The organism is Mesorhizobium sp. P2_E10 (assembly GCF_056404235.1).
In genome coordinates this window covers 1-54,444 of sequence record NZ_JBFUEK010000016.1, presented here as the reverse complement: position 1 = coordinate 54,444, position 54,444 = coordinate 1, and the positions used below count along the sequence as shown (strand labels likewise).

General features: G+C 62.9%; 56 protein-coding genes and 1 riboswitch (1 of these 57 only partly in view). Of the genes, 17 read left to right on the top strand and 39 right to left on the bottom strand.

From position 1 onward, the window contains the following. The 4 genes from lptB to ptsN all read left to right on the top strand — a co-directional run. A protein-coding gene (gene lptB / locus AC1D0N_RS27365; RefSeq protein ID WP_477249201.1) for an LPS export ABC transporter ATP-binding protein crosses the window boundary here: on the top strand, positions 1-703 show its 3' portion. The gene continues 116 nt to the left of window position 1, outside the view; 703 of the gene's 819 nt are visible here — the last part of the coding sequence; its start codon lies off the left edge, out of view; the stop codon is at positions 701-703. 199 nt (positions 704-902) lie between these two features. Continuing rightward, positions 903-2,429 (top strand): RNA polymerase factor sigma-54, encoded by a 1,527-nt coding sequence (rpoN, locus tag AC1D0N_RS27360; protein ID WP_477249199.1) that lies wholly within the window; start codon positions 903-905, stop codon positions 2,427-2,429. Positions 2,430-2,697: 268 nt separating this feature from the next. Beyond that, positions 2,698-3,282, top strand: a complete 585-nt coding sequence (gene hpf, locus AC1D0N_RS27355) for a ribosome hibernation-promoting factor, HPF/YfiA family (protein WP_477249198.1) — start codon at positions 2,698-2,700, stop codon at positions 3,280-3,282. Positions 3,283-3,385: 103 nt separating this feature from the next. After that, complete coding sequence (gene ptsN / locus AC1D0N_RS27350; RefSeq protein WP_477249196.1) at positions 3,386-3,850, top strand: PTS IIA-like nitrogen regulatory protein PtsN; 465 nt, start codon at positions 3,386-3,388, stop codon at positions 3,848-3,850. A gap of 87 nt (positions 3,851-3,937) precedes the next feature. Here the strand turns inward: ptsN and AC1D0N_RS27345 are convergent, their stop codons facing one another. Further along, complete coding sequence (locus tag AC1D0N_RS27345; RefSeq protein ID WP_477249194.1) at positions 3,938-4,195, bottom strand: BQ00720 family protein; 258 nt, start codon at positions 4,193-4,195, stop codon at positions 3,938-3,940. A 76-nt stretch (positions 4,196-4,271) separates the two neighbouring features. Next, on the bottom strand, positions 4,272-4,697 hold the full coding sequence (locus AC1D0N_RS27340) for an Hsp20 family protein (RefSeq protein ID WP_352935401.1): 426 nt from the start codon (positions 4,695-4,697) through the stop codon (positions 4,272-4,274). Positions 4,698-4,841: 144 nt separating this feature from the next. Here AC1D0N_RS27340 and AC1D0N_RS27335 point away from each other — a divergent pair, with 144 nt between their 5' ends. Continuing rightward, positions 4,842-5,783: a nucleoside hydrolase gene (locus tag AC1D0N_RS27335; protein ID WP_477249192.1), complete on the top strand. Its 942-nt coding sequence runs from the start codon at positions 4,842-4,844 to the stop codon at positions 5,781-5,783. 158 nt (positions 5,784-5,941) lie between these two features. Here AC1D0N_RS27335 and AC1D0N_RS27330 read toward each other — a convergent pair whose 3' ends face one another. From AC1D0N_RS27330 to AC1D0N_RS27315, 4 genes are all read right to left on the bottom strand, one after another. Then, a complete protein-coding gene (locus AC1D0N_RS27330; protein ID WP_477249190.1) occupies positions 5,942-6,556 on the bottom strand; it encodes a LysE family translocator in 615 nt (204 codons plus the stop codon). Positions 6,557-6,666: 110 nt separating this feature from the next. Continuing rightward, positions 6,667-8,115: an amidase gene (locus tag AC1D0N_RS27325; RefSeq protein ID WP_477249252.1), complete on the bottom strand. Its 1,449-nt coding sequence runs from the start codon at positions 8,113-8,115 to the stop codon at positions 6,667-6,669. A 5-nt stretch (positions 8,116-8,120) separates the two neighbouring features. Then, positions 8,121-9,029: a ribokinase gene (locus AC1D0N_RS27320; protein ID WP_477249188.1), complete on the bottom strand. Its 909-nt coding sequence runs from the start codon at positions 9,027-9,029 to the stop codon at positions 8,121-8,123. Between the two features lie 177 nt (positions 9,030-9,206). After that, positions 9,207-10,094 (bottom strand): methylated-DNA--[protein]-cysteine S-methyltransferase, encoded by an 888-nt coding sequence (locus AC1D0N_RS27315; RefSeq protein ID WP_477249250.1) that lies wholly within the window; start codon positions 10,092-10,094, stop codon positions 9,207-9,209. Positions 10,095-10,226: 132 nt separating this feature from the next. Here AC1D0N_RS27315 and AC1D0N_RS27310 point away from each other — a divergent pair, with 132 nt between their 5' ends. After that, positions 10,227-11,042, top strand: coding sequence for a class I SAM-dependent methyltransferase (locus AC1D0N_RS27310; protein WP_477249186.1), 816 nt, complete (start codon positions 10,227-10,229; stop codon positions 11,040-11,042). A gap of 9 nt (positions 11,043-11,051) precedes the next feature. Here the strand turns inward: AC1D0N_RS27310 and AC1D0N_RS27305 are convergent, their stop codons facing one another. Continuing rightward, on the bottom strand, positions 11,052-11,546 hold the full coding sequence (locus AC1D0N_RS27305; protein ID WP_477249184.1) for a DUF2244 domain-containing protein: 495 nt from the start codon (positions 11,544-11,546) through the stop codon (positions 11,052-11,054). A gap of 22 nt (positions 11,547-11,568) precedes the next feature. On the opposite strand from AC1D0N_RS27305, the gene nth reads away from it, so the two are divergent. Continuing rightward, positions 11,569-12,372 (top strand): endonuclease III, encoded by an 804-nt coding sequence (gene nth / locus AC1D0N_RS27300; protein ID WP_477249183.1) that lies wholly within the window; start codon positions 11,569-11,571, stop codon positions 12,370-12,372. Here nth and AC1D0N_RS27295 read toward each other — a convergent pair. Then, positions 12,366-12,821, bottom strand: a complete 456-nt coding sequence (locus AC1D0N_RS27295) for a DUF2214 family protein (RefSeq protein WP_477249181.1) — start codon at positions 12,819-12,821, stop codon at positions 12,366-12,368. The genes nth and AC1D0N_RS27295 overlap by 7 nt on opposite strands. Positions 12,822-13,024: 203 nt before the next feature. Here AC1D0N_RS27295 and AC1D0N_RS27290 point away from each other — a divergent pair, with 203 nt between their 5' ends. Then, positions 13,025-13,552 (top strand): GNAT family N-acetyltransferase, encoded by a 528-nt coding sequence (locus tag AC1D0N_RS27290; RefSeq protein ID WP_477249179.1) that lies wholly within the window; start codon positions 13,025-13,027, stop codon positions 13,550-13,552. Between the two features lie 72 nt (positions 13,553-13,624). After that, positions 13,625-14,725 carry an OmpA family protein gene (locus AC1D0N_RS27285; protein WP_477249177.1) on the top strand — a complete coding sequence of 367 codons (1,101 nt, stop codon included), beginning with the start codon at positions 13,625-13,627 and terminating at the stop codon, positions 14,723-14,725. Positions 14,726-14,746: 21 nt separating this feature from the next. On the opposite strand, the gene AC1D0N_RS27280 is transcribed toward AC1D0N_RS27285, so the two are convergent. The 3 genes from AC1D0N_RS27280 to AC1D0N_RS27270 all read right to left on the bottom strand — a co-directional run bounded on the left by AC1D0N_RS27280 (position 14,747) and on the right by AC1D0N_RS27270 (position 18,474). Next, a complete protein-coding gene (locus tag AC1D0N_RS27280; RefSeq protein WP_477249175.1) occupies positions 14,747-17,227 on the bottom strand; it encodes an EAL domain-containing protein in 2,481 nt (826 codons plus the stop codon). A gap of 335 nt (positions 17,228-17,562) precedes the next feature. Beyond that, positions 17,563-18,039 carry an NUDIX hydrolase gene (locus tag AC1D0N_RS27275; protein WP_477249173.1) on the bottom strand — a complete coding sequence of 159 codons (477 nt, stop codon included), beginning with the start codon at positions 18,037-18,039 and terminating at the stop codon, positions 17,563-17,565. Between the two features lie 129 nt (positions 18,040-18,168). Further along, positions 18,169-18,474: a hypothetical protein gene (locus tag AC1D0N_RS27270; RefSeq protein ID WP_477249171.1), complete on the bottom strand. Its 306-nt coding sequence runs from the start codon at positions 18,472-18,474 to the stop codon at positions 18,169-18,171. A gap of 224 nt (positions 18,475-18,698) precedes the next feature. Here AC1D0N_RS27270 and AC1D0N_RS27265 point away from each other — a divergent pair, with 224 nt between their 5' ends. Next, positions 18,699-19,283, top strand: a complete 585-nt coding sequence (locus AC1D0N_RS27265) for an invasion associated locus B family protein (protein ID WP_477249169.1) — start codon at positions 18,699-18,701, stop codon at positions 19,281-19,283. Positions 19,284-19,310: 27 nt separating this feature from the next. On the opposite strand, the gene AC1D0N_RS27260 is transcribed toward AC1D0N_RS27265, so the two are convergent. Genes AC1D0N_RS27260 through kdpF form a run of 7 tightly spaced genes read right to left on the bottom strand, consistent with a single transcriptional unit; the run spans position 19,311 to position 27,509 of the window. After that, positions 19,311-20,003, bottom strand: a complete 693-nt coding sequence (locus AC1D0N_RS27260; RefSeq protein ID WP_477249167.1) for a response regulator transcription factor — start codon at positions 20,001-20,003, stop codon at positions 19,311-19,313. Beyond that, a complete protein-coding gene (locus AC1D0N_RS27255; protein ID WP_477249165.1) occupies positions 20,000-22,735 on the bottom strand; it encodes a DUF4118 domain-containing protein in 2,736 nt (911 codons plus the stop codon). The genes AC1D0N_RS27260 and AC1D0N_RS27255 overlap by 4 nt, the downstream gene beginning before the upstream one ends. Positions 22,736-22,795: 60 nt before the next feature. Next, positions 22,796-23,362, bottom strand: coding sequence for a potassium-transporting ATPase subunit KdpC (gene kdpC / locus AC1D0N_RS27250; RefSeq protein ID WP_477249163.1), 567 nt, complete (start codon positions 23,360-23,362; stop codon positions 22,796-22,798). 12 nt (positions 23,363-23,374) lie between these two features. Next, positions 23,375-25,468, bottom strand: a complete 2,094-nt coding sequence (kdpB, locus tag AC1D0N_RS27245; protein WP_477249161.1) for a potassium-transporting ATPase subunit KdpB — start codon at positions 25,466-25,468, stop codon at positions 23,375-23,377. Beyond that, positions 25,465-25,674, bottom strand: coding sequence for a hypothetical protein (locus tag AC1D0N_RS27240; RefSeq protein WP_477249159.1), 210 nt, complete (start codon positions 25,672-25,674; stop codon positions 25,465-25,467). Before AC1D0N_RS27240 ends, kdpB begins: the two co-directional genes overlap by 4 nt. 7 nt (positions 25,675-25,681) lie before the next feature. Continuing rightward, the gene (gene kdpA / locus AC1D0N_RS27235; protein ID WP_477249157.1) at positions 25,682-27,385 is read right to left on the bottom strand and encodes a potassium-transporting ATPase subunit KdpA; all 1,704 of its coding nucleotides are present in this window, start codon (positions 27,383-27,385) and stop codon (positions 25,682-25,684) included. A 34-nt stretch (positions 27,386-27,419) separates the two neighbouring features. After that, positions 27,420-27,509, bottom strand: a complete 90-nt coding sequence (gene kdpF / locus AC1D0N_RS27230) for a K(+)-transporting ATPase subunit F (protein ID WP_081609884.1) — start codon at positions 27,507-27,509, stop codon at positions 27,420-27,422. A 478-nt stretch (positions 27,510-27,987) separates the two neighbouring features. Here kdpF and AC1D0N_RS27225 point away from each other — a divergent pair, with 478 nt between their 5' ends. Then, on the top strand, positions 27,988-29,778 hold the full coding sequence (locus tag AC1D0N_RS27225; protein ID WP_477249154.1) for an NAD(P)-binding domain-containing protein: 1,791 nt from the start codon (positions 27,988-27,990) through the stop codon (positions 29,776-29,778). A gap of 155 nt (positions 29,779-29,933) precedes the next feature. Here the strand turns inward: AC1D0N_RS27225 and AC1D0N_RS27220 are convergent, their stop codons facing one another. Then, positions 29,934-31,160: an amidohydrolase/deacetylase family metallohydrolase gene (locus tag AC1D0N_RS27220; RefSeq protein WP_477249153.1), complete on the bottom strand. Its 1,227-nt coding sequence runs from the start codon at positions 31,158-31,160 to the stop codon at positions 29,934-29,936. A gap of 27 nt (positions 31,161-31,187) precedes the next feature. Further along, on the bottom strand, positions 31,188-31,553 hold the full coding sequence (locus AC1D0N_RS27215; protein ID WP_477249151.1) for a RidA family protein: 366 nt from the start codon (positions 31,551-31,553) through the stop codon (positions 31,188-31,190). Positions 31,554-31,780: 227 nt separating this feature from the next. On the opposite strand from AC1D0N_RS27215, the gene AC1D0N_RS27210 reads away from it, so the two are divergent. Then, positions 31,781-32,266: a hypothetical protein gene (locus AC1D0N_RS27210; protein ID WP_477249149.1), complete on the top strand. Its 486-nt coding sequence runs from the start codon at positions 31,781-31,783 to the stop codon at positions 32,264-32,266. 21 nt (positions 32,267-32,287) lie between these two features. Here AC1D0N_RS27210 and AC1D0N_RS27205 read toward each other — a convergent pair whose 3' ends face one another. Both AC1D0N_RS27205 and AC1D0N_RS27200 read right to left on the bottom strand, forming a co-directional pair. Beyond that, positions 32,288-32,554, bottom strand: a complete 267-nt coding sequence (locus AC1D0N_RS27205) for a DUF982 domain-containing protein (protein ID WP_477249148.1) — start codon at positions 32,552-32,554, stop codon at positions 32,288-32,290. Positions 32,555-32,636: 82 nt separating this feature from the next. After that, entirely contained in the window at positions 32,637-32,867 is a 231-nt protein-coding gene (locus AC1D0N_RS27200; RefSeq protein WP_477249146.1) for a hypothetical protein, read from the bottom strand. 172 nt (positions 32,868-33,039) lie between these two features. Here AC1D0N_RS27200 and AC1D0N_RS27195 point away from each other — a divergent pair, with 172 nt between their 5' ends. From AC1D0N_RS27195 to AC1D0N_RS27185, 3 genes are all read left to right on the top strand, one after another. Next, positions 33,040-33,681 (top strand): glutathione S-transferase family protein, encoded by a 642-nt coding sequence (locus AC1D0N_RS27195; protein ID WP_477249145.1) that lies wholly within the window; start codon positions 33,040-33,042, stop codon positions 33,679-33,681. A 136-nt stretch (positions 33,682-33,817) separates the two neighbouring features. Beyond that, entirely contained in the window at positions 33,818-35,311 is a 1,494-nt protein-coding gene (locus AC1D0N_RS27190; protein WP_477249143.1) for a helicase HerA domain-containing protein, read from the top strand. Between the two features lie 106 nt (positions 35,312-35,417). Then, positions 35,418-36,386, top strand: coding sequence for a hypothetical protein (locus AC1D0N_RS27185; protein ID WP_477249142.1), 969 nt, complete (start codon positions 35,418-35,420; stop codon positions 36,384-36,386). A gap of 3 nt (positions 36,387-36,389) precedes the next feature. Here the strand turns inward: AC1D0N_RS27185 and AC1D0N_RS27180 are convergent, their stop codons facing one another. Then, complete coding sequence (locus tag AC1D0N_RS27180; RefSeq protein ID WP_477249141.1) at positions 36,390-36,926, bottom strand: hypothetical protein; 537 nt, start codon at positions 36,924-36,926, stop codon at positions 36,390-36,392. 161 nt (positions 36,927-37,087) lie between these two features. Here AC1D0N_RS27180 and AC1D0N_RS27175 point away from each other — a divergent pair, with 161 nt between their 5' ends. Then, positions 37,088-37,528, top strand: coding sequence for a hypothetical protein (locus tag AC1D0N_RS27175; RefSeq protein WP_477249139.1), 441 nt, complete (start codon positions 37,088-37,090; stop codon positions 37,526-37,528). Positions 37,529-37,554: 26 nt separating this feature from the next. On the opposite strand, the gene AC1D0N_RS27170 is transcribed toward AC1D0N_RS27175, so the two are convergent. Together AC1D0N_RS27170 and AC1D0N_RS27165 are read right to left on the bottom strand one after the other, a co-directional pair. Beyond that, entirely contained in the window at positions 37,555-38,337 is a 783-nt protein-coding gene (locus AC1D0N_RS27170; protein WP_477249137.1) for an SDR family oxidoreductase, read from the bottom strand. Positions 38,338-38,436: 99 nt separating this feature from the next. After that, positions 38,437-38,907, bottom strand: coding sequence for an NUDIX hydrolase (locus tag AC1D0N_RS27165; RefSeq protein WP_477249248.1), 471 nt, complete (start codon positions 38,905-38,907; stop codon positions 38,437-38,439). A 194-nt stretch (positions 38,908-39,101) separates the two neighbouring features. Between AC1D0N_RS27165 and AC1D0N_RS27160 the strand changes: the two genes are divergently transcribed. After that, a complete protein-coding gene (locus AC1D0N_RS27160) occupies positions 39,102-39,635 on the top strand; it encodes a sterol desaturase family protein (protein ID WP_477249135.1) in 534 nt (177 codons plus the stop codon). A 25-nt stretch (positions 39,636-39,660) separates the two neighbouring features. Here the strand turns inward: AC1D0N_RS27160 and rsgA are convergent, their stop codons facing one another. The 14 genes from rsgA to AC1D0N_RS27090 form a co-directional block, all read right to left on the bottom strand. Further along, positions 39,661-40,668: a ribosome small subunit-dependent GTPase A gene (gene rsgA / locus AC1D0N_RS27155; protein WP_477249133.1), complete on the bottom strand. Its 1,008-nt coding sequence runs from the start codon at positions 40,666-40,668 to the stop codon at positions 39,661-39,663. A gap of 220 nt (positions 40,669-40,888) precedes the next feature. Beyond that, entirely contained in the window at positions 40,889-41,659 is a 771-nt protein-coding gene (locus AC1D0N_RS27150; protein ID WP_477249131.1) for an SDR family oxidoreductase, read from the bottom strand. 200 nt (positions 41,660-41,859) lie between these two features. Next, positions 41,860-42,453 carry a HupE/UreJ family protein gene (locus tag AC1D0N_RS27145; RefSeq protein WP_477249130.1) on the bottom strand — a complete coding sequence of 198 codons (594 nt, stop codon included), beginning with the start codon at positions 42,451-42,453 and terminating at the stop codon, positions 41,860-41,862. A gap of 47 nt (positions 42,454-42,500) precedes the next feature. Next, complete coding sequence (locus AC1D0N_RS27140; protein ID WP_477249128.1) at positions 42,501-43,040, bottom strand: hypothetical protein; 540 nt, start codon at positions 43,038-43,040, stop codon at positions 42,501-42,503. 2 nt (positions 43,041-43,042) lie between these two features. After that, positions 43,043-44,251: an agmatinase family protein gene (locus tag AC1D0N_RS27135; protein WP_477249127.1), complete on the bottom strand. Its 1,209-nt coding sequence runs from the start codon at positions 44,249-44,251 to the stop codon at positions 43,043-43,045. A 13-nt stretch (positions 44,252-44,264) separates the two neighbouring features. Next, entirely contained in the window at positions 44,265-45,074 is an 810-nt protein-coding gene (locus AC1D0N_RS27130; RefSeq protein ID WP_477249126.1) for an ATP-binding cassette domain-containing protein, read from the bottom strand. After that, a complete protein-coding gene (locus AC1D0N_RS27125) occupies positions 45,071-45,949 on the bottom strand; it encodes an ABC transporter permease (RefSeq protein WP_477249124.1) in 879 nt (292 codons plus the stop codon). The genes AC1D0N_RS27130 and AC1D0N_RS27125 overlap by 4 nt, the downstream gene beginning before the upstream one ends. Before the next feature lie 32 nt (positions 45,950-45,981). Beyond that, complete coding sequence (locus AC1D0N_RS27120; RefSeq protein WP_477249122.1) at positions 45,982-47,046, bottom strand: putative urea ABC transporter substrate-binding protein; 1,065 nt, start codon at positions 47,044-47,046, stop codon at positions 45,982-45,984. 100 nt (positions 47,047-47,146) lie between these two features. Further along, a riboswitch (guanidine-I (ykkC/yxkD leader) is annotated at positions 47,147-47,262 on the bottom strand. A 508-nt stretch (positions 47,263-47,770) separates the two neighbouring features. Then, complete coding sequence (locus AC1D0N_RS27115; RefSeq protein WP_477249120.1) at positions 47,771-48,523, bottom strand: GGDEF domain-containing protein; 753 nt, start codon at positions 48,521-48,523, stop codon at positions 47,771-47,773. 279 nt (positions 48,524-48,802) lie between these two features. Beyond that, on the bottom strand, positions 48,803-49,444 hold the full coding sequence (locus tag AC1D0N_RS27110) for a thermonuclease family protein (protein WP_477249118.1): 642 nt from the start codon (positions 49,442-49,444) through the stop codon (positions 48,803-48,805). 99 nt (positions 49,445-49,543) lie between these two features. Beyond that, a complete protein-coding gene (locus AC1D0N_RS27105) occupies positions 49,544-50,743 on the bottom strand; it encodes a type 1 periplasmic-binding domain-containing protein (RefSeq protein WP_477249116.1) in 1,200 nt (399 codons plus the stop codon). A gap of 102 nt (positions 50,744-50,845) precedes the next feature. Next, positions 50,846-51,583, bottom strand: a complete 738-nt coding sequence (locus AC1D0N_RS27100; RefSeq protein ID WP_477249114.1) for a lytic transglycosylase domain-containing protein — start codon at positions 51,581-51,583, stop codon at positions 50,846-50,848. A gap of 54 nt (positions 51,584-51,637) precedes the next feature. Further along, positions 51,638-52,009: a hypothetical protein gene (locus AC1D0N_RS27095; RefSeq protein ID WP_477249112.1), complete on the bottom strand. Its 372-nt coding sequence runs from the start codon at positions 52,007-52,009 to the stop codon at positions 51,638-51,640. A gap of 60 nt (positions 52,010-52,069) precedes the next feature. After that, positions 52,070-54,444 (bottom strand): DUF5801 repeats-in-toxin domain-containing protein (locus tag AC1D0N_RS27090; RefSeq protein ID WP_477249111.1); only part of this gene is annotated, 2,375 nt, incomplete at its 5' end.

Sequence of the window (54,444 nt, the reverse complement as noted above, 5' to 3'; positions counted from 1 at the left end):
AGGCCTGACCAAGAGCTACAAGGGCCGCAAGGTGGTCAGCGGCGTGACCATCGGCGTGCGCGCCGGCGAGGCGGTCGGTCTGCTCGGGCCCAACGGCGCCGGCAAGACGACCTGTTTCTACATGGTCACCGGACTGGTGCCGGTCGACGAAGGCACGATCGAGATCGACGGCTTCGACGTCACCTCGATGCCGATGTATCGCCGCGCCCGCCTCGGCATCGGCTACCTTCCCCAGGAAGCGTCGATCTTCCGCGGCCTCAATGTCGAGCAGAACATCCGCGCCGTGCTGGAAGTGGTCGAAAAGGACCGCAAGGCGCGCGAGCGGGCGCTGGACGAACTGCTCGAGGAATTTCACATCAGCCATTTGCGCAAGGCGCCGTCGATGTCGCTTTCCGGCGGCGAGCGGCGACGGCTTGAAATCGCGCGGGCGCTGGCGACGCGGCCGGCTTACATGCTGCTCGACGAGCCTTTCGCCGGCATCGATCCGATCGCCGTCGCCGATATCCAGCAGCTCGTGCGCCATCTGACGGCGCGCGGCATCGGCGTGCTCATCACCGATCACAATGTCCGCGAGACGCTCGGCCTGATCGACCGCGCCTACATCATCCATGCCGGCCAGGTGCTGACGCATGGCCGGGCGGATGAAGTGGTCGCCAATGCGGATGTGCGGCGCCTGTATCTCGGTGAGGGATTTACGCTCTAAGCGTGAAATCCCCGCCCAATTCGATTTTTCAAGAAAATTTCGATCGTTTTTCGCGATTTTTCTCGACGCTAACGCCGGGGTAACCGGCTTTTGCTAGCAATTGCCTTGACAAGCAAAAGCCGGGCCAGTTTGTATGACCGGCTGGGAAAATTGGTCCCGACAGTTCCGGATGCGTAAACGAGGCGTTTGAAACCGAACCATGGCGCTGGCTGCCAAACTACAGTTCCGACAATCCCAGTCGCTGGTGATGACGCCGCAGCTGATGCAGTCGATTCGGCTGCTGCAGCTCACCCATATCGAGCTTGAACACTTCATCGACGATGAGATCGAGCGCAATCCGCTTCTGGAGCGCGCCGAACCCCAGGACGACGCCGCCAGCGACCAGGCGCAGAAGGCCGACGCCGCGCCCGAACCCGCGGCCGAGGGCGACTGGTTCGAGAACGAGACGCAATGGAGCGCCGAGGCGATCTCGGACAAGCTCGATACCTCGCTGGAAAACCTGTTTCAGGACGATCCTGGCACGAGCGAGCGGCTTGGGCCTGACCTGACGGCGCAATGGAAATCGGCCGCCGGCAACAGTTCCGCGTCCTCGGGCGAAGGCTTCGACGTCGGCGACATGGCTGCCGCCGCCATCACCATGCGCGAGCATGTCGGCGAGCAGATTGCCCTTGCCTTTGCCGATCCGGCGGAGCGGCTGATTGCCGGCGAGTTGGCCGATGGCCTCGACGAGGCCGGCTACATGCGCGCCGATATGGAGGAGGTCGCGGCCCGTCTTGGCACCGACGCTGCCACGGTGGCCAAGGTACTGGCGGTCTGCCAGACATTCGAGCCTGTCGGCCTGTTTGCCCGCGACCTCGCCGAATGCCTGTCGCTGCAGCTGGTCGTGCGCGACCGGTTCGATCCGGCGATGAAGGCGCTGATTGCCAATCTGGAACTGCTGGCGCGGCGGGATTTCCAGACGCTGAAACGGATTTGCGGCGTCGACGAGGAGGATCTCCTCGACATGCTGGCCGAAATCCGGGCGCTCGATCCGCGACCCGGCACTGCGTTTTCGGGCGGCACCAGCGACGCCATCGTCGCCGATGTCGAAGTGCGGGCGGCAAACGATGGCAGCTGGACGGTGGAACTTAACGCCGAAACGCTGCCGCGCGTGCTGGTCGACCACATTTATTTCGCCCAGGTTTCGCCGCAGGCAAAAAACCAGACGGAACGGGATTTTCTGGCCGAGTGCCTGCAAAATGCCAACTGGCTGACGCGCAGCCTCGACCAGCGGGCCAAGACCATCCTCAAGGTCGCCTCGGAAATCGTGCGCCAGCAGGATGCGTTTCTCATGCATGGCGTGCGTCACCTCAGGCCGCTCAACCTGCGCACGGTGGCCGACGCCATCGGCATGCACGAGTCGACGGTCAGCCGGGTCACGGCCAACAAATACATGCTGACGCCGCGCGGTGTGTTCGAACTGCGCTATTTCTTCACCGCCTCTATCGCAGCGTCGGGCGGCGGCGATGCGCATTCGTCGGAAGCGGTGCGCGATCGCATCAAACAGCTGATCGACGAGGAAAAACCCGTCGACGTGCTTTCCGACGACGCGATTGTGGATATGTTGCGCGAAAATGGCGTCGATATCGCCCGGCGCACGGTCGCCAAGTACCGGGAAGGCATGAACATTCCGTCCTCGGTGCAGCGGCGGCGCGAAAAGCGCGCGCTGGCCAGCGCCGGCCGCTGAATGCCGACTGAATTTCCACGGTTTTTGCGCTTCATTGACAAGCTGCAATGAAGTGGCTAGAAGCCCGCCCGCATGAGACGGGCTGGATTGCCCGCATGCAAATGGTCCGTCACGACGTAGGCCACGGGACGGCCAAGAGGCGGCTTGTGATCAATCGGAAAGTCCGGATTTAAAATCGGCGCGAGTGACGCCGCAAAGCTTGTGCGCACGGACCACGAGTATAAACTCGGGCCAGTTTGAAGCCTGAGCAAGGAAGGTCAGTTTTCAGATGAAGCTGCGCATATCGGGAAAACATATGGATATCGGCGATGCGTTTCGTACGCGCATCACCGACCGTGTCGGCGAGGCGATCGGAAAATATTTCGATCGGGGCTTTTCGGGGCACGTCACCGTCATCAAATCGGGGTCGCGCTATTCGGCCGATTGCATGATCAGGCTGGATTCCGGTGCTTCGCTGCAGGCAACCGGCGATGCCCAGGATCCGACGCTTGCCTTCGAGGCCGCCGCCGACCGCCTCGAAACCCGCCTTCGACGCTACAAGCGCCGGCTGAAATCGCACAATTCGGGGGCCTCCAATGGCGAGCCGACCGACATCGCCTACACGGTGATGGCGCCGCTCGCCGATGACGACGAGGACATTCCGGAGAATTTCGCGCCAGCCATCGTTGCCGAATCAACCATGACGCTGCAGACCATGTCGGTGGCGTCAGCGGTGATCGAGCTCGACACCAAGGACACCCCGGTCTTCGTTTTCCGCAACGCCGGAAACGATCATCTCAACATCGTCTATCGCCGGCCAGACGGAAATATCGGCTGGATCGACCCGTCCACGACCAAAGTCGCGCAGGCGTGACCACAATGGTCGCGCAGGTGACGACAATAGTCGCACAGAGATAGAAGCCAGCCGCGCGAGGGGCGAGGACTGGCGACGGCAGGCGAACAAGGGAATTTCAAGCATGGATCTGAGCGATCTTATCAACGTTCCGGCGATCATGCCGGCGTTGAAGGCGAACTCGAAGAAGCAGCTGCTGCAATTGCTCTCCGAAAGGGCGGCGGCAATTTCGGGTATTCCGGAGCGGGAGGTGTTCGACACGATCCTGCAGCGCGAACGGCTGGGCTCCACCGGCGTCGGCAACGGCATCGCAATTCCGCACGGCAAGCTGGCCGGGGTGAAGCGAATTGCCGGGGTGTTTGCCCGGCTGGAGACGCCGGTCGATTTCGAGGCGCTGGACGACCAGCCGGTCGACCTTGTGTTCCTGCTGCTGGCCCCGGAAGGGGCGGGTGCCGACCACCTCAAGGCCTTGTCACGCATCGCGCGGGTGTTGCGCGATGCCGACACGGTGGCCAAGGTCAGGGGCACGCGCGACGCCGTGGCAATCCACGCGCTGCTGTCGGACACACAGGCCTCGCACGCAGCCTGACGTTTTTTCGGATTAAGTCTGCTTTTGGACTAAGTTTGTCGGGGGCCGCCTTGAGCGGCCCTATCCGTTTCAGCCAACCTAGTCGCTTTAGTGAATGGCGACGGTGGTCAGATCGTTTTCCATGGCGCCGGCCAAAGCGCGGTCGCGCGCGTCGGAAAGCAGGATCGGCTGGCCGTTGGCGGCAAACAGCGCCCACAGCTCCATGCCGGGTTCGATTTCACCAAGGCCAGGGAAGCGACCGAGCAAATCGTCGCTCGACACTTTCCGGAGATAGGCGACCGAGCCTTCGCCGAGATGGGCGAATTCGCCGCTGGTCATGGCGATATTTTCGTGAGTTCTGGGCATTTCAAGCCTCCTTGGCGCGAGACGCCGCCCTTTTCCGGGGCAACAGGCCATCCCGCATGAGAGCCATCGGTAAAGATCAGTCTTTCACCGATATGTTTATTTTCCGTACCAGCCGTTCGGACTCCGGCCGATCGAGGTCGATCGACAAAAGACCGTTCTTCAGCTCCGCCGCGATCACCCGCATGCCGTCGGCCAGCACGAAACAGCGCTGGAACTGGCGCGCGGCGATGCCGCGGTGAAGGAATTCGCGCTCGGTGTCGTCGTTCTGACGGCCGCGCACGACCAACTGGTTCTCCTCCGTGGTGACATCGAGATCGCTTTCCGCGAAACCGGCGACAGCGAGTGTGATACGCAGCCTTTCGGCCTTGCCGTCGGCACCGCTGAGGCGCTCGATGTTGTAAGGAGGATAGCTGTCACCCGATTTTGCCAGACGCTCAAGGGTCTTTTCCATGGCGTCGAAGCCCAAGAGAAGCGGGCTGGAAAAGGGCGTCATTCGGCTCATGTTACACTGTCCTCTTTGGAGCGACATAAAGTGGAAAAACCCGGATGGCATTTTTCCCGATGGTCTTGATATGGTCCGCGCCGCGGCCAAGTTCAAGCCGTCAAAAAACCCCGCCCAAAAAGACTCCCCAGACAAGGAAATGAAATGCCCCATACCCACAGGATCATCATCGACACGGATCCCGGCCAGGACGATGCCGTCGCCATATTGCTGGCACTCGGCAGCACTGAGCTGGAGATCGTCGGCATCACTGCTGTTGCCGGCAACGTGCCGCTGAAGCTCACCGAGAAGAACGCGCGCAAGATCTGCGAACTGGCAGGCCGGCCTGACATCAAGGTCTATGCCGGCGCCATCCGGCCGCTGGCACGTCAGCTCGTGACCGCCGAGGAAGTGCATGGCAAGACCGGCCTCAACGGACCGCAGCTTGCCGAACCAACAATGCCGCTGCAGGACCAGTACGCGGTCGATTTCATCGTCGAGACGCTGATGAAAGAACCGAGCGGCACGATCACACTATGTGCCCTCGGGCCACTCACCAACATTGCGCTGGCGCTGATCCGCGAGCCCAAGATCGCGCCGCGCATCAAGGAAATCGTGCTGATGGGCGGTGGTTTCTTCGAAGGCGGCAACGTCACCCCGACCGCCGAATTCAACATTTATGTCGACCCGCATGCCGCCGATATCGTGTTCAAATCCGGCATTCCGATCGTCATGATGCCGCTCGACGTCACCCACAAGGCGCTGACCACGGCCAAGCGCACGCAGGCCTTTCGCACGCTCGGCACCAGGGTCGGCAATGCCACCGCCGACATGCTCGAATTCTTCGAACGCTTCGACGAGGAGAAATACGGCACCGATGGCGGGCCGCTGCACGACCCGTGCGTCATCGCCTATCTGCTGAAGCCGGAGCTGTTCAAGGGCCGCAACTGCAACGTCACGGTGGAAACAGCCTCGGAGCTCACCATGGGCATGACCGTGATCGACTGGTGGGGCGTCACCAAGCGGCCGAAGAACGCCATGGTAATGCGCGACATCGACCATGACGCCTTTTTCGCCTTGCTGGTGGAAAGGTTGGGGCGGCTTTAGGGCCGCTTTTCCTTCTCCCCGTTTACGGGGAGAAGGTCCCGCAGGGGGATGAGGGGCGGCGCAAACGCTGATATTTTTGCCTCCAACCCCGGCGCTGCCCCTCACCCGGTCGCTGCGCGACCACCCTCTCCCCGTAAACGGGGTGAGGGAAGAGGCCCTTACTTCGCCTTTGAAAAGGCCAGCCAGAGGCCGCCGCCGACCAGGAAGCTGCCGCTGATCCTGGACATCAGCTTGATGCGGCTGGCCGACAGCAGGCGGCCGGCGCGGGCGGAGGCGAGCGCATAGGTCGAATCCGAGACGGCGGCGAAGATCATGGCGGTGAGGCCCATGACCACGATCTGCAGCGTGTAATTGCCCTGAGGGGCGATGAACTGCGGGAAGAAGGCGCCGAAGAAGACCAGCGTCTTGGGGTTGCTGAGCGCCACCAGCAGGCCTTGCAGGAAGAAGCCGCCGCGCGGCTTCCTGGCCGATCCGTCGGCATTCAGCGTGCCCTTGGAGCGGAACATCTGCACGCCCATCCAGATCAGGTAGGCGGCGCCGATCAGGCGCACCCATTCGAACCAGTGGCCCATGCCCGTGATCAGCGTGTTGAGGCCGATGCCGACAATAGCGATCATTATGGCAAGCCCGGCCTGCGTGCCGGCGACGTTGGCGAGGCCGGCGCGCGAGCCATGGCGGATGCTGTTGGCGATGATCAAAGTGACCGTCGGTCCCGGCACCAGGATGATCACAAGGCAAGCGAGAAGGTAGGCAGCGTAGAGTTCCAGCGACATGGGGGATTCCTCGACAAAGTGCCGCTCTTCGATGCGGCGAGCCACGATCAAAACATGACGGCGATGCCGGTGCAAGCCGGCGGGACATGTCGCCGACAATACTGGCCTGTTCAGGCGCCGGCCTGCCATGGCAGCGTCGCTTCGTAGGCCGCAGCTGCTCTCAGCACGGCAAGATCGCCACGCGGCCGCCCGATCAGTTGCATGCCCATCGGCCGGCCCTGGTCGTCGAAACCGACCGGCACGTTGACCGCCGGACAGCCGCCCAGCGTGGCAAAGGCCGAGACCTGCATCCAGCGGTGGTAGCTGTCCATGGCACGTCCTGCCACTTCCCTTGGCCAGTGCGTGGCGACGTCGAAAGGAAACACCTGCGCGGTCGGCAGCGCGATGAGGTCGAAGCGCTCGAACAGCGACAGCAGCATCTTATGCCAAGAGGTGCGGACAACCGAGGCTGCGCGGATCTGCGGCGCTGTCAGCCGCATGGCGTTCTCGACCTCCCAGACGGCTTCCGGCTTGAGCAGGGTGCGCTTGTGCGGGTCGTCATAGTGGATCTTCAGCGCCGAGCCGCTGGTCGCCTGGCGTAGCGTCACGAAGGCTTGCCACAGCGCTTCAAAATCGAAATCCGGAAGCAGCGGTTCGGTCAGGAAGGACGCTTCCGCGAAGCGGCCGAGTGATGCCTCGCACAGATCGAGGATGCCAGGCTCGATCGGTAGATGACCGCCGAGGTCGCCAAGCCAGGCGACGCGGCCGCCGCTTGCCGGCGTGGCGACTCCGTCGAGGAAGGAGCCCGGCTTTTCCCAGGACAAGGGCGCTTGCGGATGATAACCCGCCTGCACATCGAGCAGCAGCGCCATGTCACCGATGTTGCGGCCCATCGGCCCGTCGATGCCCATCTGGGCATGAAAGACCTCAAGATCCGGTCCGCCGGGAACAAGTCCCTGCGAGGGGCGAAAACCGTAGACATTGTTCCAGGCAGCCGGATTGCGCAGCGAGCCGCCAAAGTCGCTGCCGTCGGCGACGGGAACCATGTCGAGCGCCAGCGCGACAGCCGCACCGCCGCTCGAGCCGCCGGCGGTCAAGGCCGGATCGAAAGCGTTCAGCGTCGGGCCGAACACGTTGTTGTAGGTGTTGGAGCCAAGGCCGAATTCGGGAACGTTGGTCTTGCCGATGATGATGGCGCCGGCCTTGCGGATGCGCTCGACGAAGAAATCATCCTCCTGCGGCACGAAATCGGCGAAGATCGGCGAGCCGAAACTGGTCCTCAGCCCCTTGGTCATGGCGAGGTCTTTTATAGCGATCGGTAGGCCGAACAGGGGGCCGGCATCCCCTCCATTCGCCAGATGGGCGTCGGCCTTGTCGGCCTCGCGCAAAATGTCGCCGCGGTCGCGCAGCGAGACGATGGCGTTGACCATTGGGTTCACGGCTTCGATGCGGTCGAGGAAGGCCGCGACCACCTCGTGCACCGACAGACGGCGGTGGCTGATCGCGTCGGCGAGCGCCACCGCCGACAGGCGACAGATATCGCCGGCGGGCGGCACGGCGTGTTTGGTGGCCGGACGCATGGCGATCACGCTTTGGCAGCCTGCAAGGCGGCGTCGACGTCCGCCGCCAGCGGGATCGCCGGCTGGGCGCCGGGCTTAAGGCAGGCGAGCGACCCGGCGGCTGCCGCACGAGCGAGCGACTGTTCGAGCGCCAGGCCGGATGACAGGCCGGCGGCGAAATAGCCGCAGAAAGTGTCGCCGGCGCCGACCGTATCAACCGGGGTGATTTTCAGCGCCGGAACGGTCAGGAAATCATCCGGCGTTGCGGCTAGCACGCCATCGCCGCCGAGCGTGACGACGATGGTGCGGCCGGTCTTGCCGGCAAAGTCGCGCATCCGCGCCGGGCGGTCGCGGCCTTTCAACGACAGTGCTTCGCCGTAGAGGTCGAATTCGGTTTCATTGGCGACGACATAGTCGGCCTTTGCGAGGAGAGCGGCCGCCTCGCCGCGGAAGGGGGCTGTGTTGAGCACGGTGATCGCGCCTGCCGCTCGAGCGGCGTCAAGTGCTGCATCGACTGTCTGCAGCGGGATTTCGTGCTGCAGCAGCGCGACATCGCCCTTTCCGAGGAAAGCCTTGGCAAGATCGCCAGGCACAACCGAATCATTGGCGCCGGGCGCGACGGCAATGATGTTCTCGCCGTCGTCGCCGACCATGATCAGCGCCGTGCCGGTCGAGGCGAAGGTTTCACCGACGCCGGACAGATCGACCTTGCCGATGCGCAGCAGCGCCAGCGCCTCGGTGGCGAAATTATCCTTGCCGACCGCACCAACCATGCGCACCTTGGCGCCGGCTCGCGCGGCGGCCAGCGCCTGGTTGGCGCCCTTGCCGCCAGGAGCGGTGGTGAAACCGGAGCCGCGAACCGTCTCGCCGGGTGCGGGCAAGCGGTCGACCTTGGCGATAAGATCGAGATTGATCGAGCCGATGACGATGATCAAGGAATGCCTCCTCATGAATGCGCGGGAAGCTATCCTGTAAGATCGCTGCTTTCCAGAGCCTGCTGATGTGCCAGCGCTCTGTCATTGCGCCATTCACTGGCAAGGCGATGTCGTTCTTGCCATGAAACGAAAACACCGGCGAAAAGTCTTCGCCGGTGTTGCTTTTTGCGGGTCGTGTCAGGATGCCGTCTGTCCCGCTTCCCAGCCGAGGATGGCGCGCTTGCGCGTCAGGCCCCAGTGGTAGCCGGTGAGCGCGCCGGATTTGCCGAGCGCCCGATGGCACGGCACGACGAAGGACATCGGGTTGGCGCCGACCGCGGCACCCACCGCACGGCTTGCACTCGGGGCGCCGATGCGGGCGGCGATGGAGGAATAGGTGCAGGCCCTGCCCATCGGGATGCGCAGCAGGGCTTCCCAGACGCGGAGCTGGAAGTCGGTGCCGATCATCACCACGCGCAGCGGCTGGTCGGCGCGCCACAGCGTCGGATCGAAGATACGGGCGGCATAGGGTGCCGTGGCGCTCATATCCTCGACATAGGTGGCGTTAGGCCAGCGGCCCGACATATCGGCGAAGGCCGCGCGCTCGCCGCCGGCATCGTTGAAGGCAAGGCCGGCCAGTCCGCGGTCGGTGACCATGATCAGGGCGATGCCAAAAGGCGAGATGTGATAGCCGTAGCGGATGGTCAGCCCGGCGCCGCGCGTCTTGTAGTCGCCCGGCGACATCGCCTCGTGGGTGACGAAGAGATCGTGCAACCGACCGGGGCCGGACATGCCAACCTCGAACGAAGCTTCGAGCAGCGGCATGCCGGAATCGAGCAGCTTGCGCGCATGGTCCAGCGTAACGGCCTGCAAAAAGGCCTTCGGCGACAGGCCGGCCCAACGGGTGAACAGTTTCTGCAGGCCGGTCGGCGTCTCGCCGACTTCCTCGGCCAATGTCTCGAGCGAGGGCTGGTCACGGTAATCGAGGCTGATCTTCTCGATGGCGCGGCGCACGACTTCGTAGTCGCTGCCTTCGGGCGTGATGTCGTTTTGCAGGATGGCTGTCGGTTTCATCTGCGCATTCATGGTCATCTGGGCGTTCATGGCAATATCTCCTTGACCGCGAATATCGGTCTTCCCGGCCTTTGCCACCACCCGAAACTTGCCTTCCTGGCGCGCATACCCAGATAGAGCTGGCTTTGAGTTGAGGAGGCGATCATGGCCGGCGAGAAAGTAAATCTGACCGGGGCAAAGGAGACTTTGCTGATGACGCTCTACGGCAAGGCGAGGGAAAGCAGGTTGCCGAGTTCGCTGCTCAGGGATCATTTCGCCGACGAGGCGGTGCGCAAGATCGACTATGATTTCTCCAGGCTCAAGGTCGACGACAATCTCGGCGTTGGCCTGGCGACCAGGGCGAAGACACTGGACGTCCGCGTTCAGGACTTTCTCGCCAGAAATCCCGACGCCATCGTGCTGCATCTGGGGTGCGGGCTCGATACGCGCATCTTCCGTGTCGATCCGCCGGAAGGCGTGGAGTGGTTCGATGTCGACTACCCGGAAGTGATCGAACTCAGGCGCAGGCTCTACCCGTCCCGAGGTCACTACCATCTCGTCGCCTCGTCGGTGACCGAGCCGGATTGGCTGACCAAAGTGCCCCGTAATCGCCCGGCCGTCGTAGTGATGGAGGGGCTGACGCCCTATCTTCCCGCCGAAGAGGGACCGCGCCTGATTTCGCGCCTCGTCTCGCATCTTGCCAGCGGCGAGCTGATGTTTGACGCCTACAGCCGCTTCGGCCTGAAGCTGCTTCGGCTCAATCCAACCATCAGGGCAACGGGCGCCGAGGTCCACTGGGCCATCGACGATCCGCACGAGCTGGAGCGAGCCGTTCCGAAGCTGCGCTTTGTCGATGATATCTCAGCCTACAGCCCTGAACGCACTGCCGGCTTGGGCTGGTCCGCGAAACTGTTTATCCAGCTTTGGAGACATATCCCCGCATTGCGCAAGGTCGGCAGAATCTTGCGCTTCCGATTCTGAAACACCGGTTCAGCGGGTCTTCGCGGTCGCCAGCGCTCGCGAAAAGGCGGTGGCAAAACTTTCGCGGGAATCGGGGTCCAGGAAAGACCCGATCGGCACATTCTGTCCTTGCGCCACCACCGCCATTCTGGTGATGCCGATCTCGGCGTGGCGGGCGATCGAAAAGCGCGCCCAGAACGGATTGAAGCGATGCGCTTCGGATTTGCCCGACGGCGCCGTCTTGCGGATGTCGAGCGCGGTGCGTGAAACCGAGACTTCCTCGCGGGCACGGGCGGCACGATAGTTGGCGCGAAAGGCGATGTAGACGGCGATCACGTCGAGGCCGAAGAAACCGAACACCGGCCAGGCGCCGCGCGACAGGAAAAACGCGCCCATCACCAGCCAGCCGAACAGCAGCGCCCCCATCAGCACGGCAAAGCCGGTTTTGCCCAGCGAGCGGTGCGGTGTCAGTAGCGCCCGGAAGAAGGGTTCGTCAGCCTGGAATGAGGCGTTTGTGTCGCTCATGCGGGAATACTATAGGAAGGGAATGGCGAGCCCCAAGTCGAAAAAATTGTCCGCACCCAAAAATGAATTGCCGCCTGGCCGCCGTGACGGCTCGAAGGCCAAGCCGCGGGCGAGGCCGGCGCGACCCGGTTCGCTTTACAGCGCGGCCGAAGTGCACGAGATTTTTAGGCGCTTCTCCGTCCAGCGACCCGAGCCGAAGGGCGAACTCGAACATGTCAACGCCTTCACGCTGCTGGTTGCGGTGGTGCTGTCGGCGCAAGCCACCGATGCCGGCGTCAACAAGGCGACGCGGGCGCTGTTCAAGGTTGCCGATACGCCGCAAAAGATGCTGGCGCTGGGCGAAGCCAGGGTTGGCGACCACATCCGCACCATCGGGCTGTGGCGCAACAAGGCCAAGAACGTCATTGCGCTGTCGCAAGCGCTGATCCGCGATCATGGCGGCGAAGTACCTGACAACCGCGAACAGCTGGTCGAACTTCCAGGTGTCGGGCGCAAGACCGCCAATGTCGTGCTCAACATGGCCTTCGGCCAGCACACGATGGCCGTCGACACGCATATTTTGCGCATCGGCAACCGGCTCGGTCTGGCCCCCGGCAAAACGCCTGAACAGGTCGAGCAAGGGCTGCTGCGGATCATCCCGGACGAATTTATGCGCCATGCGCATCACTGGCTGATCCTGCATGGCCGCTATGTCTGCAAGGCGCGCAAACCGGACTGCCCGGCCTGCGTCATCGCCGATATCTGCAAGGCGCAGGAGAAGACGACCGATGTGCCGGCGCCGCTGGTCGAACTCGCGCCGCTCGGCCCGCCGGATGAAATTCAGTAGCCGTAGCCGCGCGCCATCGCCGCCGCGAAGACCGGGATCAGCAGGAAGATGAAGGCTTCGGCGCGGATATAGGTTTTCACGGAAGCGAGCTCAGCTGCCGGCACCAGGAAAGCGGGATTGGCGCTGGCCTGCCGGTTCCAGGAAATGAAGCGGATGGTCGGGATGATCGACAACAGGCCGACAATGGCGAAGGCCGCCATTTTTGCCCAGAACACCCAGTTGTAGACATAGAACTCCCAGCCCTTCAGGCCGTAAAGGACGCGGCCGATGCCGACGATGACGATCAGCGTGGCGATGATGCCATAGTGGCGATCGATGCCGGCAAGGCGCTTCAGTGTCGCGGCAGGCAGGTCGCCGCGGATCAGGACAAACTCGGCGCCGATGATGCCCGCCAGCGAGAACACCAGCAAATGATGGACGATGGCAAGCACAAGATCGGTGGTATCCATGTGTTCCCTCACTTTGGACGGCCGGCGCCGAACCGGCACGTCGGCCATTCTCAAATCGACTGTTGGCGAAAGGTAGCATCGTTCGGCAAGATTCCCATACCCGCAGCCTATGTTCGCGGCTGACATAGGGCCGGGCCAGTTGCTGGCCCTTGGTATCCGTCAGGCTGTTTGCTAGTCGCCAGCTATCCCAAGCGAGGCATGTCATGAGCGCTCTTCAAACACGATCGGCTCCGGTCATCGAGACGCAACGAACCATCCTGCGGGCGCACCGGTTGGGCGATTTCGACGCCTATGTGACGATGTGGGCTGATCCTGTCGTCACCCGTTTCATCGGCGGCAAGCCGCGCACGCGAGAAGAAAGCTGGATGCGCTTCCTGCGGCATGCCGGCCTGTGGTCACTGCTGGGCTACGGCTTCTGGGCAATCGAGGACAAGGCGACCGGCCATTTCATTGGGGAGGCCGGCTTTCACGATTTGAAGCGTGATATGGAGCCGTCGATCGAAGGCATTCCAGAAGCCGGCTGGGCGCTGGCTTCGCACGCACACGGGCAGGGGCTTGCCAGCGAAGTCGTCGGGCGGACTCTCGCCTGGGGCGACGAGACATTCGCAAGAACCGTCTGCATCATAGATCCGGAAAACACCGGCTCGCTGAATGTCGCGGCAAAGTGCGGTTACAAGGAATTGCTGCGGACCACCTATCACGATGCGGCGACGATCCTGCTCGAACGGTGAGTGTGAAGCGCGTCATCGACCGGACATGTATGCTCTGCTAGGCGTCAATTTTCATCCGAAGAGGGGCGACCGATGGGTGCAATGAGGGCGACAATTGTAAAGTTTTTCTGGGCGGGACTTGTGCTCCTGGTGACGGTGCGGCTGGCGGCAGCCGACGCGACAGTGCCAACCGCCGATATTGAAGGCGCTGCCGACAATCATCTGGCCAAGCGCTACGAAGGTTCGTTCATCGTCTCGTATCAGAAGTCAGCCTTCACCGACTTCAACGTGCCGCTGTCAGCGCTGAAGCCGAGCGCCGATGCGGACGCGCGTGATGCGATGAACAACCGCGTTTTTGCGCCGGACAAGAAGGCCGAGGTCGAAGGCGCCTTGACCCGCATCGCCTATGTGCTGCCGGCCGAGCGCTCGCCACTCGAAGTGCTGCGCAACTATCAGGATGTGGTCGAGGCGGCCGGCGGCGAAGTGCTGTTCGAATGCAAGAAGGAGGAATGCGGTGGTGCCGCCGACCGTTCGTCGAGCGGCGGCGGCGGCGACATGAGCCTGACGATGTATTTCTTCCATGAGAGCGATCTCAAGGATGCGGCTTTTTCCAACGGCGCTTGTGCGTTGGCCTCGGGCATCAACGATCAGCGCTTTTTCGCGGCCAAGGTGCCGCAGGATGGCGGCGACGCCTATGTCACCGTGCAGACCTATTCGCTGACCGACGATCTCTACTGCAAGGAACTCAACGGCCGCACCGTCGCCGTCGTCCATGTGCTGGAGCCCAAGGCGCGCGACAAGAAGATGGTGGTGGTCGAAGCGGCCAAGATGGCGGATTCGCTGACCACGACCGGCAGCATCTCGCTCTATGGCATCTTCTTCGACACCGACAAGGCGGACATCAAGCCGGAATCGGAGCCGACGCTGAAGGAGATTTCGACGCTTCTCGCCAATGAGCCCAAGATGGCGGTGATCGTTGTCGGCCACACCGACAATCAGGGCGCCTTCGACTACAATCTCGACCTGTCGTCGCGGCGGGCGCAAGCGGTCAAGGCGGCGCTTGTGTCGAAATACGGCATCGACGCTGCGCGGTTGACGGCCGCCGGCGCCGGCATGATGGCGCCTGTCGCCAGCAATGACGATGAGGCGGGCCGTGCCAAGAACCGCCGGGTGGTGCTGGTCAAGCTGAACTGAGGAAGCCGGCTGCTTCTGTGGTCATCCGGCCTTGCGCAGCTTGCGCGCAAGGGCGCTCCACAGATCGTCGTCAAGAGCGGGCGGTGCTGCTCCCGGGCTCAGCAACCGCGTCGAGGCATCGAAAGGTTGCGGCCGGGCGATGGCGAAGCCCTGGGCGTAGTCGACGCCGATTTCCTTCAATGCCGCGACAATGCCTTCGCTTTCGACGAATTCGGCGATGGTGCGCTTGCCCATCACCTTGCCGATATGATGGATCATCTCGACCATGGCACGGTCGATCCGATCCTCCAGCATGTCCTTGACGAAGCTGCCGTCGATCTTGAGGTAGTCGACAGGCAGGTGCTTCAGATAGGCGAAGGAAGACATGCCGGAGCCGAAGTCGTCGAGGGCGAAGCGGCACCCCAATTGGCGCAAGTCTGCAATGAAGCGGATGGCGTTGGCGAGGTCGGCGATGGCACTGGTCTCGGTGATCTCAAGGCAGATCATTTTCGGGGGAATGCCGTGGACGAGAAACTGTTCGCGCAGGAAGCCGAGGAACGTCTCGTCGCCGAAACTCGCTCCGGAAAGATTGATGGCGCAGGTGGCGATGGGGGCGGCTTGCAGATCGGCAAGGCGGGCGGCCAGAATGCTCAAGGTGTTGCGCACCACCCAACGGTCGATCGACGGCATCAGGCCGTAGCGCTCGGCCGCCGGAATGAAGCTGGCTGGCGAAACGATGAGGCCGTCCTCGTCCGTCAGCCGCAACAGGATCTCGATATGAGCGCCGGCTTCCGCCGCTGCCCCGTTGAGCGGCCAGATTTCCTGGGCATGAAGCTTGAACCGGTTCTCCTCCAGCGCTGCGTGCAGGCGCTGAACCCAGGCCATCTCGCTGAAGCGCTCCCGCAAGGCCATGTCGCTGTCGCTATGCAACTGAACCCGGTTGCGGCCCTTTTCCTTGGCCATGTAGCAGGCGACATCGGCGGCTTGCAGGGCCTCCTCGAGCGTGATCTCGCGATTGGTGATCTGAACCATGCCAATGCTGACGCTGATGTTGAACTGCCTGGCGCCCCAGGCGAAATGCAGATCCTGCACGGTCGCGCGCAGCCGTTCGGCGATGCTGGCAGCGAGATCCGGTTGGCAATCGAGCAGCAGCACGCCGAACTCATCACCACCCAACCGGGCCAGGACGTCGCCTGGCCGCAGTTCATTGCCGAGCAGCACGGAAATCTGCCGCAGCAACTGATCACCGGCGGCATGACCACAGGTATCGTTGACAAGCTTGAACTGGTCGAGATCGAGATACATCAGCGCGTGCTCGCGGGACCGCAGTTCCGCGATTGCCCTTTCCAGGCGGGCCTCGAAGTCGCGGCGGTTGACAAGCCCGGTCAGCGCGTCGTGCGACGCCTGCCATGAAAGCCGCTCGATGTACTCCTGTTCACGCCTCATGTCGTGGAAGGCGAGGACCGCGCCGACGACGCGCCCGGAAACGAGGAGTGGCGCACCGGTCAACGCAACGGGAACAAGTGAGCCGTCAGCGCGCTGCAGCAGTTGCGGGCGGACGTTGGCGCCGTGCGGCTCACCGGCCAGCAGGCGCTCCATCAACTGAGGCTCTTCGACGCCAGTGTCCTTGTCCACCAGCCGAAACAGCGACGCGACTGGCTTGCCCTTGGCCTCACTAAGCGGGCATGCCAGCAGACATTCCGCCACGGAGTTCATATAATCCAGGCAGCCGTCTGCTCCGGTGCTGATGACGGCCTGTCCGATGGAAGCCAGCGTGATCTGGGCACGCTCACGTTCGGTGTTGAGGGCGTTCTGGAAAGCCCGGCGCTGCGCCAGGAGTTTGCGGGTGCGCCAAACCGCAAGCACGATAAGCAATGCGGCGGTGGCGAGATTGGCCATCATGAGCGCCATCATGATGAAGCGGGATCCCTCGCCGAGACTGTCGGAAAAAGCCTTGGAGAGCGGGCCGATCTGGTGGTCGAGCTGATGAATTTCTGTCTTCCAGGCACGGATTTGCGCCGCGGTGACCGGTTCCTGCCTGAAAGTGCGATGTATCGAGTCGCCCAGTCGGTCGAGGTCAAGGATCATGCTGTCGGCAGCCGTCCAGTGCCGGATGGCCGTGTCGAGATAGCTGAAGCCGCGAAAATTCTGGAACAGCCAGATCATCCCCGTCACGTCATCCGCGTGATTTCCGCCTTGCAGGAATCCGATGCGAGCGGCGTTCGTGTCCGGTTCGGATTGCTCGAGAGCAAGCCGCGCCGCATGATCGGCCAGCGGAATTGCGATGGCTGCGCGATACTCGCCGAAGAATTCTTCCCTGCCGGTGCCGGCATAGAGGCTGAGAAAATAGATCGCGTGTTTCTGGCCCTTCGACCACTGGCTTTCACCGCCGACATAGGCGCGGACTGCCGACAGAGTGTAGAGGCTGCCGCTGGCGACCATGGCCTGAACAAGGACGACAATGATGAATGGCCAGACGAGCCCGAGAAGACGGGGGCTGGTGTCTGTCTGCGAAAGCTTCATCGAGCTTCCATGGAGATTGCCATGACCCCCGTTAACTTGCCTGCCGAGTGATGCAGATGTCGATGAGGGCGATGCCCTTGCCTCATGTCGCCTGCAAACAGCAACAGCAATCCGAGTAGCATGCCGGTCTTAACGGCCAATAAATTCTTCGGGTTTTTTGCTTCTAGAATCGCTTGTCTTGGCAATTCACATGTTACGTCGCGTCAGGTAATAGATGTTTAGGTAAAGTTTTATCATATTCGATTTTCTTCAAGGTGCAGTCATTGTCCGGATTCTGCAAGGTTATAGAGCAGTTGACCCGGCTGCGTCACATTGCTTTACGAGCTTCGCGAAATTCAAGCCGGGTTGGCCGCTGCGGTTTCGGGTGCCTTCAAAGCGCTGACGAGGGTTGAAAGATCCGGCTCGTCGATGAGCGACGCCGCGTCGGCCGGGGCCAACCACGCACGCTGCCGCCTCTTGGCCTCCTGCCAGTCGGCGAGCTCCTCGGTTACCTCAAGCAAATAGACAATGACGTCGACGTGGACGAAGCGGTTCGACAACCGTTTCCAGTATGAATACGCGCCGGCCGGCTCCTTCACGATCTTGCCGAGAACACCGGCTTCTTCCTGGGCTTCGATCATCGCCGCCTTGCGCCCGCTCTTACCCTTCATCGGCCAGCCCTTGGGCACGATGAAGCGCTTCGTCGTGCGCGACGTCACCAGCATGATTTCGATATCGCCAGCTTGGCCCAGCCGAAAGGGAATGGCTGCAACCTGGCGGATCCGTTCGCCTTTCTTTGCCTTGCGGACCGCTTTCTTCTTGGTGGCTGCCATTGGTGAGAATCCAGTCGAAGCAATGCCCCATAACGCGATCAGGCACCGCTGCAAAAGCCAAAACCGCCTTTGCTCCAGGCAGCATCACAATCACATAAGTCGGCTAAATAAATGAAAAGCGCCGGCTTGTCAGCGACATACGGTGACAAAACCGCTACCCGACGGCTGCAGCTGGCAGCTTGGCTTGATCACCGGCACAATCGGCCGTTGCGGCAGCACGATCTCGCGATCCTGGGCACGGAACTGCTGTTGCTGCTGCTGAAATTGCTGCCGCTGCAGTCTGTTCTCCAGCATCTGCAGTTCGTTTTGCTCGACCAGCGCGTTGCGATTTGTCGGGATGACGACCTGCGCCGAAGCGTACGGGCTTGCAACCGACAGCATCGCTGTTGCCAGAATTGCCGTCATCAAGACCGTCGATAGGCGAAGCGGCGACATGCACTCATTCCCGTGCAAAACAGAACCTTCCTAGATATAGGGCGTTTGTCCCGATGTGCCATGGTCAAGGGTCGACTACAGCCAAATTGGTGGGGTCGTCGCCCAAGAATCTGACTGGCGATCCGGCGTGGCTCTTGACGGAAGCGGTCGTTTCGCCGCTCTATCGCGTCGGTGCCTGCCTGGGCTCAATGGCTTGCTCCGAACCAGGGCAATAGGGGATCTCGATGAGAAGCAAGCGAGCATATTTCTTGGCAATGCTTGGCGCGGCCTGCATCGCCGGATCGGTGGCGTTTGCGGCGCAAACCAAGGGTGACAAGGTGGTGGCAGCTGCCGCCGACGCAACCAAGCCACCGCAACTGCCCGGCGGTGCGTCGGCCCTGTCCGAGACCCATGGCGACTGGATCGTCAATTGCCAGATCACTGGCACGACCAAGGTTTGCAGCCTGTCGCATCAGCAGTTCAACAAGCAGACCAACCAGCGCCTGCTAGCGATAGAACTGTCGAGCAAGACCGGCGACGATGCCGCCGGAACCCTTGCCCTGCCGTTCGGCCTGGCCCTGGCCAAGGGGATTACGCTTTCGATCGATGACCAGAAGCTTGAGGGCAGCCTGCAGTTCAACACTTGCCAGGCGGTCGGCTGTCTGGTGCCGGTGACGTTCGATGCGAACGTCACGCCCCTGCTCGCGGCCGGCACGACCTTGAAGATCGATGCGGTCGCGGCGGACACGCTGCAGCCGGTCAGTTTTTCGATCCCCCTGAACGGCTTTGCCGGTGCGCTTGCCAGAACCGCGGAACTGTCGGCCGACTGAGCGTCGACAAAGCAACGTGCTTCGCCTTCACTCGACTTCGCGAAGGCGATAGCCGACGCCGGTTTCGGTGGTGATGTAGCGCGGCTGGTCGGGGGTCTTTTCGATCTTCTGCCTGAGCTGGCGGACATAGACCCTGAGATACTGCACGTCGGTCGAATCGCCCCACACCTGTTTCAGCAGAAAATGGTGGGTGAGCACCTTGCCGGCATGCTGCACCAGGATGCGCAGGATGTCGTATTCCTTCGGCGACAGTTTTATCTCCTTGCCCTCGACCTTGACGATGCGCTTGACCAGATCGACGGTGAGGTCACCGGTGTGGAACACCGGCTTCTCGCCCTGCTGCTGGAATTTGTGGCGGAGCGCCACGCGAATGCGCGCGACCAGTTCGTTCATGCCGAACGGCTTGGTGACATAATCGTCAGCGCCAAGCTCCAGAGCCTGGACGATGCCGGCCTCGTCGGTGCGGCTGGACAGGATGACCACCGGAATATCGAGGCCATCGTCGCGCCATTTGCGCAAAAGGTCGTGGCCACTCATGCTGGGCAGGCCGAGATCGAGCAGGATCAGGTCCGGCCTGTCCGTCTCAACGATCTCGATCGCGGCCTTGGCGTTGGGTGCCTCGCTGATCGCATAGCCTTGGCTGCCGAGGCCGACGCGAAGCAGTTTTCTGATTGGCGGCTCGTCGTCGACGACCAATATCCTGACGTTCGAATTGGTCATGCCAAATTGCTCACATCCTGGTCATCAACATTGGCGTCGACGACATCGGGCAGTTCCGCCGCCACCGGCATTCGGATGGTGAAAACGGCACCCGAGCGGTCGGTCCGGTTTGCCGCCGCAATCGTCCCGCCCATGGCCTCGATGAAGCCGCGGCAGATCGACAAACCAAGCCCGGTGCCGGCGCGGACCTGGTCGCCTTTGCGCACCCGGTAGAACGTATCGAAGATGCGTTCGAGATCGCCAGGGGGAATGCCCGGTCCCTCATCCATGATCTGCAGGGTGACGGACCCGTTGTCGACCCAGCCCTGCAGCCGGATCGTCGAGCCCGATGGCGCGTATTTTGCGGCATTGTCGAGGAGATTGAACAGCACCTGCTCGAACAGGACGGGGTCAAGCCGCAACATCGGCAGATCCGCGGGAATGTCTATCTCGGTCTTGTGCTCGCAGATGATCTTCTTCGCCCGACGCAGCGCGGAACCGACAATGTCGCCGACATAGTGGAAGGCATAGTTCGGCTCCATGGCGCCGGATTCGATCTTGGTCATGTCGAGCAGATTGGCGATGAAGCGGTTCAATCGCTCCGATTCGTCGAGCACGGTCGACAGCAATTCCGCCCGGTCTTCTTCAGGAAGAGCCGGCGCAAATTCGCGGAGCGTGCCGGCCGCGCCCATGATGGCGGCAAGCGGCGTTTTCAGATCATGGGAAATGGAGGTCAGCAGCGCCGAGCGCAGGCGGTCCGCCTCGGCCGCAAGCTTGGCCCGGTCGACGTCGCCGACGAGCTGAATACGCTCGATGGCGACAGCCGCCTGGTCGGCGAGCGCATCGAGCAGCCGCTGCTGCTCGGGCGTCAGCAACGGACCTTGCCTGTCGTTGTCGAGGCCGACGACACCGACCGCCGTGCGCCCGGTCCGCAACGGCAGATAGAGGCGTTTAGCACCAGGCAGCGTGTCGGCGCCGCGCCCGGCGGCACGGTTGTGCTCCCAGGCCCAGCGCGCGGCCGCGATGTCGGCCTCGGCCAGCGTGTCGTCGGGCGGATAGCCGGCCTTGACGGTGATCGTTCCGTCCTCCGGCAGGAGCAGCACCACACGCAGCTTCAGCATCGAGGCGATCTGGAAGGCAGTGGCCCAGAGCACGTCGTCGAGCGTGCCGGCGCCAGCAAGCTTCTTTGAAAAGAGATAGATGTCTTCCGTCGCCCGTGCGCGTGAGCGGGCGGCGACCGCCTGACGCTGCACCCGCGCCGTCAGGTTGCTGGCGATGACGGCAACAACGAGGAAGACGGCGAGGGCGACGATGCTCTCCGGATCCCGGATCGTCAGCGTGTAGCGCGGCTCCAGGAAAAAGTAGTTGAAGGCGAGGGCGCTGACGAGACAGGCGTACAGGGCCGGCCACAGACCGCCGGTCACCGCCGATGTCAGCACGCCGATGAGAAAGATGATCGCGAGATTGCGAACGTCGAGAAACTGGTCGAGCAGAACGGCAAAGGCGAGCGAGCCAGCAACGAAGGCCGTCGCTTTGAGATAGGGCCAGACATCGAACTGCCACTGCTCGTCCGCCGCCTTGACGCTCCTGGCGCTGGCCTCGTTGCCTCGATCGGTTCCCGAAATGACATGGACGCTGATGTCGCCGGCATTGCGGATGAGATCGTAGGTGAGCGAGCCCTCGATCAGTTCGCGCCAACGCGATCGCGTCGGCCTGCCGATGACGATATGGGTGAAGTTGTTCGCCGTCGCGTGGCGAACGATGTCCTGGGCGACGTTCTGACCCGGAATGGTCGTCACCTCGGCGCCGAGCTGCTCGGCAAGGCGCAAATGCGTCGCCAGCCGGTCCTTGTCCTCCTCGGACATGGCGGCCGAGCGAGGTGTATCGACATTGAGCGCCGTCCACGGGGCACGGAGCCGGTCGGCCAGCCTGCGCGCATAGCGGACGCGGGCGGCCCCGCCTGGACGCGCGTCGACGCAGACGAGAACCCTTTCCCCGGCTGCCCACGGTCCGGGGATGGCATGGGCCTGCATATGGATCAGCAATTGCTCGTCGACGCGCTGGGCGGTGCGGCGCAGCGCCAGTTCTCTCAGCGCCGTCAAATTGCCGGGCGAGAAATAGTTCTCGATCGCGCGCTGGGCAGTGTTGGGGAAATAGACCTTGCCCTCTTCGAGCCGCTTGATCAGGTCGTCGGGGGTGAGGTCGATGATCTCGACGTCGTCGGCCTGATCGATGATGGAGTCCGGGACCGTCTCGCGGACCCTGACGCGGGTGATCTGCGCCACGACGTCGTTCAGGCTTTCGACATGCTGGATGTTGAGCGTCGTGTAGACGTCGATGCCGTGCGTCAGGATTTCCTGGACGTCGAGGTAGCGCTTGGGATGGCGGCTGCCCGGCGCATTGGTGTGGGCGAGCTCGTCGACAAGAACGAGAGCAGGGCGCCGGGCGAGGATAGCATCGATATCCATCTCTTCGAGGATGCGGCCCTTGTAGTCGACTTTCTGGCGCGGGATGACCTCGTAGCCCTCGACCAGCGCCAGGGTTTCCTTGCGGCCGTGCGTCTCGACGATGCCGATCACCACGTCGATGCCGTCGGCCAGCCTGGCGCGGCCCGACATCAACATTTCGTAGGTCTTGCCGACGCCCGGTGCCGCGCCCAGAAATATCCTCAGGCGACCGCGCGCCTCCCGCTCCGCATGATCAAGCAGCGCGTCCGGAGAAGGTCTGGTTTCGTTGCTTCTATCTTCCGGCATTGGCATTCTTGTCGATCATGAATGGCGCCGGGGATGCTGTCGATCCCCGGCTGGTACCATTCACTCTTTCGCGGCGTCCAGCGCAAGGTTGAGCGCCAGCACGTTGACCACCGGCTCGCCCATGAAGCCGAGTTCGCGATCCTCGATGTTGCTGTCGACCAGCGTCTTGACCTTGGCCTCGTCGGCACCCCTGGCCTTGGCCACCCGGGCGACCTGGAAGTAGGCCGCTTCCGGACTGATATGCGGGTCCAGCCCGCTGCCAGAGGTCGTGACCAGATCCATCGGCACCGGCTGGTTCGGATTTTCCGCCTTCAATTTTTCGGCGTCGCCCTTGATGCGGTCGATCAGTTTGGGGTTGGTCGGGCCGAGGTTGGTGCCGCCGGAGGCGGCGGCGTTGTAGCCGTCCCCGGCAGCCGAAGGCCGGCCATGGAAATACTTGTCGCTGGCGAAGCCCTGGCCGATCAGTTCGGAGCCGATGACCTGACCGTCCTTCTCGATCAGGCTGCCATTCGCTTGATGCGGGAACAGAGCCTGGGCGATGCCGGTCATCCCCAGGGGATAGACCAGGCCGGTCAGGACGGTGAAGAAGACGATCATGACGATCGCGGGTCTAATTTGCTTGAGCATGAATGTATTTCCTTATGCGAGGCCAAGCGCGGTGATGGCCATGTCGATCGCCTTGATGCCGACGAACGGGACGAAGATGCCGCCGAGGCCGTAGACGAGCAGGTTGCGGCTGAGCAGTGCGCCGGCACCGATGGCGCGATATTTGACGCCTTTCAGCGACAGCGGAATCAGCGCGATGATGATCAGCGCGTTGAAGATGATGGCCGAGAGGATGGCGCTCTGCGGCGTTGCCAGATGCATGATGTTGAGAGCTTCCAACGGGCCGGTGGTGTGCCCCGGCGCGATGTAGAAGACGGCGAACATGGCGGGGATGATGGCAAAGTATTTGGCCACGTCGTTGGCGATGGAGAAGGTCGTCAACGAACCACGCGTCATCAGCAGCGCCTTGCCGATCTCGACGATCTCGATCAGCTTGGTCGGGTCGCTGTCGAGGTCGACCATGTTGCCGGCTTCGCGGGCGGCGACCGTGCCGGTGTTCATGGCGACGCCGACATCGGCCTGGGCAAGTGCGGGCGCATCGTTGGTGCCGTCACCGCACATGGCGACCAGCTTGCCCTTGGCCTGTTCGTCGCGGATCAGCTTCAGCTTGTCCTCGGGCGTCGCCTGGGCGAGGAAATCGTCGACGCCGGCTTCGGCTGCGATCGCCGCCGCAGTCATCGGATTGTCGCCGGTGATCATCACCGTGCGGATGCCCATCTTGCGCAGTTCGGCAAAGCGTTCGCGAATGCCGCCCTTGACGATGTCCTTGAGGTGGACGACGCCGAGCAGGCGGCCGTCGCGCTCCACCGCCAGCGGCGTGCCACCAGACTTGGCGATCTCGTCGGCGATGGCCTGCAGGTCGCGCACGGTGTCGCTGCCGGGACGTGTGCCATGGGTGGCTACCGTCGACTGATTGACAAAAGCGAGCACCGAGTCGACCGCGCCCTTGCGCACCGACGAGCCATCGACGTCGACGCCGCTCATGCGGGTCTGCGCGGTGAAGGGCACGAAGGTGGCGTGCAATGTCGCCATGTCGCGGGCGCGGATGGCGTATTTTTCCTTGGCCAGCACGACGATCGAGCGTCCCTCAGGGGTCTCGTCGGCGAGCGAGGCAAGCTGGGCGGCGTCGGCCAGTTCCTGTTCAGTGACGCCCTTGACCGGGCGGAACTGCGTCGCCTGGCGATTGCCAAGCGTGATGGTGCCGGTCTTGTCGAGCAGCAGCGTGTCGACGTCGCCGGCGGCCTCGACGGCGCGGCCGGACATGGCCAGCACATTGAAGCGCACCAGGCGATCCATGCCGGCAATGCCGATGGCCGACAGCAGCGCGCCGATGGTGGTCGGGATCAGAGTGACGAACAAAGCGACAAGCACGGTCACCGAGATGTAGCCGCCCGAATAGGAGGCGAAGCTCGGGATGGTCGCGGTGGCCAGCACGAAGATCAGCGTCATGCCGACGAGCAGGATGTTGAGCGCGATTTCGTTCGGCGTCTTCTGGCGCGAGGCCCCTTCGACCAGCGAGATCATGCGGTCGAGGAAAGTATGCCCGGAGGCGGCAGTGATGCGCACGCGAATCCAGTCGGACAGCACCTGCGTGCCGCCGGTGACGGCCGAACGGTCGCCGCCGGATTCGCGGATGACCGGCGCCGATTCACCTGTTATCGCCGCCTCGTTGACCGAGGCGACACCTTCGATCACTTCACCATCCGACGGGATGATGTCGCCGGCTTCGACCAGAACCGCGTCGCCAACCTTCAGGCTGGTGCCGGGCACCAGCTTGAATTTTGTGCGGTCCTCGCCGGTCAGCAGCTTGGCCTGGGTCTCGGTGCGCGCCTTGCGCAGAGAATCCGCCTGCGCCTTGCCGCGGCCTTCGGCGACCGCTTCGGCGAAATTGGCGAACAGCACGGTGAACCACAGCCAGATGATGATCTGCAGCGAGAAGCCGAGATCGCCACCGCCGGTGACGAGGTCCTTGATGAAGAGCACGGTGGTGAGCGCCGAGACGACGGCGACGACGAACATCACCGGATTTTTGCTCAAGGTGCGCGGGTTCAGTTTCCTGAAGGCGCCGCCGATGGCGGGCCACAGGATGCGGGCATCCATGATGCTGGCCGATTTTGAGTGACTCATTTTGAAGCTCCGGCTTCGCTGTTGTTGGACGGCACCGGTCGATCGGATGCCGAAAAGGGCGGCCCGTAGACCAGCAGCCAGATCACGATCATGACTGCCGCCAGGCCGAGGAAGGTGGACACGGTCGGGAAGGGAGGGGGAGTTGCCTCCCCCGCATTGTCGGCTCGGGGCCGAGCCTTGCGGCGCATGATGTTGAACCAGCCCATGACGGTCTCAGAAGGTCTGCCCATGGATGCCGGCCAGATGTTCGACGATCGGTCCGACGGCCAGAGCCGGGAAGAAGGTCAGGCCGCCGACGATCAGGATGACGCCGACCAGCAGCCCGACGAACAGCGGACCGTCGGTCGGGAAGGTGCCGGCGGAGGCCGGAACCGTCTTCTTCGCCACCAGCGAGCCGGCTATGGCCAGGGCCGGAATGATGACCAGGAAGCGGCCCATCAGCATGCCGATGCCGATGGTGATGTTGTACCAGGGCGTGTTGCCGGTCAGTCCGCCAAAGGCCGAGCCATTGTTGGCCGCCGCCGAGGTGTAGGCATAGAGAACCTCGGAGAAGCCGTGCGGGCCGGAATTGCCCATCGAGGCAACGCCTGTCGGCAGCACCACGGCGACGGCGGTGAAGATCAGCATCGCCAGCGGCAGGCAGAGGATGGCGAGCATTGCCATCTTGACCTCCTTGGCCTCGATCTTCTTGCCGAGATATTCGGGCGTGCGGCCAACCATCAGGCCGGCGACGAAGACGGCAACGACGATGTACATCAGAATACCGTAGAGACCGGCGCCGACACCGCCGACGATGACTTCGCCGAGCTGCATGTTGATGATCGGGATCATGCCGCCCAGCGCGGTGAAGGAGCCATGCATGGCATTGACCGCGCCACAGGACGCGGCTGTGGTGATGACCGCGAACAATGCCGACAAGGCGATGCCGAAGCGGCTCTCCTTGCCTTCCATGTTGCCGCCATCGATGCCAAGTGCATGGACCAGCGGGTTGCCGGCGGCTTCAGCCCAATAGCAGATGGCGACGCCGGCGATGAACATGACGCCCATGGCGGCGAGGATCGCCCAGCCCTGGCGCTGGTTGCCGATCATGCGGCCGAAAACATTGGTCAGCGCCGCACCGATGGCAAAGATCGTCACCATCTGGATCAGGTTGGAGATCGCATCGGGATTTTCGAACGGGTGGGCGGCGTTGGCGTTGAAGAAGCCACCGCCATTGGTGCCGAGCATCTTGATGGCGATTTGCGAGGCGACCGGTCCGACCGCGATGGTCTGCCGGGCGCCCTCGAGCGTCGTCGTGTTGACATAGGCGCCGAGCGTCTGCGGCATGCCGAGCCAGACATAGACCAGCGTCAGGACGATACAGAACGGCAACAGCAGATAGAGGGTGGAGCGGGTCATATCGACCCAGAAATTGCCGATCGATTTGCCCGATGCCCGGGCAAAGCCACGGATCAGCGCGATGGCGATGGCGATGCCGGTTGCCGCCGACAGGAAGTTCTGCACGGTGAAGCCGGCCATCTGCACGAGATAGGACATTGTGCTTTCGCCGCCGTAGTTCTGCCAGTTGGTGTTGGTCATGAAGCTGGCGGCGGTGTTGAAGGCGAGCCCAGGCTCGACGGCGGCCATGCCGGCGGGATTGTAGGGCAGGCTGCCCTGCAGCCGCTGCAAGGCATAGAGCACCAGGAAACCGGCCAGGTTGAAGAACAGCAGGGCCGCCGCATAGCCGGTCCAGTGCTGCTCCTCGCGCCCGCTGGTTCCCGAAATGCGATAAAGCCCGCGCTCAAGCGGGCCAAAAAGCGGCGAAAGCAATGTGCGTTCGCCGGTGAAGATGCGGTGCATGTAGCCGCCGAGCGGCTTCACCAGCAAAATGATGATCCCGCAATAAACGAGGATCTGGAGCCATCCGTTGAGAGTCATTGAAGGTGCTTTCCGTGCCTGGTACCAGGTGCTGTCAGAAGCGTTCTGGACGAACGAGGGCGTAAGTCAGGTAGGCGAGGAGGAACAAGGTCACACCGCCGCCAAGGATATAATCGACAAGCATTTTTGGATCCCCGCTCAAATTCTGTCGCAGGCTTTGACGTAGGCGAAGGACAGGGCGAAAAACAAAACGCCTATCCCGATGACAATGACGTCCATTGTGCTGTTCCTTACTTCGGCTTTGTACTTGGCTCTGCAATCGGCAGGGCCGAAATTCCATGAAAGAGGCTCGCCGTAGCTTGATCAGTGACGGCGCCGGGAGCGTTTTGCTCGTCATGGAATATGGATCCGATCGCCATAAAGGTTCGAGACGGGGCGCAGAGGAAAGATATAAAATTCCTATAAAGATTTCCGACGCGGGGGGCCGGGCCTCGCTCCGCCTGACGGCGATATGTCGGACATTTGATCGCAATCCGCACGCCAGGCTTCGGGGTTGTTGCGAGCGGATTATCGCCATTATGGTAGGGGTCGACGAACGGCAGAGAAGGACCGAGAGGTCGGGATTTCTGCCGCGTGCGGCGTGCAGGATGAGGGAAGACCAGATGCTCGACATGGCACCATCGAAACAGGCGGCGACATGGCTCTCCGCCTTTGCGCGGGCGCTCGAAGCGGGCGACGCCACGGCGGTGACCGGGCTGTTCGTCGAGGACTGCTATTGGCGCGATCTCTTAGCCTTCACCTGGAACATCAAGACCATGGAAGGCCACGCTGCGATCCGCGACATGCTCAAGGCGACGCTGGCGACGACCAAACCGACCGCCTGGCAACTCGCCGGCGAGGCCACTTCGGACGAAGGCACGATAGAAGCCTGGTTTACCTTCGAGACGTCATCGGCGCATGGCCAGGGCCTGATGCGTTTGCAGGACGGCCGCTGCCGGACGCTATTCACGGCGATGAGCGATCTCAAGGGATTTGAGGAGCGCAAAGGGCCGGCGCGGCCGCTCGGTGTGCGCCACAAGGCCGATCCGGACCGCGAGACCTGGTCGGAGGCGCGGGCGCGCGAGACACGCGACCTCGGCGCCAGCGAGCAGCCCTATTGCCTGATCATCGGCGGCGGCCAGGGCGGCATCATGCTGGGGGCGCGGCTCAGGCAACTGGGCGTGCCCACGATCATCATCGAGAGGAATGCCCGGCCCGGCGATTCCTGGCGCAACCGCTATCGCTCGCTCGTGCTGCACGACCCGGTCTGGTACGACCATCTGCCCTACATTCCGTTTCCGGAAAACTGGCCGGTGTTCACGCCAAAGGACAAGATGGGCGACTGGCTGGAGATGTACACGAGGGTCATGGAGCTCAACTACTGGGTCGCGACGAAGTGCATCAGCGCCAGCTATGACGAGGCCGAAAAGCTCTGGACCGTCGAGGTGGAGCGCGTCGGCCGGCGCATCACGTTGAAGCCGAAGCACATCGCCTTCGCCACCGGCGCCTACGGTCCGCCGCGACAGATCGATCTGCCGGGTGCGGAACAGTTCAAGGGCGAGTTGCTGCATTCCAGCCAGTATTCCAGCGGTGAGAAATTCCGCGGCAAGGCCGTTGCCGTCATCGGCGCGGCAAGTTCGGGCCATGATGTCAGCGTCGACCTGTGGGAGAGCGGCGCCAAGGTGACGATGGTCCAGCGGTCGCCGACGACGGTGGTCAAGTCGGACACGCTGATGGAAGTCGGCTTCGAGATCTTTTCGGAAAAGGCGCTGGCGCGCGGCATCACCACCGAGAAGGCCGACATGATCGTCGCCTCGACGCCGTTCGCGCTGCTGCCGAAAGGCCAGCGGGCGCTCTACGAAATCATCAAGGCGCGCGACGCGGCGTTCTACGACCGATTGCGCGGCGCTGGCTTCGCCATCGATTTCGGTGAGGACGAGACCGGCCTGCTGATGAAGGCCTACCGCACCGGCTCGGGTTTTTACATCGATGTCGGCGCCTCGGAATTGATCATCGATGGCGAGATCGGCGTTCGCAGCGGCGTGGCGATCAAGTCGCTGACGCAGACAGGCATTCTTTTTGACGATGGCACCGAGCTGGGCGCTGACGCGATCATCTCCTGCACCGGCTATCAATCGATGAACGAGACCGTGGCGGGCGTCGTCTCGCGCGAGGTCGCCGACAAGGTCGGTCCGTGCTGGGGGATTGGCTCGGGCGTGAAGGGCGATCCGGGGCCATGGCAAGGCGAATTGCGCAACATGTGGAAGCCGACCGCGCAGGAAGCACTGTGGTTCCACGGCGGCAATCTGGCGCTGTCGCGGTTTTACTCGAAGTTCGTGGCGCTGCAGATCAAGGCACGGATGGAGGGCATTGCGACGCCGGTGTATGGGGCGCCGAGTAACGCAGGGCGGTGAAGCGCGATCTCCCCCCTCGAGGGGGAGATGGCCGGCAGGCCAGAGGGGGTTGGTCCGACTGGGCTCGGCCTCTTGCGACAGATGGAGGTTGGCGCTTTACGCGCGGCGACCCCCTCTGTCGCCTTCGGCGACATCTCCCCCCTCGAGGGGGGAGATCACCCGCGCCCAAAATGCTGCGCAGCGACCTCTACATGTGTATGCTGCGCATGCGCTTCGAAGCGCTCGGTTTCGTTGTGGTCGGGCGCCTCGTTCGGCCACCAGGTGCCGCCGATGGCGATGCCGTCCGAGACCAGCCGCTGCCCGGCAATCAGCGAAGCGCCGACCGCGTCGACGAAGGTGAAGCGGCCTGAAGCGAGCCTGAGCACCGCGACGTCGCCGACCGAACCAACCGCCAGCGTGCCGAGATCGGGTCTTGCGATCGCTTGCGCGGGGCGCTCGGTGGCGGCGCGCAGGACTTCGACCAGCGGCATGCCGAGCGCCAGCAGTTTCGACATGCAGACAAGGATGTCGAACGCGGGACCGTCGACGCAGTAGAGGTGCACGTCGCTCGAGATCACGTCGGGCGCCAGCCCCTCCTTGAGCATCGCTTTGGCGACCTCGAAGTCGAACGAGCCCATGCCGTGGCCGATGTCGAAAATGACGCCGCGCTCGCGTGCCAGATGCATGTCCGGCCGCACCACGCCGGAGGCAAAGACCGGCGCGTTGGGAAACGGCCGGAAACAATGGGTGAGGATGTCGCCCTTGCGCAGGCGCGGCAGCACTTCCGAACGGCCGGGTGGCGGCTCGTCAATATGCGCCATCAGCGGCATGCCCGCTTTGTCGGCGGCCTCGAGCGCCAAATCGACCGGGGCGATGCCGCTGGTGCCACCGGCATGCTTGCCGGAGCGGACTTTCACGCCGACGACCACATCGGCGTGCTCACGCACCGCCGCGACGACCTCGCGTGGTTCGCAGAGCCTGAGATCGCTGCACTCGCCGACCGACACGGTCTGCGAGAAGCCAAAAATGCCGGCGAAGGAAATGTTGACGTAGGCGAGGATGCGCACCTTCGAGCGTTCGATGACGTGGCGGCGAAAGCCGAGGAAATTGCCGGCGCCGGCACTGCCGGCGTCGATGAAGGTGGTGGTGCCGCTCTTGGCGGCGAGACGGTCGGCATCGACGCCAAGCGAAGTGCCGCCCCAGTAGACGTGGCTGTGCAGGTCGATGAGGCCGGGCGTGACGATGCAATCTCTGGCATCGACGACTTTTGTGGCGTGTTCAGCATCGATGGCGGCTTCGATCGCGGCGATGCGGCCATTGGCGATGGCAACGTCGCGCTGTCCGTCGAGCCCCGAGGCCGGATCGATGATGCGGCCGCCTTTTACGAGGAGATCGAATTGCATCGGCGCCTGCTCCCTTGCATCGTCCTGTCAGACCGGCCTGTAGGCGACGGCCTCGACCTCGATCTTGATGTCGATCATCAGCCGCGATTCGACGGTGGTGCGGGCCGGCGGATTCCTAGGAAAATGCCTGGCATAGACAGTGTTGAAGGCGCCGAAATCGCGCGCATCCTCGAGCCAGACCGTGGTCTTGACGACATCGTCCAGGGTGCAGCCGGCCAGCGCCAGGGCTGCATTGATGTTGGAGAGCACCTGCTCGGTCTGCTCAACGATGCCGCCTTTGACCACCAGGCCATCGCTGCCGACCGGCACCTGGCCGGAGACATAGACGAAATCGCCGGCCCGCACAGCCGGGGAGAGCGGGACGTGGGATGTTCCAAAGCATTGTTTGGGCAAGGAATGGTCTCCTGTTCAGACTTCTCGGGACGCAGCGACCCATTTCTTCCGGACGCTCTACGCCTCTCCAGCCAATCCTCATAGAGGCCTTGCAAGCAAGCAAGATTATTTGAAATGCGTGTTGCTTTACGACAGGCGAGCCAGCATTTTGCCGCCGCCGGCCGATAGCGCTCAAGCGGCTTGGACCGTGAGACGGCAGGCAAACGTCCAGGCAGGAGAGACCAGGAATGACTTACGACAAGAACCCGTTTCCGGCCGGTGATGCCGATCGTCACGCGCTTTGGGAGATGCTGGTGCGGCGCGACATCGACGCTTTTATCAGCCAGGACTGGTCGATGGTCGAGGATGATTTCGTTGCCGGAAGCTTCTTTGGCATGCACGCGCATTTCCTCAGTGACGCGGACGCGTGGCGGCTGCAGTTCCCGACGCTGACGGCCTATCGCGACGAGTGGCTGCGCCAGGCCAAGGAGACGGCGGCGACAGAGTTTGCCGAACCGCTGCGCGAGGCGATTTTCCGGGTCACCAACATGCGTGATATCGATGTCGACGGCGACCGCGCCGTGCTGCACAAGAAGTTCAACGGCTCCATCGCCAAAGCCGACGGCACAGTCGACAAGTTGAAATGGCAGACGCTCTATTTCTGCACGAAAGTGGCTGATCGCTGGAAGATAGCAGGCTTTGTCGGCTACATGCCGCATCCGCTGGGCAGCTAAACGCGCACCGGTCCCGGCAGGTCAGCCGCTTGGCAGGCCTTCACGCACGAACATGCTGGCCTCGCGTGCGGCGGCGCTGAATGCGCGTCGCGCCGTGCCAACCGCACGCCGCTGCTCCATCGCATCCATCTGGGCTTTCAAGGCCGACCGGTATTTTGGCCCGCGGCTGTCATCCGGCCAGTTGTCGACCAGCAGCGAGGCGGCCTGGACTGTCCCGGTCACTGTCAGGGGAAGTACGGCCTGCTCGCCCTCGATCGTCACGGAAATGTCGAACTGTTCATCACGCATTACGCCAACTCCTGAACTCTACTCAGGTCGAACGGCCCAATCGGGGTATTCGTTCCAGGTAAAGCTGTCGGGCCAAATAAAGCTATCGGGACCGATGGTCGAACACGACACCCATGGTCCTACCAATTGCCGTCATGACGATCAGTTCGACCAATTCGTCGTCGCTGTCGCCGCAAGCCGGAGCACTGCGGCGGACGGCGTCCAGTGTTGCCCTGGTCGATATGGTGTCGCCGGCGCGGAATTTTGAAAGCGCAGATGAAACAAGTTGTTGGGCTGTCAGGTCAACGACAGCCACCCTCGGCACGACGTTCATTGGCCTCCTCCTGCCATGAACCCTCCCCTATTTGAATGATACGCCGAACGGCGGATTGCGCCAGCGGAATGGTGGTCCGACCAGAGCGATTGCCGACACGCTGCCGCCAAATTTGTTCAGTCGATGAAGGGACGATAAGGTCGAGCCGATACCATCCAGCACCGGCATCGAGATGAAACTGTTCTTCAGCCGCAATCCCAATCCTCGCCTTGCGGTCGCGGTGGCGCGCACGCTCAAGGCGAAGGTTGAGTTTGAGTTCGCCGCACCCATGGCGCCGGGGCAGGCCGAGCGGTTTCGGCCGCTCAATCCCAATCTTGCATTGCCCATACTGGCAGGTCCGTGGGGCAGCCTCTGGGAGGCCGACGCCATAGCCTGCCGGCTTTCACGCGGCGCGCATTCGGATTTCTGGCGCAGCGGCGACGACGAACCCGACATGATCCGATGGCTGAGCTGGGGCAAGGGGAGCTTCGTCAGGGCTTGCGACACCGTGCATTTCGAGCGCGGCACCAAGCAGCGCTATGGACTTGGCCCGATCGATCCGGGCAAGATCGAAGAGGGAATGGAAGAATTCCGCAGGGCGGCAGCAATCCTCGAGGCGGAGCTTTCCCAACGGCAATGGCTGGTCGGCACTTCGCTCTCCTATGCCGATTTCCGCATGGCGACCTTTCTGCCCTTCAACGATGTCGCCGGCCTGCCGCTGGGTGATTATCCCTCCATCTTCGCCTGGTATCGCCGGCTCGAAGACATCGACACCTGGCGCGATCCCTTCGACGGGCTGAAGGCGCCGCTTTTGCCGCCGGTGAAGCCGGCTTGATGCACCTTCCCTTGGGGTAGGCAGGCTGAGGTGTGGCGCTTTGGCAGCATAGGTGTGGAACACCGGGCGGGCGGTGATCGCCCGCTCGACGGGCCGCGGTCAGGTTGATAAGCCCTCTCTCCAAGGAGAGTCGGCCATGACCGTTGCGATCGAGATGGGACAGACGAGCGCAGGCGCCCCGGCGACCCTGGATCTTGAGGAGCTGCTGGCGACCCGCCTGTTGGTGCAGGGCAATTCCGGCTCCGGCAAATCGCATCTTTTGCGCAGGCTCTTGGAGCAGAGCGCGCCCTGGGTGCAGCAGACCATCATCGACCCCGAGGGCGACTTCGTCTCGCTGGGTGACCGTTTCGGCCATTTGGTGATCGATGCCGAGGACCATACCGAGCGCGGCCTGCAGAGCGCCGGCGAGCGGGCGCGCATGCATCGCGTCTCCACGGTGCTCAACCTTGAAGGGCTCGACGCCGAGAACCAGATGCGGCGCGCCGCCGCTTTTCTCGGCGGGCTTTTCGAGGTCGCCCGCGACCACTGGTACCCGATGCTGGTGGTGGTGGACGAGGCGCAATTGTTTGCGCCGGCGGTGGCCGGCGAGGTGTCGGACGAGGCGCGCAAACTCTCGCTCGGCGCCATGACCAATTTGATGTGCCGTGGCCGCAAACGCGGGCTTGCCGGCATCATCGCCACCCAGCGCTTGGCCAAGCTCGCCAAGAACGTCGCCGCCGAGGCGTCCAACTTCCTCATGGGCCGAACCTTTCTGGATATCGACATGGCGCGCGCCGCCGACCTTCTCGGCATGGAACGGCGGCAGGCGGAGGCGTTTCGCGATTTGGAGCGCGGGCATTTCATGGCGCTCGGCCCGGCGCTGTCGCGCCGTCCGCTCGGCTTGCGCATCGGTCCGACCGATACCCACCCGCGCAATGGCACCCCGCGGCTGATGGCGATGCCGGAAGCAGCGCTGGAGGACGCCCGCGCCATCATCCTGGCGGCGCCGCCGCCGGAAACTGTCCGGCCGCAGCGCCGTTCGTCGCCGGATCTGCTCGATCAGCTGATGGCGGCGAAATCGGCGACGCGGGAAATCCGTCCCGAAGTGGTGGAGGCGCCGATCAGCGCCGAGGATCTGGCGGAGCGGCGTGAGCGGATGGACCGTGTTTTGCGCGCCGTGCTGGCGGAACCCGACGCAGGGTTTCGAGTGCTCGGCGTGCTTTACCAGGAGTTCGTGGTCCGTTGCCGGATCGAAGGCCTCGCCTCGGTCGTGCCGGCGCTGCCGGAGTTCCGCCGCATGCTCACACGCGCCCGCGCCGGGCTCGGCTCCGATATGGCCGGCGACGATGCCTGGCAGGATGTCTCGGTGCGCGCCTCGCTGCTGCCCGAGGATATGCAAGGCGTGTTCATGATGATCGCGCGTGCGGCGAAGGAGGGCTGGCCCTGCCCGAGCGATGCCGCGATTGCCCGCGCCTATGGCTCCCACTCGCTGCGCCGCGCCCGGCGCCTGCTGACCTATATCGAGGAGCAGGGCCTGATCGTCTGCCAGCTTGACGGCCTCGGCCGGCGCACCGTGACGCTGGTCGAACTCGCCTGGGCAACGGCACCTGGCGACCCCAATGCCGAGGAGGCGGGGCAGTTGGCGGTGTGATGCGGTCAAGAAGATGTTCATCGCCGATTGGCGCGAAGGCATTTATGATCGATTCGCGGTAACACCGAAGGGATCGCAGAACGGTTTGGGCAGGAGGGTTGCTCCGGTGCGGTTGAGATCTGTCCCGCTGGCTATCGCCAGTATCCTCGGCCTGGCTGTTGTCGCCATCGCCTTGACGCTGTCGGCCCGATCCTTTGCCGCGCCATCTGCAGTTCCCGCCTGGCTGCAGGCGCATGTCGGCGTAGGCGAAGGCCAGATCGCACAAGTGGTGCTGGACAGGGCACGCGCGCTTTACCTGAAAAAGGTGAGCCAGGGCGCGGTCAGGAACCCCTGCTACTTCGCCATGGACGCGACGCGCCCAGGCGATCTCGGCAACAGCGTGCTGGGGCGCCGCTATTACGTCATCTGCGAAGCCAGCCAGTCGTTTCGCGCGATTTCGTCGGGCCATGGCGGCGGCCGGAATCTGAAAGGCGTCGTCGATTTCTCGAACGGAAAACGCTGCGCGAAAAACTTCGGCAATGCGCTGGACTCGTCATTGACGGCCGGCGGCGCCTATATGACCAGCGAGGCGAAAACCTCGTTCAAAGGCTATTACCGCACCGGCGCGAAACAGGACGCGGTGTTGCTGCGCACCTTCATCCAGTTTGACGGCGAAGGCGAAGCCGGCAACGCCAGGCAGCGGGTGATCGGCGGCCATGCGGCGCGCTTGCTCAAGGGAATGTGTCTGCGCAAAAAAACCAACAGTTCGTACGCCGACCATGACGGTTTCGTGCCCTACGGCAAGCTGGTGGACTACGCCGGCGGCCGCAGCAATGGCTGCACCAGCTGGTCACCGGCGGATGCCGAGCAGATGATCGCCATGGTGAAGAACAACCCGACGACGCTCTACATCTACCCGGAATCGCGCGATATCGGCGCGGCGAAGTCAGGCGCCTATTGGAACGCATCCTGCCTGAAGGAAATCGGCGCGCCGAAATTCTGGCCGCGAAAAACCCTCGAGCCGATCATCGCCCAGTACAAGAAGGACCATCCGCCAGCGCCGCCGCAGCCGTTGCCGATCTGCACGGGGCCGTGAGGGTTATTCGGTTGGGATGATGGCCAGCGAAGGCGACCAGACCACTTCCAATTCCCGGAGTACCCCGGCAGCCAAGCCTTCCTGACCGGGTATCGCACGGAATTCAGCGCTATAGAGCGATGGTAGCGCCCGGAGACGCGTTACTTGAGAGTCGAGCCAAGCCTGCAACTCATCATATTCGGCGTCGACTCCACCGTGGCCCGGATGTGTCTTAACATCAGCTTCGCCATTGTGAAATTTGCGCTCCCACGTGCGATAAATCCGCCAATTGCGGGTCGCGCGTTGCATGAAATCTCGCCCTACGGGGTAAAGTTTGAAACTGTTGGAGTACTCGTCGGCACTCTCGTCAAATTCACACGCAAAATAGTGAGGAGAGCCGTTCAGATCGGCGATACCGGTCCGAACCCCATCGTAGTAATCCCAGACCATATGTACCGGTTCATGTCGCATCGAAGCGCAATGATAGCTTATGCAAAGACAAACTCCACCCTCGCCTTGCTCGATTCCCGACTGTATCGAACGGTCGATCGGGTCGCGCAACACGCTTTCCGCACGGTAGATCCTGCTGCCCTGCGCCTCCTCGTTTCGTAGCGGTCTTCTCGCAGCCCTGGAACCAAATCACGCTCTAGATTGTTCAAGTTTGATTCGACGCCGACGAGCCCTGCCAGTTGGGTAAGCGGCGATCTGGTGGAGCTCTCATCATGACCATTTCATCCAGCTTTCGTTCGCTCGCGGTAGCCGTCGTCGCCGCGGGCGCTGTCAGCGCTGCAAGTGCCGCGCATGCCGACAGCGGCACGATCCGCTTTGCCGTCTACAAGGCGGCCTTCTTCATCGGGGGCTCCGGAGGCGAGGGCACGCTGACCTTCCATGGCCGCAGCTATCCCATCTCGGTCGGCGCCGTCTCGGGCGGCTTCGCCTTTGGGGTTTCCAAGACCTATTTCCGGGGCACCGTGCGCCATATCAGCCGGGTCCGTGATGCGACGGGGGTCTACGGGGCGGCGGGCGGTGGCGGCGCGCTCGGCAAGGGCGCGCAAGTGATCGTCATGACCAATGACAGGGGCGCCCAGCTCGAACTCACGGGCAGGCAGGTGGGCCTGCAGGTCAACGCCGATCTCAGCGGCATGGCGATTTCGTTGAAGTAAGGGCCGGGCCGATCTAGAGGGCGCGTTCACCGATTCGCCCCGATCACCGACTGCTCCTGGTCGATCACGGCGCCGGTCATCGGCCCGGCTGCGTCGGAAAGCAGGAAGACGGCGAGGTTGGCGATGTCGTTTGGCGTCAGCAGCCGGCCGAAAGGTTGCGCGGCGTTGGCCGTGTCGATCCAGCCCGAACCGTTGCCCAGCGTTTCTGCTTGCATAATGCGTTCGGCCGGTGTGTCGGTCCAGCCGACATTGATGCCGTTGACGCGGATGCGGTCGAAGCGATGGGCGTTGGCGGCGTTCTTGGTCAGCGTCGCCAGCGCGCCCTTGGTGGCGGAGTAGACGGCCAGTTCCGGCGAGCCGCAATGGGCGTTGACCGACAGGATGTTGACGATGGCGCCGCCCTCTCCGCGCTTGATCATGTCGGCGATCGCCGCCTGCATCAGGAAGAACGGTGCGCGCGCGTTGACGGCAAAGAGCGAGGCCCAGTCGTCAAGGCCGGCATCGACGAAGGAAGCACGGTCGGTCAGGCCGGCGGCGTTGACCAGCCCGTCGATACGGCCGAAGCGGCTCACGCATTCCGCCGCCAGCAGCGCCGGTGCCTCAGGGTCCGCCAGATCGGCGGCGACGAAAATGGTTGGCGTGCCGATCTGCGAAAGCTCAGCTGCCACTGCATTGCCGCGCGTTGGGTCGCGGCCCGAAATCAACAAGCCGCCGGCGCCGCTATGCGCCAGCGTTTCCGCGATCGCACGGCCGATGCCTTGCGTGGCGCCGGTGACCAGCACCACCTTGTTGTCGAGCCGAATCTCCATTCCTCTTCCTGGAGTTTCTATTTTTCCAGATATCGAATGACAGGTCCCGCTAGTCAATCGCGCCGGCGCGGTTCTCGGTGGGCGGCCACAAGGGGAAGGTCACTCGACGCCCAGCTGCTCCGCGAGATCCGTCAGCATCGGGCGCTGCCCCGCAACAATCTTGACGGCGGCCTCGGCCAAGCTGAACCAGCCCGCTCTGTCGACCTCCGGAAATTCCTTCATCGATCCGGAGCGCGGTGGCCATTCCATGGAGAAGCTGTTGCTCTTGATGGTGGCCACATCAATATCGATACCCGCCTCGACCGACCAGGCGATGACGATCTTGCCGCCCGGTTGCCTGTAGTCGCCAAGGCGCGTGAAGGGGCCATCGACCTTGAGGCCGAGCTCTTCCGCGGTCTCGCGTTGCGCGGCCGTCAACTCGTCCTCGTTCTCGGCGACGAGGCCCTTCGGTATCGACCATGCACCGTCGTCCTTCTTCGCCCAGAACGGTCCGCCGGGATGAACCAGCAGCACCCGAACATAGTCATCGGCCCGACGGTAGATCAGCAAGCCCGCGCTGCGTTTTACCATTTCGATACTCTCGTTTGCGAAGCTGGTTCCAACGGGCAGCAGCCCGAGGATTGTCACCAAACCCTGGATGCGTTCCTTATGCCGACCAATTGCGACCTTATGTCAGGTGTATCTGTATTGCTCCCCACCCGAGAATAGGCAATCTGGATGCAGCCGCGAATCTACGGTGCCAAAGACTAGCCGGGGCGTCCTCAATGCAACTGGGTCTTATCGGCTACTATAGCGACTTCGTTGTCTATCCGCTGGTGATCGCCGTGCTGGCGGTGGCTGGGCTGCGTGAGGCCGGCGAAAGCAATGCCCCCGGCTGGATAGCTACGGTCATCGCCTGTCTCTGTCTGTGGACGCTGACCGAATATCTCCTGCACAGGTTCGTCCTTCACCACATTCCCTACATCAGGGATTTGCATGATCGTCACCATGTCGAGGAGCGCAGTTCCGTGGGCACGCCGACCTGGCTCAGCCTCGGGGTGCATGCGCTGATCGTGTTTTTCCCGGTGTGGATGGTGTCGGATTTCGCAACGGCAAGCGCGGTAAGCTGCGGGCTGATGCTGGGGTACCTCTGGTACATCAGCACCCACCACATCATTCACCACTGGCACCCCACTCATCCGAGCTATCTCTACACCCTCAAGCGCCGCCATGCCGTGCACCACCATGTCGATGAGACGGTCAATTTCGGCGTCACGTCCGCATTCTGGGATCGCATTTTTCGCACAGCGCGGCTCTGAAGCCAGGGCGGCGTGCCTCGGCCGGTCAGCGCCGCTTTCCACGACCGCCGGGAGCTTTGGCTCCACGAGGCCCGCTCTGAACCGGCGTGTTGTTCTGGTTTTCGTCAGACAGTTTGCGCCAGCGGGCAAGGCGCTCCGGATCGAGCGTTCCAGCCTTCAGGGCAGCCTGCACCGCGCAGCCCGGTTCGTGGATATGGGTGCAGTCGCGGAACTTGCAAAGCGGGGCAAGCTCGGTGATTTCGGCAAACAGCGTGTCGATGCCGTAGGCGACGTCGCTGACCTGCAGCGTGCGCATTCCCGGCGTGTCGATCACCCAGCCGCCGCCGGCAATGGCGTGCAGCGATCGCGCGGTGGTGGTGTGGCGACCCTTGGCATCGTGTTCGCGGATGCCGGCGGTCTGTTGCGGCGCTTGCTGCGCCGATCCGGCCAGCGTGTTGACCAGCGTCGATTTGCCGACGCCGGAGGAACCGACCAGCGCCACCGTCTGGCCCGCGCCGCACCAGGCGGCGAGGGCGGTTGCGGCATCTGATGTACGCGGGTTCAACGTCACCACGGCCAGTCCGCGCTGAAGTGCCGTAGCCTGCTTTTGATACACCTCGGCGTCTTCGGCCGTATCGGCCTTGGTCAGCAGGATCACCGGCGCCGTTCCGGCCTCGTTGGCCAGCGCCAGATAGCGCTCGAGCCGGGCGATGTTGAAGTCGGCATTGCAGGAGGTGACGATGAACAGCGTGTCGACATTGGCCGCGGCCAGTTGCGGGGTCCTGCCACCCTGGGTGCGGCGCTCCAGCACCGTCTTGCGGGTTAGGCGGCGCTGCAGCAGGTGAGTATAGGGCTCGACAAGCACCCAGTCGCCGACGGCGTAGTCGCCGGTGTTCGCATTGGCCGGCAGTGTCAGATCCGTTGGCCCTGTCTGAGACAGGCCAGTCAGCCGGTCACGGTGCACCGTGGCGATGCGCGTCGGGACGAGGTTTTTCTCATGCGATTCAAGCTGGTCGCCGAAAAAATCCGTCCAGCCCAGGCTTGCAAGCGACATTGAGGCGGGGTCCGTCACGGTTTTGACCAGGGCGTCGCAGACATCGGACAGTATCCTTGGCAAATGAGCGCGGACAACAGCTCTGAGGATCAGGCGATGATCCGAGCCGTTCTATGGGCGGCGTGGCGGGGTTTGGCAAGCATTTCGCGGAGAAGGCCGGGTTTGGATGGTTGAGCTGAGGGCCGGAGGAATCGGGCGCGTTGTCGCCGCCCGGCGATCGTCACATCTGCACCGACATTCCGCCGTCCACGGTCAGGACATGGCCGTTGACGAAGGAAGCCGCGTCGCTGGCAAGGAAGAGGGCGGCGCCGGCGATTTCCTGCGGCTGTCCCCAGCGCTGCAGCGGGACCCGCTGGCGGGCGAAGGCGAGCATATCGGGATTTTCGGCAAGCGCGGCGTTGGTCTCGGTTGCGAACATTCCCGGCGCGATAGCGTTGCTCGTCACCCCGTGCGCGCCATACTCGACGGCCATGCTGCGCATCAGGCCGGTCAGCCCCTGCTTGGCGGCGGGATAGATGGCATCGCCGGACCGCGCCATCTCGCCGGAGATCGAGGTCACCGCGATCAGCCGGCCATGACCTTGCGCCTTCATGATTTCCGCCGCGTCGCGCGACAGCGAGATCGCCGACAAGAGATCGGTCCGGATCAGTTCAAGAATCTCGTCGTCGCCGAAGGCGGCGAGCGGCCGCCTGTCACGGGCGCCGACATTGTTGACGAGAATATCGAGCCGGCCGCGGGTCTTGCGGATATCCGCGATCACGGCGCGGCCTGCCTGCATGTCGGCCATGTCGAAGGTCGCTGCCTGTGCACTGCCGCCGCCCTCGGCAATGGCGGCGACGGCACTGTCGAGCGTTGCAGCGGTGCGGCCGGTGACAACAACATGGGCGCCGGCCTCGGCAAAGGCACGCGCGATCTCGAAGCCGAGCCCACGCCCGCCTCCGGTGATCAGCGCCACGCGTCCGCGCAAGGAAAATCTGTCGAAAATGCTCATGCCAGGCGAGCCTCACTATGCACAGAGATGCCCGCGACCGGTATGAACGCGGTCGCGGGTTTGATCTCTGGCGGATGCGATCAGAGCCGCTCGGCTCGGATCTTCAGGATCTGGTACAGCATGTTTCGAATGCGCTGCCAAACGGTCAGTCGCTTGATCATGCCTTCCCCCTCCTGTTGCTCGCTGATGTCTCTGCCCGTTCAGATGATCTGTGCTGCCAGTGCGACGCCGGCCAATGAGGTGCCGATGCCTGCCGTGCGGATGGCGCCCGGCCAGCGCCGAAGCGTCAGGGCGGCCAGCGCACCGGCGGCATGCAGGGTCGAAGTGGCGACCACGAAGCCGATCGCGTAGGCGATGCCGCTCGCCGTCTCGGGAACTTCGAGGCCGTGGGCATTGCCGTGGAAAAGCCCGAAGAGGGCGGCCAGCGCCGCTGCAGTGACAAACGGCAAAGGTTTTGCGAGCGCCATCATGGCGCCGAACACCACCAGCGACAGGGCGATGCCGGACTCGAGCGACGGCAAGCCGATCCCGGCGATGCCGAGCAAGGCGCCGGCGATCATCGCCGCGACAAAGCATGACGGCACGACGATGATGGCCTTGCCGCCGGTCCGGGCGGCAAAGATGCCGACAGCCATCATGGCAAGCAGATGGTCGATGCCGGCCAGCGGGTGCTCGAAGCCGCTCATAAAGCCGTGGACATGGAAGCCGCCGCTGTGCGCGAAAGCCAGGGATGGCGTGAGCACTGCGGTGACGGTCAAGGCAAGCCTGCCGAGGATCGAAAGCGTTGTTTTCATCGTTCTGGACCTGTTTGAAAGGGGTGTGATCGGTTCGAAGCCGGGGCTCATTGTCCGGATCCCGGCATGGCGAATTGCGCGGCACCGGATCGGTCGGCAAGAAGCCGCGCCTGACCGAAATCGAGAGGCCTTTGTCCGGTGCCGTCATGGTAGACGAAGGCCAGGCGCCGCCGTCGCGAGGTCAGTTTCGCGGGCAGCGGGTGATAGGTCACGCCGGCGCCGCCGATCAGCGGCATGACGGCGCCGACATCGACCATGTCCTGTGTCTCGACGCGCAGAAGATGCAGCCGCACGCCGTCGGTGGTTTCGCCGACAAAGGGAATTCCGGCGAGGCGCAGGAAACTCGACGGATCCGGCGCCCGCGAAAATCCTTCGAGAAAGGCGATCTCGACGAGGTCGAGATCCGCCGTCCTGGGGTCGGCGGGTTCGGGCGCGTGGTCGTGCGGCAGATGCGGCGTCTGCCATTGCAACGGCTTGCCGGCGGGCCCGTTGTGTCCGACCGGGTGCGTATGGTGATGGTGACCGTTCGGCCCATTGTGGTGGCCGTCGCCATGGTCATGGCCGTGGTGATGATGATCGTCGTGCATGGTCAAAAACTCGTCGGCTTGTCGATGATGGATTTGTGCTTGCCGAGATTGCCGTGAGCGACCATCGAGCCGAGCGCCTCGACGACAACCCGCACGCCAAACAGCGCGGTAATGTCCGACGTGTCGTAGGGTGGCGACACCTCAACCACTTCCAGTCCGCAGATGCCGGGCGCCGAAACGAGCCCGAGCAGCTTCAGCGCTTCGCGCGGCAGGAAGCCGCCTGGCTCCGGCCAGCCCGTGCCGGGCACGAAACCGCAATCGATGCTGTCGACATCGAAGGAGATGTAGACCGCGTCGGTGTCCTTCCATGCGAGCTCGAGCGCGATCTCCGCCGCCTTCTCCAGTCCCATCTGTTCGATGTCGGAAATCGTCAGCACGTTGGTGCCGCGCTTCCTCGCCTCGGCCACGCCGTAGCGGGGCACCTGCCAGCCGCCGATGCCGAGCTGCACCAGATTGGTGGCCGAGACGTTCGGCAGGTTGGTCGCCCAGTACCAGGGCGTGGTGTGCATGCGCTCGTCGAGATCCTTTTCCTGGATGTCGATGTGGCGGTCGAAATGGATGATGCCGATGCGTTTGGAGGTCACGTCGGCAATGCCGCGCACGCACGGAAATCCGATCGAATGGTCGCCGCCCAGCATGATCGGCAACGCGCCGGACGAGGCGACATGGCTGACGCCCTTGGTGATCTGGTCGAAGCTCTTTTCGAGATTGGCGGGGATGGTGAAGACGTCGCCGGCGTCGCACAGGGTCATCTGCTCGCGAAGGTCGACACCGAGCTCGTAATTGTACGGCGTGTAGAGCGCCGAGATGCGGCGCATGCCTTGCGGTCCGAAGCGGGTTCCGGGCCGGTAGGTGGTGCCGCTGTCGAAAGGAATGCCCATGACGGCGGCGTCATATCTGCCGACATCGCGGACATTCTCGACATAGGGCGCCTTGAGGAAGGTGTTGATGCCGGCGAAATGCGGCAGCTCGCCGCGTGCGAATGTCGGGATCGACTTGTCGATGATCGAATCCGATCCCGGCAGGCCCATGTCCAGCGCCCATTTCTGTTCCTTGCGCCAGCCGTCCTCGGGCAGCCTGCCTTCCGCCTCGATCGCCTTCCAGCCCTGCATGTCGCGGATTTCGAAGTTCGGATGGTGGAATCGCTGGCGTGGCTGGCGATCGGTGAGCCCGGCGCGGCGGTGCCGGCGTTCTGGGATGTCTGTGTGCATCAAAAAACCTCCTTCACGACGCCGTCGTCGCAATTGCGCTATCCAGTCGGGTCGTCCCGACCATCGCGGCCACTTTGGCCACGTCTTGTGCGGAAGCCCGGTTCTTGCGGTCGAGCTTCAGATCGTAGGTGATCGTCGCGCCATAGGCGGACGGGAACTGGGGGTCGTGGCGGACCTTGTCGAAGACGAGCACGCGGGTGCCGAGCTTGAAGGCCTCGCCGATATCGTGGGTAACCATGACGACGGTCATGCCGTGCTCGGTCCACAGCTCGGTCAGCAGTTCGTGCATCTCGACACGAATGCCAGGATCGAGCGCGCCGAACGGCTCGTCGAGCAGCAGGATCTGCGGTCGGCCAAGCAAGGTCTGGGCGATCGCCAGCCGCTGCTGCATGCCGCCAGAGAGTGAAGCCGGATAGAGGTCGCGCGCATGGGCGAGGCCGACGCGCTCCAGCATGGTTTCGGCCTGTTGCCTGGCGCTTCTACGCCTGGCGCCGAAGACGCGGCCGAACGGCCCGCCGGAGCGAAAGTCCTCGACCAGCAGCAGGTTCTGCATGGCAGTCAGATGTGGAAACACCGAATAGCGCTGGAAGACGATGCCGCGTTGCGGCGTCGGTTCCGGCACGATCGGCCGGTCGCCGACGACGACCACACCGCCGCTCTGTTGTTCCTGGCCGAGCAGGATGCGCAGGAAGGTCGATTTTCCGCAGCCGCTGGCGCCGACCAGCGACAGGAACTCGCCGGCCTCGGCGGTGACATTGACGCGCTCCAGCACGCGGGCATCGCCGTAGCTCTTCTCCAGCCCGTGGACGACGATGCGGCTCATCTGTTTTGCACCGGATGCGCCCAGGGCGAGATGAGGTGCGAGAGCCGGACGAGCAGCCAGTCGGTGATGACGGCAAGCAAGGTGATCCAGGCGACGTAAGGCAGGATCACGTCCATCGACAGATAGCGGCGAACGAGGAAGATGCGGTAGCCCAGTCCCTCGGTCGAGGCGATGGCTTCGGCCGCGATCAGGAACAGCCATGCCGGTCCCAGCGCCAGCCGCACGCAGGTGATGAGGCGCGGCATGACCTGCGGCAGCACCAGCCGGAGCACCATGGTCCAACTGTTGCCGCCCAGCGTCTGCGCCTTGGCGACCAGTTCCGGCGGCAGTTCCATCACCCGGTTGGCGATGTCGCGCACCATGACCGGTGCGACGCCGACGGCGATCAAGGTGATCTTGGCGGTTTCGCCGAGGCCAAGTGCGATGAACAGGATCGGCAGCAGCGCCAATGGCGGGATGACGCAGACGACGGTGACAAAGGGCAGCAAAAAGGCCCTGACGCGTGGGATGAAGCCGATGGCGACGCCAAGGCAAAGTGCGGCGAGCGTGGCGAAACCGACGCCTGCGAACAGCCTGATCAGACTGGCAAACGTGTCGGCCCATAGAATCAGGTCGCCGGAGCGCTTGTCCGGCACCGTCGCCAGGTCGAAAAAGGCTGACCACATCTGTGCCGGCGAGGGCAGCAGCTTGTCGCTCGGATTGACGGCCAGTCTTTGCGCCGAGGCGAAGAGATAGGCGATCGCCACGGCGGCAAACGGCAAGGCTCCCAGGAACAGGGCTCCGCCGCGCGACACCGTCGCGTTGATGAGGCGAAGCCGCGGCCTCCGCCGAGGGGCGCGCGGGACGTCAGCGCCTCCCTCGGGCACAGCGTTCATGGTGCCGGTTCCTCTGGCCAGCATGTCGCGCCCTACAGCGTTCCAGCCGCCGCCAGGGCCATGTAGGCCGGATCGAAACGCAATTTGACGTTCTTGGCGTCGCCCAGCGTCGAGCCGTCGGGGAAGCTCATGCCGATCACGTCGACGCTCGGTGCATTGGTGCCGAGGATGCCGTGGCTGAACAGGAAGTTACGGACCAGATCCATCGTCTTCGGCAGCTCGGCGCCGTTGGTGAATGCGACGGCCTTGGCCGGCTCGAAGAACATCGCCGTCGATGCAAGCTGGGCGTCGAAGCCGACAAGATCCGTACCCGATGCCTTGGCCATTTCTTCCTTGGCCGCCTTGCCTTCGGGCGTGCCCGAGGTCATCAACGCCATCGCTTCGTACCAGGCGCCGACCAGCGCCTTGCCGAGAGCCGGATTGTCCTTCAGCGTCTCGGTGTTGACGACCATCATGTCGATGATCTCGCCGGGAATCTGCGTCGAATCGAACACTTTGTGGGCGCCCGGCATGGCGGCAATTTCGGAGACCAGCGGATTCCAGGTGACGACGGAGGTGACGTCGCCGGTGCCATAAGCAGCGACCATGTCGGCGTCGGAGGTGTTGACCACCGTGATGTCCTTCTCGGCCAGCCCGACCGTGTCTAACGCGCGCGCCAGCAGATAGTGAGAGACCGAGAGCTCGACGAGATTGACCTTCTGGCCTGCAATGTCCTTGAGCGCCGACTTGTCCTTGAGGATGACGGCGTCGTTGCCGTTGGAGAAGTCGCCGACGATCAGCGCGGTCGTATCGACGCCGCCGCCAGCCGGGATCGACAGCGCGTCCATATTGGTCATCGCGCAGCCGTCAAAGCCGCCGGCGGTGTACTGATTGATGCTTTCGACATAGTCGTTGATGCGGGTGATCTCGACATTGATGCCGTATTTGTCGGCCCATTTCTTCATGATGCCGCTGTCGGAGAGATAGCCCCAGGGCATCCAGCCGACATAGATCGACCAGCAGATCTTGAAGTCTTTCTTGGGCGCCGCTTGCGCGGCCGAGATGAAGGGAAGGCTGAGTGACGCGGCGAGGATGATTGCGGCCAGCTTGCGAAGCATTGCGTACCCCTGTTTGCGATCCGGATTGCGCCCGGACGTCTGTTGGGGGTTCACGGAGCGCGCATCCGGGAGAGGTTCGCGCCAGCAAACCCGTGCAGGGTTCTCCCGGGATTTTGGCCCGCCGTGTTCCGCCGGATGCTTCAATGCACCCCTGGCGGTCGCATCTCTTGGACCAGCGCCGTGATCGACACGGCCGGAACCCTAGACGCTCTGCACATCAGCAACGAAGCAAGGGGCGTGCCAGTCCGGAAAACCCGCTCCGCGGCCGTTTTCTCGCGGATTTGAAGGCAATCGCATCATCGGATGGCGCAAAAATCATCGCAGCGCCGCCAGATTAGGCAGCCGGATGCGCACGGTGCCTGAGCCTGGGCGGCCGCTTGGCAGCCGGCGAGCAGCAAGCCAGGGAGCGCGCCAGGTCGTTTTCCGGGCAGGAGGAGGAAGATAGCCGGCGCCGCAGGGGGCGGGGTTGGGATTGGGGTTTCCCGAAGCGCCGGCCAAGCGGAAATCAAGTCCGCTGCAGGACCAAGCTAACAGAGGTCGGGCCAGTTGATATAGCGTGATCGCGGAACTGGCGGAGAGAGCGGGATTCGATTTTCGGCCGCAAGCCAAGCAAACCAAGACTTTCAGCGAATGTTGCCACACAGAATGTTACGCCAGCGGTGCGGACATGAGCCGGCCAGCCGCCCCCTTTGTCACCGGAGATTTCGTCGCGATGGATTCGGAGTTAATTGTGAAGGTGCGACAATTGAAATCCAGTTTCGTGTTCGACGCCGGATAGCTGCGATTCCGCCGACCGGAACATGTCTTCGAACTGCAGCTCGCTTTCGAACACCACGCCGCCGACGCTGATAGCCAGGGCATCCTCGGTTCCTTTTGGCGCGAAATAGACTTGCGCCACGCGGGTCCGGATACGCTCGCCGATTTCCTTGGCGTCGTCTTCTGTCGCGCCGGGCAGAAACACTCCGAACATGGACGTTCCGATGCGACCGACCAGATCTTCCTTGCGCACCGATGATTGGATCGTCGCGGCAATCAGCCGTAAGGCTTCGTCTCCCCAGCCGAGACCAAAGCGCAGATTGATGGACCTGATATGTTCGGGGTGGATGACCAGGAAGGCGCCCGACCTCGGACCCGGCGCTGACTGTCTTGTTGTTCGCCTTTCAACCATCGACGTGAAGACCGCCCCGTTCAGGCAGCCTGTCAGGCTGTCAAAGGTCGCCGACTTGTTGAGTTCCTGTCGATAACGACGGCTCTCAATCTGCTTCAAACCAATGAATAGAAAGACCGGGACACCAACGACGACGGGCAACAGAACTGCCGTGATCATGCTTCGGCCAAATGGCGTCAGCCCTTCGGCGAACAACAGCAGATAGTTGAGGACAAGAGAAACGCCCAGAATTCCCGCGGTTCCGAGAAAGGTCAGCCATGCGACGCCTTTCCATGCCTGGGCGGAGGTGTTCGCCATCGCTTTTGTCACTAACCGATCTCCTGTCAGATAGGCTGGTATAAGGCCGGTTAGTTACAATTTTGGCTTGAAGAAACAATAAAATTTGATGAATTGGCCGAATAGCCTCTAACCAAACTGGCCACAAGGCAAGAAGGCAAGCTGAAACTGCTCAGAGGAAAATTGCGCGCCCTGGCAGTTAACAAGATCATCAGTGTCACCTGAACAACCGTCGCACGGTTCCCTTGCCCGGCTGTGTTGCTCCAGTTCCGTCCGGTGATGGTGGCATGGAGGTTCAAAAGGACGAGCCGACTATCGAGGCGGGCCGAATATGCCCATCTCCGCGCGTCTGGCCGTCGCCTCCGCCTTGCCGTAGATGCCGTTCGGCAAGGCCGTTGCCCAGCCGTTGGAAACAAGCCAGGCGCCGACGTCCTGCTTGCCCAGCTTGCATGGTGCGGCAATGGTAAAACGATCGATTTCCGGCGGCACGAAGCACTTAAGCGCCCGGCCGCGCAGCCAGGAATTGAAAGCTGCGCGTGCACGCTGACCGCATGGCCAGGAGGCGACATCGTGAAGCGAGCAGGTCATATCCGGATCGACGCTCTGGACTCCACTGATGACCACCGTCCGACCCATGGATTGGAAGATCGCGGACGACGTGGCAATCGGACGGTAAAGCAGGATCTCGCGCCAATCGTCCGGCATCGGCGTTTCCGGGGGCATAGCCAGGCCAAGGTTACTCAGAGGCGGACGCGGCTCAACGCGTTCGATCTCCGACGCGTCGAGTTGTGGCGGAGCGATGACGTTTTGAGCAATCTTGCGCGCGGGTCCTGGCCGTTGAGCACCGGCAATGGCCGCGACCGGTCGGGTTGCCTGCTTGCCGTCAAGAGCCCGAGGCAGCGCCGGGAGAGCCTGATCAGCCGAAAACAAGGCCTTGGCCTGGATGATCAGCAAGGCTCCGCCCATAAGCAGGAGGCTTCCGAGCGCGATTACCAGGTGGTTTCGGCCCAGCCTGGCCATCAGCTCGAGATGGCCCCAAAGGCTTCTTCCCGGTCAGAAACCGGACGTCGATTTGGCGACCAGTTTGAGCGCACCCTTTTGAACCTGATAAAATGGCATCGATCGTTCACTGGACCCATCCGCCCGAAACCGAAACAGGCCTGTCGATCCGCGAAACCCGCTCGGATTTTCGAGAACCTGCTTGCTGAAGCCACCAGGCCCGACTGCGCTGGCAATTCCCGCGGTCAGGGCAACCATATCATAGGCGTAGGCGACATTGGTATCGGCAGGGTAATTGTAGGTCGTCTTGAAACGGTCTGCGATCGGTCCGGTTTCGCTCGGATCGAGCGTGGCGATATAGGCACCCTCGAACAGCGGTTCCATCGGATGTTCCAGCCAGCGGTTGGTTCCGACGACTGCGATTGCCTTCCCCGGAATGCCTTTCGATTTCAACGCGGCAAGGATCTGCGACGGGCTGTCGTCGCCGCTGGCAACGATGACCGCGTCGGGCGTGTCCACGAGCGAGCCCAAGTCGGCGACCGCCTTGGTGCCGCCGTCGCCTGCCGAATACGGCAGTGTGACCGCCAGCGTCGCGCCATAGATGCTGAGGCTGTTGGCGACGCGCTTTTCAACGGCGCTGGCATTTGCGCCGGCTTCGACGAGCAGCACAAACTTCTTCAAGCCTTTCGCCGCGATGCCTGCGGCGCCCGCGGCCGCGCTGTCGGCCTCGCTGAGACACACGGCATAGACGCCCGGACCACCGGCGAAATTGTCGGCGAGCGCCAGGACCGGTGGTCGCGTCGACCCCGACAGTTTGGCGATGTGCTGGGCCGCCGGCAGTTCGGCAGGGCCGATAACGACTTTCGACCCCGTGGTGATCGCCTTCACGGCCAAATCGCTGGCGTGCGCGCTGTCACCTTTGGTGTCCTCGACCGTGACCGTGAGCAGTGCATTGCCGAGATCCGCCATCGCGAGCTTGGCGCCATCGAGCATCTTCCTGCCGTTTTCCCCCTCGGTTCCGGCAGCGGACAAAGGCAGCAGCATTGTAATTTTCGTTGACCCCGTGCCGAGCGACTGGGTCGCCCGGGCAGGACCTGCCACGGTGCCGCCGGCTTGCGCTCCAGGTGCGGTGATCGCAGCTGGATCGAGAGCATCGGAAACGCTGCCTTTCGACTGGCAACCCGACATTAGTACAGCGAGTGCAAATGCGATCGCCCCTGTCCGCAGACAACGGACCTGTCGGCCAGCTTCCATGAATGCTCCACCCTATATGCCGCCGGGTGTTCTTCCCGGTCTGATCGTCAACTCATCCTACGGCGGACTAGCATCGCCGTCTTGTAATTCCTGGGTCATGGTTTAGCCGTCGAAGAGCCGGCCTCTGAGCGCCTTGATCCGGCTCGCTTGCCCAGCACTTCGATAATCGGCGCATTTCATGTATCGCGGCCCAGCAACGAACACCCGGCGCACGCAAACCCTTTTTCCCTGCACAGAGGCACCGTCGTCCTCTCCGGCCGAAAATGCGGTGAAGCCGAATGTTGCCACCGGCAACGGCCCCGTCACTTCAAAACCTTCCCTCGCCAGGATTGCACGCGCGCGCCGGCAGTAGCGGACCGAAAGCTCCGAGAACCGGCTTTCATTGTGCCCGGCGCGATACTTCATGACCGTCGTGCACAGGTCGCCGGCGGCGATCCTGTTCGCCTGCGCAAGATATCTTACGCCGAGCGCGATGTTGGTTGCGGGCAGGCCGAGTTCATCGAGCGAGCCTCGAAAGCCAAGCATTCGCGCTGTCGCCGGCATCACCTGCATCAGGCCGACTTCGCCGTCTACGCCCTGCACGTCGGGATCGAACCCGCTTTCGATCTCCATCACCGCATGCGCCAGCACCGGCTCCAGGCCGTAGATCGATGCCTGACAGCTGGCAAACGCCTTGAACGTCTCTCGTGTCCATTGCGTGGCGGCATCACAGCGAACGGGCAGTGTCGGATGAGACGGTTGGTATCTCCCGGCCAACGGTCGTTCCAACCAGTTGGCGTGGGCTTGTGTGGCAATTTGGCTAAAACCAACCAGCGCGATCGCACCAGCGATCGCGCTCAAGATTGGTCCGTCGGCCATCATTGTCAGCCAGCCGGCGCGCCTTTGCCCTTCCGGTCAGTGCATGTACTCGACCATGCGATCGTGAAAACACTCACATTTGTTGAGGGTATCTTCGTCCTTGTAGTTCGTCTTCAGGTAGCCGTAAGCCATGCCGCAGGCAACCTTGGCTTCCGATGCCCAGACGAAGACAGGCCGGGACGAATTGATCCACTCCGAGCTGTTGGCGGCGGCAACCGACTCGTCCATCAACTTCACCACCTGCTCCTTCAGATCGACGATGTTGTCGTTCAGCACCAGGTTGGACGTGCCGACCGTGCGGCAATAGTCGGCTACCGGCCCTTCGATGATATCGGCGGCATAGCCGGTCGATCCGACTGCCAGCAACAGCGTCGCAGCGGAAACCAGCAGTCTTGCAGAACGTTTCATGATGAGCTCCCCTCAATATTCCTAATATGTAACATAGTCGCGTGGCCGCGCGCTATGCCGTTAAACCACGTTTGCCGTCGTCGTGTGCTGGGCTATGCCGTCGTCGTAGAGCAGCGTGATGGTGCTGGCGATCGGCGCGTTCGTCAATTCGGCCACCGGTACGAAATTGGCCGGATTGCCCGAACCACTGGTGTCGACACTGAGGATGTGCGTCCCCGAATCATAGTTTACAAAGTTGCCGATATCGCCCCCACCGGGAGCGGTGTCGAACAGCGCGGTCAGATCGATCTTATCGCCCTCGCCACCATTGAAGTCGGTGATGAGATCCTTGATGTCGAGATGATCGAGTTTGAACGTGTCGGCGCCAGTCCCGCCGGTAAGCGTGTCTTGGCCGAAGCCGCCGATCAGAAGGTCGTTGCCCGCACCGCCGGCAAGCGTGTCGTTGCCACCGCCGCCCCAAAGTGCGCTTCCGGCGCCGTTGGCAGTCAGCGTATCGCCAAAGTTCGAGCCGATCGCGTTTTCGAAGTTGCTGATCGTGTCGCCCAGCGCGCCTGCACCGCCGACGATCTGAGTCAGGAGGTTGATCGTGACCAATCCGGTTGCGTCGCTGTAGTCGACGGTATCGCCCAGGCCGGTTCCACCGTTGAGGGTGTCGGCTCCGGAACTCGCGTGAATGACTTCCGCGGTCGTGCTAGTGCCCGTCTCCTGATAGCCGGTGCCGGTATGGGTTCCGACCAGCGAGACGGACAGATTGTCCGAACTTGTGACGGTGTCGCCATCATGGTCGGTTATGCCGAGCGCAAAATTCAGCGTGGTGTCGCTGACGATTGTCTGCGAGTTATAGGTAAGCGACAGCAGAACGACCTTGGTGTCGTCGCCTGGGGCGCTTGCAACGTTCTTTACGTCCACCTCGCTGAAATTGAAGAAGGCATTCGTTCCTGTACCTCCCCAGTGGGCTGCGTCGACAACCAACGGCGTGCCGTCGGTCTGCGTCACATTCCAAGTTGCGGAAGTGGTATGCGTCGCATCCCAGATGGTCACCTGGAAGTGTTCGGACGTATCGTTCCCGCCTTTTCCGATGCCGACCGTTACCTGGCTCTGGAGCAAACCGAACTTGAAGGTAAGGGTTTCGTTCGTGTCCAGGTTGCCGTTGTCTATGCCCATGCCGTTGGCGTTCTTGAACACCTTGTGATCGAGCGCGTTGGGGTCGGAGGAATTGAAGCCGTCAATGAGAACGTCGTAGCCACTGGCCGGAAGCGGATCGCTAACGAAGCTGGCCGCCCCCCCCGCGATCTTCACGAAATCGCCATTACCATTGGGGATTCCCGATACCACATCGAACGTGCTGGTCGACTGCAGGCTGTTCGTCACGAGGTGGAAATCGTAAGTGCCTGCCGCCGAGGCAGTCAGCGTGAAGTATTCGTTGGCACCTGAAGCGGCCAACGCGCTGCCAAGCGTCGTGTATGCGAACATTTCGGACGAATGCGTGGCGGTGTCATAGTGGGTGTATTCGTAGAACGTGTAGAGTGTCGTCGTTCCGCTCTTTACGTCGACCTGGGTCACGGCATCGCCAAAGGCATTGTTCCCCTGGCTGGTAAAGGCATAGGTCAGCCCGCTCGGTGCAGTTCCCATAGCGATGCCAACTGCCGAAGTGAGGCTCAGCCCGTCCGCTCCAAAGGACGGCTGCCAGGTGCCGTGAACGTCGGTATTGCTGACGTTCGGCATGATCGCATCTTGAATGTTGCTAATCGTCGGCGTGTCGTCGTCGACGTTGATCGACAAGGAGCCAGTCGCCGCGTCGCCATCCTTGTCTGTGGTCACATAGTTGACCGTGAACTGGAGATTGTTCTCGTCCAGCCCCGCCGGATGGTCGATCGCATGCAACTGGGTGACCGTGTAGCTGCCCGAGTTGGTGTCGGCGAGCTGGATCAGCAGAACTGCCGTGGCACCTTGGCTGATCGTCAGCGTCTGGCCGCCATTGCTCGCCAACGCCGTGAAGCCGGCCGGGAGGACAATACCCGCCGCCGTCAGCAGCGTCGTACCGGCGCCGTCGGCGCCATAGTTATGCGCCAGCGTTCCCGTCGTGTTTGCGGTGTCGGGATTGACGTCACCGGTACCGCCGACGTTGCCGCCAACCAGCGCATCGTCATCGAGCTGGACCAGCGCGTTCGCCGAGATCAAGGGGCCATCGTCCTTGAACACCAGGTTCTGGCCGATGTCGACCGAGGCCGTTGCCGAGTCGCCGTCCTTGTCGGTGATCGTTGCCGTCACCTTGATCAGGTTGTCGGCGCTGAGGGTGGTGCTGTCATCGGGGTTGGCGGTGTTGGGATGGACCACTGCCCTCTGCTGATCGAGTGTCACGTCGCCATTGGCGGTGTTGACGGTCAGCGTGAACACCAGCGCGTTGCTGCCGGCCGTGCGGCCCTCGACGACAA

Bases quoted from the DNA above. Each gene is read 5' to 3' on its own strand.
- rpoN (WP_477249199.1), top strand. From the start codon at position 903: ATGGCGCTGGCTGCCAAACTACAGTTCCGACAATCCCAGTCGCTGGTG.
- hpf (WP_477249198.1), top strand. From the start codon at position 2,698: ATGAAGCTGCGCATATCGGGAAAACATATGGATATCGGCGATGCGTTT.
- ptsN (WP_477249196.1), top strand. From the start codon at position 3,386: ATGGATCTGAGCGATCTTATCAACGTTCCGGCGATCATGCCGGCGTTG.
- AC1D0N_RS27345 (WP_477249194.1), bottom strand. From the start codon at position 4,195: ATGCCCAGAACTCACGAAAATATCGCCATGACCAGCGGCGAATTCGCC.
- AC1D0N_RS27340 (WP_352935401.1), bottom strand. From the start codon at position 4,697: ATGAGCCGAATGACGCCCTTTTCCAGCCCGCTTCTCTTGGGCTTCGAC.
- AC1D0N_RS27335 (WP_477249192.1), top strand. From the start codon at position 4,842: ATGCCCCATACCCACAGGATCATCATCGACACGGATCCCGGCCAGGAC.
- AC1D0N_RS27330 (WP_477249190.1), bottom strand. From the start codon at position 6,556: ATGTCGCTGGAACTCTACGCTGCCTACCTTCTCGCTTGCCTTGTGATC.
- AC1D0N_RS27325 (WP_477249252.1), bottom strand. From the start codon at position 8,115: ATGCGTCCGGCCACCAAACACGCCGTGCCGCCCGCCGGCGATATCTGT.
- AC1D0N_RS27315 (WP_477249250.1), bottom strand. From the start codon at position 10,094: ATGAATGCGCAGATGAAACCGACAGCCATCCTGCAAAACGACATCACG.
- AC1D0N_RS27310 (WP_477249186.1), top strand. From the start codon at position 10,227: ATGGCCGGCGAGAAAGTAAATCTGACCGGGGCAAAGGAGACTTTGCTG.
- AC1D0N_RS27305 (WP_477249184.1), bottom strand. From the start codon at position 11,546: ATGAGCGACACAAACGCCTCATTCCAGGCTGACGAACCCTTCTTCCGG.
- nth (WP_477249183.1), top strand. From the start codon at position 11,569: ATGGCGAGCCCCAAGTCGAAAAAATTGTCCGCACCCAAAAATGAATTG.
- AC1D0N_RS27295 (WP_477249181.1), bottom strand. From the start codon at position 12,821: ATGGATACCACCGATCTTGTGCTTGCCATCGTCCATCATTTGCTGGTG.
- AC1D0N_RS27290 (WP_477249179.1), top strand. From the start codon at position 13,025: ATGAGCGCTCTTCAAACACGATCGGCTCCGGTCATCGAGACGCAACGA.
- AC1D0N_RS27285 (WP_477249177.1), top strand. From the start codon at position 13,625: ATGGGTGCAATGAGGGCGACAATTGTAAAGTTTTTCTGGGCGGGACTT.
- AC1D0N_RS27280 (WP_477249175.1), bottom strand. From the start codon at position 17,227: ATGAAGCTTTCGCAGACAGACACCAGCCCCCGTCTTCTCGGGCTCGTC.
- AC1D0N_RS27275 (WP_477249173.1), bottom strand. From the start codon at position 18,039: ATGGCAGCCACCAAGAAGAAAGCGGTCCGCAAGGCAAAGAAAGGCGAA.
- AC1D0N_RS27270 (WP_477249171.1), bottom strand. From the start codon at position 18,474: ATGTCGCCGCTTCGCCTATCGACGGTCTTGATGACGGCAATTCTGGCA.
- AC1D0N_RS27265 (WP_477249169.1), top strand. From the start codon at position 18,699: ATGAGAAGCAAGCGAGCATATTTCTTGGCAATGCTTGGCGCGGCCTGC.
- AC1D0N_RS27260 (WP_477249167.1), bottom strand. From the start codon at position 20,003: ATGACCAATTCGAACGTCAGGATATTGGTCGTCGACGACGAGCCGCCA.
- AC1D0N_RS27255 (WP_477249165.1), bottom strand. From the start codon at position 22,735: ATGCCGGAAGATAGAAGCAACGAAACCAGACCTTCTCCGGACGCGCTG.
- kdpC (WP_477249163.1), bottom strand. From the start codon at position 23,362: ATGCTCAAGCAAATTAGACCCGCGATCGTCATGATCGTCTTCTTCACC.
- kdpB (WP_477249161.1), bottom strand. From the start codon at position 25,468: ATGAGTCACTCAAAATCGGCCAGCATCATGGATGCCCGCATCCTGTGG.
- AC1D0N_RS27240 (WP_477249159.1), bottom strand. From the start codon at position 25,674: ATGGGCTGGTTCAACATCATGCGCCGCAAGGCTCGGCCCCGAGCCGAC.
- kdpA (WP_477249157.1), bottom strand. From the start codon at position 27,385: ATGACTCTCAACGGATGGCTCCAGATCCTCGTTTATTGCGGGATCATC.
- kdpF (WP_081609884.1), bottom strand. From the start codon at position 27,509: ATGCTTGTCGATTATATCCTTGGCGGCGGTGTGACCTTGTTCCTCCTC.
- AC1D0N_RS27225 (WP_477249154.1), top strand. From the start codon at position 27,988: ATGCTCGACATGGCACCATCGAAACAGGCGGCGACATGGCTCTCCGCC.
- AC1D0N_RS27220 (WP_477249153.1), bottom strand. From the start codon at position 31,160: ATGCAATTCGATCTCCTCGTAAAAGGCGGCCGCATCATCGATCCGGCC.
- AC1D0N_RS27210 (WP_477249149.1), top strand. From the start codon at position 31,781: ATGACTTACGACAAGAACCCGTTTCCGGCCGGTGATGCCGATCGTCAC.
- AC1D0N_RS27205 (WP_477249148.1), bottom strand. From the start codon at position 32,554: ATGCGTGATGAACAGTTCGACATTTCCGTGACGATCGAGGGCGAGCAG.
- AC1D0N_RS27200 (WP_477249146.1), bottom strand. From the start codon at position 32,867: ATGAACGTCGTGCCGAGGGTGGCTGTCGTTGACCTGACAGCCCAACAA.
- AC1D0N_RS27195 (WP_477249145.1), top strand. From the start codon at position 33,040: ATGAAACTGTTCTTCAGCCGCAATCCCAATCCTCGCCTTGCGGTCGCG.
- AC1D0N_RS27190 (WP_477249143.1), top strand. From the start codon at position 33,818: ATGACCGTTGCGATCGAGATGGGACAGACGAGCGCAGGCGCCCCGGCG.
- AC1D0N_RS27175 (WP_477249139.1), top strand. From the start codon at position 37,088: ATGACCATTTCATCCAGCTTTCGTTCGCTCGCGGTAGCCGTCGTCGCC.
- AC1D0N_RS27170 (WP_477249137.1), bottom strand. From the start codon at position 38,337: ATGGAGATTCGGCTCGACAACAAGGTGGTGCTGGTCACCGGCGCCACG.
- AC1D0N_RS27165 (WP_477249248.1), bottom strand. From the start codon at position 38,907: ATGGTAAAACGCAGCGCGGGCTTGCTGATCTACCGTCGGGCCGATGAC.
- AC1D0N_RS27160 (WP_477249135.1), top strand. From the start codon at position 39,102: ATGCAACTGGGTCTTATCGGCTACTATAGCGACTTCGTTGTCTATCCG.
- rsgA (WP_477249133.1), bottom strand. From the start codon at position 40,668: ATGTCGCTTGCAAGCCTGGGCTGGACGGATTTTTTCGGCGACCAGCTT.
- AC1D0N_RS27150 (WP_477249131.1), bottom strand. From the start codon at position 41,659: ATGAGCATTTTCGACAGATTTTCCTTGCGCGGACGCGTGGCGCTGATC.
- AC1D0N_RS27145 (WP_477249130.1), bottom strand. From the start codon at position 42,453: ATGAAAACAACGCTTTCGATCCTCGGCAGGCTTGCCTTGACCGTCACC.
- AC1D0N_RS27140 (WP_477249128.1), bottom strand. From the start codon at position 43,040: ATGCACGACGATCATCATCACCACGGCCATGACCATGGCGACGGCCAC.
- AC1D0N_RS27135 (WP_477249127.1), bottom strand. From the start codon at position 44,251: ATGCACACAGACATCCCAGAACGCCGGCACCGCCGCGCCGGGCTCACC.
- AC1D0N_RS27130 (WP_477249126.1), bottom strand. From the start codon at position 45,074: ATGAGCCGCATCGTCGTCCACGGGCTGGAGAAGAGCTACGGCGATGCC.
- AC1D0N_RS27125 (WP_477249124.1), bottom strand. From the start codon at position 45,949: ATGAACGCTGTGCCCGAGGGAGGCGCTGACGTCCCGCGCGCCCCTCGG.
- AC1D0N_RS27120 (WP_477249122.1), bottom strand. From the start codon at position 47,046: ATGCTTCGCAAGCTGGCCGCAATCATCCTCGCCGCGTCACTCAGCCTT.
- AC1D0N_RS27105 (WP_477249116.1), bottom strand. From the start codon at position 50,743: ATGGAAGCTGGCCGACAGGTCCGTTGTCTGCGGACAGGGGCGATCGCA.
- AC1D0N_RS27095 (WP_477249112.1), bottom strand. From the start codon at position 52,009: ATGAAACGTTCTGCAAGACTGCTGGTTTCCGCTGCGACGCTGTTGCTG.